Genomic DNA, 55,727 nt, shown 5'->3' on the forward strand with positions numbered 1-55,727 from the left:
TTCCCCGTCGTCCTGGTCCTCGCCTACACGGTCCTGGCGCTCCCCTTCGTCTACCGCTCGCTCGACGCGGGCCTGCGCGCCGTCGACGTGCCGACCCTGGTCGAGGCCGCCCGCAGCTGCGGCGCGAGCTGGCCGCACGTCGTCCTGCGCGTGCTGTTGCCGAACCTGCGGGCCTCCCTCGCCGGCGCCGCCTTCCTCACCCTGGCCCTGGTGCTCGGCGAGTTCACCATCGCCTCCCTCCTCGGGTTCCAGCCCTTCGCGGTGTGGATCGTCTCGATCTCCGGAGCGCAGGCCCGGATGTCGGTGGCCGTCTCCATCCTCAGCCTCCTGATCACCTGGCTGCTGCTGATCGCCCTCTCCCGCGCCGGGACCACCCCCTCCACGGCCGCGGCCGCACCCGCCACCACCTCCCGCAAGGAGCCCTGAGTCCATGTCCACCACGTCCACCACCCTGCCCGCGGCCAGGAAGCCGGCGGAGTCCGACCGGCCCGCGGGCGCGCGCGTCGAGTTCCGCGGCCTGCGCCGGGCGTTCGGGTCCACCGTCGCCCTCGACGGGCTCGACCTCACCGTCGAACCCGGTGAACTCCTCGCCCTGCTCGGTCCGTCCGGCTGCGGGAAGACCACCGCCCTGCGCGTCGTCGCCGGTTTCGAACAGCCCGACTCCGGCGAGGTCCTCGTCGACGGACAGGACATCACCCGGGTCCCGGCCAACCGCCGCGACGCCGGCATGGTCTTCCAGTCGTACAGCCTCTTCCCGAACCTGAGCGCCCGCGACAACGTGGCCTTCGGCCTGCGGGTACGCAAGGTCGGCGCGGCCGAGCGCCGCGAGCGCGCCGCCGAACTCCTCGACCTGGTGGGCCTGCCCGATCACGGCGACCGCTACCCGCACCAGATGTCCGGCGGGCAGCAGCAGCGCGTCGCACTCGCCCGCGCCCTCGCCCTGCGCCCGCGCGTGCTCCTGCTCGACGAGCCGCTCTCCGCGCTCGACGCCAAGGTACGGGCGAACCTGCGCGAGGAGATCCGGCGCCTGCAGCTCTCCCTCGGCATCACCACCGTCTTCGTCACCCACGACCAGGAGGAAGCCCTGTCGATGGCCGACCGGGTCGCCGTCCTGAACGCCGGGAAGCTGGAGCAGTGCGCCGCCCCGGCCGAGCTGTACGACCGCCCGGCCACCCCCTTCGTCGCCGAGTTCGTCGGCACGATGAACCGGCTGCCCGGACGGCTCACCGACTCCGGCCTGGTGGAGGTGGCGGGAGTGCGCCTGCCCGTCGACGGCCCGGTCCCCACGACGCCGCAGGTGCAGGTCCTCGTACGCCCCGAGAACGTCACCGTCACCGCCGACGCCGAGGGCACGGCCACCGTGGTCTCCGCCTCCTTCCTCGGCTCCGTGACCCGGCTCCACCTGGAGCTGCCGGGCGGGGTGAGCGTCAAGGCGGACCTTCCCTCACGGGACGCGGGAGCCCTGGTGCCGGGAGCGCGCGCCGCCGTGGGACTGGCCGAGCGGCCGGTGCTCGTCGTGGCCGGCTCCGCATGAGCACCCTCGCCGCGGTCCTGTTCGACATGGACGGCACCCTCGTCGACACCGAAGTGCTGTGGTGGCGCACCACCGAGGAGATAGCCGTCGGCCTCGGCCACCGGCTCAGCGACGCGGACGCGCCGGAAGTCGTCGGCCGGGCGGTGGAGGACACCGCCGCCCACCTCGTACGGGTCTCGGGAGGAGGAGACCCGGCCGAGGTGGCGGCGGCGCTCACCGAGAGCTTCTTCCGCGGGGTGGAGGCCGGGGCGCCGATGCGGCCCGGCGCCCAGCGGCTGCTGACCGCCCTGGAGGCGGAAGGCGTGCCCTTCGCCCTGGTCAGCGCGTCACCGCGGGTGGTCGTCGACTCGGTGGTCGGGGGCTCCCTGGCCCATGTTCCCTTCGTCTTCACCCTGTCCGCCGACGACACCGCCCGCACGAAGCCGCACCCGGACCCCTACCGGGCGGCCGCCGGGCGCCTCGGCCTCGCACCGCGGGCCTGCGTCGCGGTGGAGGACTCGCCGGACGGCGCCGCCTCCGCCGAGGCGGCCGGCTGCGCGGTCCTGGTGGTCCCGTCCCTGCTGGCGGTCCCGGCGTCACCGCCGCGGACCTTCGCCGAGTCCCTGGAGGACGTCACCGTGGCACGGCTACGGCGCTGTGTGACGGCGGCCGGCTGACCCCCGGACTTCAGGCCGGCAGGCCGAGGATGTCCAGGATGCCCTCCGCGTAGGCGGCACTCCCGGAGCCCGGGTCGGCGGCGATCTCACGGCGGAAGCCGTCGATACCCGTACGGATGAAGGCGGTGCACTGTCCGTGCAGTCCGGCCTCGTGGGTACCGCCGTCGTCCACCGTGCACAGCAGGGCCAACAGGGTCCACAGGAGGGCCTCGCGGGTCGCCCGCCGGGGCGGGTGCGCGGCCCACACCGCCATCAGCACGCCGCACACCGCCGGGGCGGGCGGCTTGAGGTGCTCGGCGAAGAAGACGTGCCCCTCCAGCGCGTGGAACGCGGAGGGATGCCCCTCGGCGGCATCCCGCACGGCGTCCATCAGATGGCCCGCCGAGCGGCCGCAGCCGCACTCGATGGACTCCCAGTCGTGCCGTGCGATCTCCGCCGCCACGGCATCCGGAACCAGCGGGCTGCGCAGCACCGCGGACCGGCGCAGCAGAGCCTGCTGCCGCTTCTCGCTCCCCGTCATGGGGCACAGTATGAGGCCAGGTCGCAGTGGTCGGCGAGGGGGGTCGGAACCGGATTGCGAGGGCCTTCGTCACAGACCCCGTGAGGATGAAACGAAGAATTGTGGCACTCCTGTTCGCCCTGCTCGCGACCCAGCTGGGCGCACTGGTCAACCCCGCCTACGCGTGCGGGTGCGGGGCCATGATTCCCGACGGCCAGTCCCGGATCGGCGTCGACCGGGAGACCTCCGTGGTGCGCTGGGACGGCCGCACGGAGCAGATCGTGATGCGGTTCACCGTCGGCGGGGACGCCCACCGGGCCGCCTGGATCATGCCGGTGCCGGGCCGCGCCACGGTGGAGCTGGGCGACGGCAAGATGTTCGACGAACTGGGCCGGCTCACCCGGCCGGAGCACAGGACCCGGGGCTACTTCTGGCCGCGCGACCACGACTGGCCCTTCTCCTCGGGCGGCATGCGGGACGGTGCCGGCGCCCCGGCGCCCGGCGCCGCGGCACCACCGGTCGGCGTCGTCGGCCGCGAGCAGCTCGGTGACTTCGACGTCGCCCGGCTCACCGCCACCGACCCGGACGCCCTGAAGAACTGGCTGGAGGGCAACGGCTTCAAGCTCCCCGACCGCCTCGCCACCGAAGTCAAGCCGTACGTGGACCAGGGCTGGGAGTACGTCGCGGTACGGCTGGCCCCGCGCGGGCAGGGCCGACCGCTGCGAGGAGACCTGGACCCGCTGCGGATCCGCTTCGACAGCGACCGGCTGGTCTACCCGATGCGGCTCTCCCGGATGGCGAAGACACCGCAGTCCCTCGGCCTGTACGTCCTCGCCGACCACCGCATGGAGCCGGCCTCCCCGATCGGCGGCTCCGCACCCGAGGTGACCTTCGCGGGGACCATCCGCCCCGAGAACGGCCCGCTCGCCGAACTGGCGGGCGCCGAGCCCGTCTTCCTCACCGCCATCGACCAGCGGTTCCCGGAGCCCGGGCGGATCGACGCCGACCACGAGCTGCGCGCCACCGCCGAGGACACCCCGTACCGCAGGGCGATCTACCACGACGAGCTGCTCACGGCGGGCGGCGCCCCGGTCTGGCTCCTGACGCTGGCGGCCGCCGTGGCGGCGCTGACGGCCACGTCCGTCGCGGTGCTCCGCGTCCGCGGCCGTCGCACCGCCCCGGCCGCGACGTCCTGACCCGGACGACGTCACCCCCGGCTCCGGGCCGGCCCGTGCCGTCCGGCCCGCCGCTACCGCTGCCACCGCCGCCAGCCCTGCCGGGGTTGACGCGCGAGCGCCGGGACACCAGCCTTGCACCGGAGTTACCGAGAGGTAAGGGGAAAGGGTGGTGTCCATGGACGAGCACGGCGTACGGCGGCGGGAACAGGACCGGGACGACGCGGAGTTGATGTTCCAGGGGGTCGCGCGCCAGGCCGAGCTGGTGCGCACCGGCAAGACCACCTCACGCGCCCTCGTCGAGGCCGCGCTGCGCCGCATGGCCCGGACCGATCCCGTCCTCGGAGCCTTCCGCGTCGTCCTCGCCGAGCAGGCCCTCGCCGAGGCCGATGCCCGTGACGCGGCGGAGCCGACCGGACCGCTCCACGGCGTCCCCGTCGCCGTCAAGGACGAACTGGACGTCGCGGGTCAGGTCACCACCTTCGGTGGATCCGCCAACCGGACCCCCGTCACCGCCGATTCCGAAGCAGTACGCCGCCTGCGCGCCGCCGGAGCCGTCGTCATCGGCAAGACGACGATGCCCGAGTTCGGCCAGTGGCCCTTCACCGAATCCGCCGCCCACGGTCACACCCGCAACCCCTGGGACACCACCCGCACCCCCGGCGGCTCCAGCGGCGGCAGCGCCGCCGCGGTCGCGGCCGGACTGGTCGGGGCGGCCCTCGGCGGCGACGGCGGCGGATCCATCCGCATCCCGGCCGCCTGCTGCGGTCTGTTCGGCCTCAAACCCCAGCGCGGCAGGGTCTCCACCGCCCCGAACCCCCACCTCTGGTACGCGCTGGGCACCGTGGGGCCGCTGACCCGCAGCGTGGGCGATGCCGCCCTGCTCTACGACGTGCTCGCCGGCACCACCCCCGCCGACCGCTGGAGCGCCGGCCCCGCGACCACCAGCTGGGTGGAGGCCCTGGAGACCCCGCCCGGCCGGCTGCGCATCGGCTATTCGGTCAAGCCGGCCGTGCCCGGGGTGCGTCCGCATCCGGAACACGTCGGGGCCGTCCTGGAGTCCGTACGGGCGCTGCGCGAACTGGGCCACGACGTACGGGAGGTCGACCCCCGCTACCCCGACGCGACGGCCCCGTTCGCCGCGCAGTTCTGCGGTGGAGTGCGGGCGGAGGCCGACGCCGTCGAGCGTCCCGACCTGCTGGAACGGCGCACCCGACGGACCCTGGCGCTCGCCCGGCTGGTCCCCGAGTCCGCCGTGGAGCGCGGGATCCGGGCGGGGGAGCGGCTGGCGGAGCGAGCCGACCGCATGTTCACCACCATGGACCTGCTGCTGACCCCGGTCGTCGCCGAGCGCCCGCGCCCGGTGGGCGCGCTGGACGGCGCCGGGCTGCTGACGGCGCTGGCGCGCTCGCGCCCGATGGTCGCCTACACCGCGCTGTGGAACGTCACGGGGCACCCGGCCGCCTCCGTCCCGGCGGGCCTCGGCGAGGACGGTCTGCCGCTCGCCGTGCAACTGGTGGGCCGCCGGGACGACGAGGTGACCGTCCTGCGGGTCGCGGCGCAACTGGAGGAGGTCCGGCCGTGGGCGCAGCGCCGCCCGCGGCCCCCGGCCGCCTGACGGGGGAACCGTTCTCGCCTGGATGCGTGTCTCCGAGCACACGGCAAGACGTGTGCGGGCGGGCCCGGCTCGATCCTCAGCGGGGATCTTGACTTCATCGCACCGCGGACGACCACGAGCCCTGCTGGACGCGCCTCAGGGCTACGACCCGGCGGGGCGGCGGAGCAGGGCCGTCCAGAGGAAGGGCTCGCCGAACAGCGGGGACTCGGCGGGCTCGTCACGCATCCGGCGCAGTTCGACCTCGGTCAGGTCGCTGAAGATCGCCCGCAGGGCCTCCGGGGTGTAGGCGAGTCCACCCTGGAGGCCCGCCTCGCGGTAGAACTCCTCGTCGGGGATCTCGGATCCCATCGCGCCGGCCGCGAAACAGGTGAGCGCGAGATGGCCGCCGGGCGCGAGGGACCGCTCGAGGAGGGCGAGATAGCTGATGCGGCGGTGCGGCGGCAGGTGGTGGAAGCAGCCCGAGTCGTAGATCAGGTCGTACGGGCCGCTCAGCGCGGTCGCGGCGAGGTCGAAGGCGTTCCCGCGGTGGAACCTGATCTCGGCCCCCGCCTCGCGGGCCCGCTCCTCGCCCCAGGCCAGGGCCGCCGGCGACAGATCGACGGCGTCCACCTCGAAGCCCAGGGAGGCGAGGTGCAGCGCGTTGCGGCCCGGACCGCAGCCCAGGTCGAGGGCGCGGCCCGGGGCGATCAGGCCCCGGTCGAGGTACGAGACCAGGTTCTCGTCCGGCTTCGGCACGAAGAACGGGACGGGCTTGGAGCGGTCCGCGTAGAATCCGTCCCACCAGGACGCCCCGTCTTCCGTCCAACGGTCGGCCTCCGGTGCGAAAAGGCCGTCCAGCAGCTTCAGTACGTCCTCGACCGTGCGTATGTTCCGGTCCATCCGGCCCCCTCTCCTGATGATCCAAATCTACTTCGCGGCCGGTCGGTCGGGGCCGGATCTCAGAGCGGCCGGGGCGGCTGGGTACGCCAGAACGCGCAACCGTGCTCCGCTCCGAACGAGGTGCTCGTCCGCGTCGTCGCCGGATCGAGGACGAGCACCGTGGCGGCACCGGCACCGGCACCGGCACCGGTCGGCGGCCACGGGGTCTGGCCCGGCACCGCAGGGGCGCCGAACCGGGCGAACGCCGCCCAGTAGCGCTTCATCCGGTTCCCGAGCGCGACCTGCACCGGCGTCAGCGGGCGCTCGCCCATCGTGAAGTCGTGCAGATAGGCCAGCTCCGCACTGTGCGCGTTCGACTCGTCCAGGCCCGGCACCTGCGCGCCCGCGAGCGTCGGCGACCGCGGGTCGTCGAACTCGTAGACGTACGTCGGCACCTGGGCCGCGAACAGTTGCGCCGTCCACGCGGTGTGGCACGCGAAGGTCGAGTCCGTCATGACCGCGGACAGCGCCAGGTACGGCGAACCGTACTTCGCGACCGGATACCGTGCGAGCACCTCGGGCCCGGCCGCCCCGTGATCCGCCAGGATCTGCGCCGCGTACTGCTCGGCGGTCAGGTACGGCTGCGTCAGGGCGACGAAGAAGCGGGCCTCGGAGCGGGTGCTCCCGATCAGCACCGGCACCTTGTTCCACGCACCGCTCCCGATGGCCCGCACGGGAGCGACCGGCAGCAGCCCGTCGCCGGAGGCCGGACCCCGCGTGGGCAGCGTACGGGCGGCCTCCACCAGCGCCGCTCCGGAGGCGGCGCGCAGGCACGCGGCCACCTCGGCGGAAGCGGTGCAGCCCGCCCGTGCGGCGAACGACCGCGCCTGTTCCTCGGCGTCCGCGCTGGCCGGCGTACCCAGCAGCGTGCACGGCCCGCTCTGCAGCACGGCCCGGTGGAACAGCCCGGCGGCCGACGGGGCGGCCAACAGCGCACAGACGGAACCGCTGCCCGCCGACTGCCCGGAGATCGTCACGCTGCCCGGATCCCCGCCGAACGCGCCGATGTTCTCCCGGGTCCAGCGCAGCGCCGCGATCTGGTCGAACAGGCCGAAGGAACCGGAGCCCAGGGCGTTCTCCCGGCCGAGTTCGGGCAGCGCGAGATAGCCGAGCTGCCCCAGCCGGTAGTTGATGCTGACGACCACGCTCCCGGTGAGGTCGGCCGTGGTCCGTCCGCCGAACTGGGTGCCCGTTCCCTGGCTGTACGCACCCCCGTGCATCCAGACGATCACCGGGAGCCGGGCCCCGGGGCGGGCGGTCCGGGGCCGGTACACGTCCAGGTACAGGCAGTCCTCGCTGACGGCCGCCGGATCGCTCAGGCCGAACGGCGAGAACTGCAGGCAGGCCGGGGACTGCCGGGTGGCCTCCCGTACCCCGTGCCACCGGGGCGCGGGCGCGGGGGTCCGCAGCCGTGCGTCCCCGACCGGGGGAGCGGCGTAGGGGACGCCGAGGAACTCCTGCGCGCCGTCGCGGGACTGGCCGCGCAGGGTGCCCTGCGCGACGGTGACCACCGGGTGCGGTGATCCGCCGGGCGGGGACGACGCCGCGGGTGGTGCGGAGGCGAGCAGTGCCACCAGGGCGAGTGCGGTACCGAGCAGGGACCTTGCCGAGGGCAGCCGTGTCCCGGGCCTCTTCATCCGTCCTCCTGGAAAGTTGCCGGTGCGTGCCGAAGCCGTGCCGAAGCCGTGCCGGGGTGGATCCGGGTGGATCCGGCCGGAGCGGAGCGGGGTGGTGCGGGGTGGTGCGGGCTCCGCCCCGGCCGGGGCCGTCAGGGGCGGAGCCCGGCGATCAGTGCCGAGGCCACGGCCCGGTCGACGGGCCCGGTGTTCCAGTCGGCGTTCATCGGGCTGACGGCGATCCGGCCGGCGGTCACGGCCTCGACGTCACTGCCCTTGGCAGCGGGCCGCAGGTCGACCTTGACGGTCATCTTCCAGGTGCCGTCGCCCGCGTCGGTGAAGTCCGGTTCGAGCAGGGTCTGCGGATCCTGGAAGGTCGCCGACACACCCGCGGCCGTTCCCTTGCCGTCCGCACCGACCACCGGGTGGTTGACGTTCAGGCCGACGCCCTCGGGCAGCAGCGGCCCGGACCGGGCCCGCGTCCGCAGCCGGTCGATCAGCTTGACCGCGAAGTCGAGCGTCGGCCCCATCGCGTTGACCGTGGTGACCGGGTCGGGCGCGCTCACGCCCCCGGTGCTCAGCGCGATGGCCGGTACGCCGTGCTCCAGAGCGGCGACGGCGCCGCCGACCGTACCGGAGTGGGTGGCGAGACCGGCGACGTTCGGGCCGAAGTTGGTACCGGAGACGACCAGGTCGGGGGCGTCGCCCGCGAACACCTCGGCCAGCCCGAAGGCGACGGAGTCGCCCGGGGTGCCGTCGACGGCCCAGACCTTGGGCTCGGGGTGCTTCACGGCGATCGTCGGGGCGCTCATCATCTTCGTGCCGGTGCCGCTCTGGTTGGTGAGCGGGGCGACGATCGTGACGTCGTGCCCGGCGGCGGTCAGCCGCTCGAAGGCCTTGCGGATGCCCGGGGCGTTGTAGCCGTCGTCGTTCGTGAGCAGGATCCGCAACGGGCCGGCGGGCGCGGTCTGCGGCGCGGCGACCGCCGGGGCCGTGCCGGCCAGCGCCGGCGTGCACAACAGCAGCGCGGCCAACGGCAGAACTCGCTTGCGTCTCACAGGGTGCTCCTTGGGAGGGAGGGAGTCGAGGGTGAGCAGGGGTGGGGACCGGCGGGCGCACGACCCTCGGCGCGCGCCCGCCGGAGCTTGCGGACGGGGCGGGCCCGGGGAAGGGTCAGCGCACGCTGCGGATCGGGAGGATGGCGAGCGCGCCGACCAGCGAGAGGGCCCCGCCGACGAGGAAGAGCGGGGTGTAGCCGCCCAGGCCGGTGACGACGGCCGAGGCGACGAACGGGGCGATGATCTGCGGCCCGGCGTTCGCGATGTTGAGGACGCCCATGTCGCGGGCGGCGTCCTCGGCCCGCGGGAGTACCAGGGTGACGAGCGCGGTGTCGACGGCCATGAAGCAGCCGAAGGCGAGACCGTTGAGCGCGCTGAAGACGAGCATGCCGGTCCAGGTCGGGCTGATCACGGGGACCACCATGACGAGTCCGGCGAGGGCCGCCGATACGCCGACGAACACCTTGCGGCGGTTCCAGCGGTCGGACAACAGACCGCCCACCACGGTGGAGACGGCCAGCGCGACCATCGACACCGGGGTGAGGACGGCCATCGCGGCGGGCGGGGTCAGTCCGTCGGGCAACGTGATGTGGTCGCCCAGGATGTACAGCTGGTAGCCGACGACGGAGAAGTAGCCGAGGACCATCAGGGCCCGGCCGATGAAGGCCCACCGGAAGTCGTGGTTGGCCAGGGCCGAGAGGAAGGCGGCCAGTTGGGCGCCCTTGGGCCGGGCGGGCGCCGCCGCGGCGGGCCCGGTGCGCGGGACGTCCCGGCAGAAGGCGCTGAGCAGCAGGGCGGACCCGGCGACGACGGCGCCGAGGACGAGGTAGCCGGTGCGCAGCTGGTCCGCGGTCCGGGAGGCGATGAGCACGCCGACCGTACCGCCGATCGGCAGGCCGAGCCCGACCAGGGCGGACGCGGTGCCGCGGCGGGCCGCGGGGATCCGGTCGGGCACGATCGCGGTGACCGCCGCCTGGTAGACGTTCATCGTCGCCTGGATCAGGCACCATCCGATGCCGACGAGCAGCGCCGTGGTTGCGCTGCCGAGGGCGGCGAGGAGGACGAGCGAGGCCAGGCCACCGCCCACGATCCACGGGTTGCGACGCCCGCTGCGATCGGAGAGGGCGCCGGCGATGGGGTTGAAGGCGGTGGCGAAGACCGCGCTGACGCCGCCGATCAGGCCGAGTACGGCGACCTTGTCGTCGGGGGCGATCGCCGCGACCTGGGTGGGCAGCAGGACGGAACCGACGCCCATGTAGAGCGCCATCATCGCCGAGTTGGCGACCAGCAGGAGGGACAGGAGCCCACGCCGGGGGGCGGGTTCCCCGGTCGGTGGTACGGACGGTTCGACGATTTCGGGCGTGGCCATGACGACTCCTCGGGGGACGGAGCGGGGAGGTGGCGTGCGGGGGAGGGGGGTGGCGTACGAGAGGGGGCGTGCGAGAGGGGGCGGCCCGTGAACGTGGACGTGAACGGGCGCGGGACGGCGTCGCCGTCGGGGCGTGCGGTGGCGTACGACGTTCGTAACGTGATGTTGTTACACGTGTCACCAAGTGCGGTGGACACTGTGTAGCACCCATTTCCCGGCTCCGCCAGGCCTCGCGGCGGGTCGTTGTGCAGATCGTGACCGTCGGGGAGGGTGGCGTGGCGTCACGTGTAACCGCTCTGTTGCAGCCGCCGGTACGGCAGATGCATCGACAAGCCCTCTTGCTCTTGTGGCGGTCGTGACGCATCGGCAATACTCCGTGCCGCACCGCGACGATCCCGTCGCCGGTGGGCTTCCCGCCCGCCCCCGGCGTTACCGGGGCCCTGCGCCTGCCGCCGCGTTCCCGCGGCTTCCGGCCGCCGCCCCCCAGCGTCGTGTCCCGATGCCGTTCCCCGACGGAGCTCCCCGGCGTCCGCCCCCGCGCTCCACCGTCCCGTGCCTGCTCTCCGCGTGCCCCACCGCTTGGGGAGACGACCGTGAAAGGCCCGCCATGTTCCCCTCGCCCCCCTCCCCGCCGCCGTCCCGGCCGCCCCTGCCGGTCCGCCCGCCCCGGCACCACCTTCCGGCAGCCCCACCACGTCATGCGCTCGGCCTCGGGACCGTATTCCTGGTCCTCGCGCTGCTGGCCGGGCTGCTGCTCCGGCTGGACCGGCAGCCCTTCTTCCAGGGGCTCGACGACCGCTGGGCGGCCTCGGTCAACGACTTCGCCGCCGCGGGATCCCCCGGCGCCGGCGGTGACGGACTCGGTGGCCTCACCACCGTCCTCGACCGGCTCGGCGGCCCGCTCGGCACGGTCCTGCCGCTGCTGGTGATCGGCTGCCTGTGCGTCTACGGGCGCTGGCGCTCGGGGCTGTTCGTCTTCGCGGTCACCGTCGTCGCCAACCTCGTCGTGCTCCTGCCCCTCAAGCAGGTGGCGGACCGGCCGCGTCCGCCGCACCCGTGGGTGTTGGTCAGCGACGGCTCGTACCCCTCCGGGCAGGTGTTCAGCGCGGTGACGCTGGTGGTCTCCGTTGCGGTGGTGCTGTTCCCGCCGCGTGCGCGACGCTGGTGGTGGGCGTTCGGAACCTCGTACGTGCTCGCCATGATGGGCAGCCGGACCTGGCTCCACGCCCAGTGGCTCAGCGACACCGTCGCCGGCGCCCTCGTCGGCGTCGGGACCTGTCTCGTCCTGTGGCGGGCCTTCGCTCCGCTGCTGGAGGCGGAGTCCGAGCGGATGGCCTCGAACAGCCTGTGGCTGTGAGGCGTGCGCCCCGGACTCCGGCCTATCGAGCAGCGTTGACGTTCGCCAAATTTACGCCATATTCTCGATCGGCGGCGCGCACCCCGCGCGCGGCAGCGAGGAAGGAAACGACCCATGCCTCACCCCCCAGGCCGGGACCGGACGGTGGTGGACCTGCCCGCAGGCCGCCTGCGCGGCGCCAACGAGGACGGGGTCACGGTCTTCCGGGCCGTGCCCTACGCCGCCCCGCCGGTCGGTGACCTGCGCTGGAGGCCCGCGCAGCCGCACGCCGGCTGGAGCGGTACGCGGGACGCCACCGCCGATGGGCCGAGCGCGCCCCAGATGTACGTGGAGGGCGGAGACCCGGTGCTCGGCGGGCACGGGTCACCCCCTTTCGACGAGGACTGCCTCACCCTGAACCTCTGGACGCCCGCCCTCGATGACGCCCGGCGCCCGGTCCTGGTCTGGATCCACGGCGGCGGCTTCGTGTCCGGCTCGGGCTCGCTGCCCGGCTACTCGGGCGCGACCTTCGCGCGCGACGGCGACCTCGTCGTCGTGAGCATCAACTACCGCATCGGTCCGCTGGGTTACCTCTATCCCGGCGACGGGGGTGGCGACGAGGCGGGTGAAGGAGGCAACTTCTGGCTCACCGACCAACTCGCCGCCCTGCGCTGGGTGAAGGAGAACATCGCCTCCTTCGGCGGAGATCCGGACTGCATCACGGTCGCCGGGCAATCCGGTGGCGCGGTGTCCACCGCCGCCCTCGCCGGTCACCCGCAGGCCGAGGGCCTCATCCGGCGGGTGATCCTGCAGAGCCCGCCCTTCGGCCTGGACCTCCCCGACCCGGAGGCGTACCTGGAGCGCACCGCCGCCTACCTGGAGCTGGCCGGAGCCAAGGACCTGGCGGAGCTGCGCGAGCTGCCCTGGCCCGAGCTGATCGGAGCGGGCGCCGGGCTCTTCGCGCAGACCGCGCGGTGGGGGTACTGGCCGACGCCCTTCCTGCCCGTGATCGACGGCGTCACCCTCCGGAGCCACCCCGCCGAGGCCCTGCTGGGCGGGGCCGCGGCCGGTGTCGACGTCATGATCGGCTGGACGCGGGAGGAGGCCAACTTCGGGTTCGCCCTCGACGAGGGGTACGCCGCCGCCACCCGGGAGCAGGTGACCGACCGGATCGCGGACACCTTCGGGAGCGAAGCCGCGGCGGGCGTGTACGCGGCGTACGAGCGGGCCCGGCCCGGAGCCCGTCCGGCCGACGTCCTGATGGACCTCATCACGGACGAGCTCTTCCGGGTGCCGGCGGTGCGGCTGGCCGAGGCGCGCGCCGAGACGGGCAGTCCCGTATGGGCCTACCAGTTCGACCTGCCGACCCCCGCGTACGAGGGCCGTCTCGGGGCCGCGCACTGCCTCGAACTCCCCTTCGTCTTCGACAACTTCGACCAGTGGTCGCACGCGCCCTTCCTGGCCGGCCTGGTCCCCGCCGTCCGTGACGGCCTCGCGTACGCCATGCACCGGGCCTGGATCGCCTTCGTCCGCACCGGCGACCCCAACCATCCCGACCTGCCGCAGTGGCGGCCGTACGACACGCGCACCCGCACCACGATGCGTTTCGACTCGGTCGTGACCGCCCTCGCCGACCTCGCGGGAGCCTCCAGGCTCCTGCACACCCCCGCCCCCTTGATTTAACTCGTGTAACCTGAGAAGGAAGGAGTCACCCGAGCGGAACCGGTGCTCACGCCGGTCCTCGAACGGATGCTCGATCCGAGCAGAAGGAGCGTCGAGGGACGTCATGACCAGAGACACCCACGTCCCCGCATCCATCACCAGCGCCGACGTGGCCCGCCTCGCCGGGGTGTCGCGTGCCACGGTCTCCTTCGTCCTGAACGACACCCAGGGGCACCGGGTGAGCTCCGGTACCCGTGCCCGGGTGCTCGACGCGGCCAAGCAGCTCGGCTACGTACCGCACGCGGCCGCCCGGTCCCTGCGCGCCGGCCGCAGCAACCTCGTCCTGATGCCCTCGTCGATCTCCGCGATCGGCCGCCTCGTCAGCGACTGGGTCGACGACCTGCACAGCGAGCTCGACCGCTTCGGCTACACGGCCGTCCTGCACGCGGGTCGCTTCGCCGACCCCCTCGATGCCGCCCGGGCCTGGGCCGAACTGCGCCCCGCGGCCGTCGTCGCCCTGGACGGCGACCGCTTCACCGCCCAGGCGGCCGAGGTACTGGTCCGCGCGGGGGTGCGCGGCCTGCTGGCCTTCGCGTCCCGTCCCGTCGAGGGGGTGTACACCGTCGGCTTCGACCACACCCGGATCGGTGCCACAGCGGCCGAGCACCTCATCGCCCGCGGCCGGACCCGGATCGGCGTGGTCATGCCCCAGGAACGCGGCCTCGGCACCCTCGCCGAACCCCGCCTCGCGGGCGCCGAGTCGGTGGCGGCCCGGCACCTGGCCACCGTCACCCCGGTGGAACTGTCCTACACCCGGGAGTCCGCGAGCGCGCTCGCCCGGCGCTGGCGGAGCCTCGATCTGGACGCAGCCTTCACCTACAACGACGAGTACGCCGCCCTGCTGCTGCACGCGCTGCAGGCCGAGGGGATCACCGTGCCGGACGAGGTCGCCCTGGTCGGCTGTGACGACCTGGTCCTCTCGACGCTCCAGAGGCCCGCGCTCACCACGGTCCGGCTGGACATGCCGTCGGCGGCGCAGATCGCGGACGCGGTGCACGAGCTGATCGAGACCGGCACGGCGGCGCCGGTGCCGGCCGTGAAGCCGGTCCTGGTCCACCGCCTGACCTCCTGACCTGCTGACCTGCTGACCGCCCGACCTCCTGACCGCCCGACCTGCTGGCCTCCGTCCCGTCAGTCCTCGACGGCTTGGTAGAGGGTGGTCCAGAAGTCGTGCATGAGCCGCGACGAGTCCGGGGTGGACATCCCGACCTGGGTGAGCAGGATTCCGGTGAGCCGATGCTCCGGGTCGGCGTAGACGGTGGTGCCGGTACCGCCGTCCCAGCCGAACTGGCCGACGGGTGCGTAGCCGTTGCGGTGGGTGCGTACCGCCATTCCGAAGCCCCAGCCACCGAGCAGTCCCTGCCCCACCGTCATATGGGCGACGTTCGCGTACATGGCGTCCCGGGCGGCCTGCTGCCCGGACGTCAGGCGGTTGGTGGTCATCAGTTCGACGGCGGCCCGGGACAGGATCCGTTCGCCGCCGTGCACGCCGTGGTTCAGCAGCATCCGGAAGTAGGCGTGGTAGTCGTCGACGGTGGAGACCAGCCCGCCTCCGGCACCCTGGAACGCCGGGGGTCGGCTGGACCTTCCGCCCACGGCCTCGTCCCACACGAGGAACTCTCCGGTTTGCGGATCGGGCCCGTACAGGGGCGGTAGCCGGTCGATCCTGTCGGCGGGCACGTGGAAGCCGGTGTCCTTCATTCCCAGCGGGTCGAGGACGCGTTCGCGCAGGAACGCCTCCAACGGCCGGCCCGTGACCCTGGCGACCAGCACGCCGACCACCTCGTTGCTGAGGTCGTACTGCCAGCGCTCGCCGGGCTGGTACGACAGCGGCAGCTCGCCGAGGCGGCGCATCCACTCGTCCGGCCCGGGCGCCGGCCCCGACGCCACGCTGTAGTCGGTCCGCGCGAAGGTTGCGGCCCGGATCGGGGAGTCCATCAACTCGAAATCCACTCCGAGCCCGAAGGTGGAGGTCAGCAGATCCCGTACGGTGATCGGCCGACGTGCCGCCACGGTGTCCTCCAGCGGGCCGTCGGGCCGCTTCAACACCCGTCGGTCGGCGAGTTCGGGCAACCAGGGGTCCACCGGTTCGTCCAGCCGCAGCCGGCACTCGTCGAGCAGGACCATCGCCGCCGCCATCGTGACCGGTTTGGAGGTGGAGGCCATCCGGAAGATCGTGTCCCGGCGCATCGGCGCGCCACCGTCGTGGCGCATCGTCCCGATCGCTTCGACGCTTGTCCGGCCGCCGTGGCCGACCAGGGCGACGAGCCCGGGGATCCGCTTGGACTCGACGTGCCGTGTCAGCGCCTCGCGCACTCTGCGCAGCCCTGCTCCGGACAGTCCGCTGTCGCTCGTTCGCCTCATGGTTCCCCTTGTTCACGGTGTCGGATCCCGGGCAGCCCCCGGGCGGCCCCGGCGGCTCCACGACCCCTTCGAGGTGGCCGTGCGTCGACCCTGCACCCTGACCCAAGGTCAAGGTCAACGCCCGTCGCGGACACGGGCCGGTGCGAGCTACCCTCGCCCGGTGATCGCCCCCCCGTGATCACCCGGACCCCCACGACCAGGAGGTGTGCTGAGCCGATGACAGACGGGCTCACGATCGGTCAGGCGGCGGCGTTCGTCGACGTCACGATCAAGACCGTGCGGCACTACCACCGGCTCGGCCTGGTCGCCGAGCCGCAACGCGACGGCTCCGGCTACCGGCGCTACCGATCGGCCGATCTGCTCCGGCTGGTCCAGGTCCGGACCCTGGCCTCGGCCGGCGTGCCGCTGGCCGAGACAGCCGACCTGCTCGACGCCGATCCCGAGAGGTTCGCCGCGGCCCTGGACGACGTCCGTCGCCGGCTCGACGAACGGATCGAGGACCTGGTCCAACGCCGGGACACGCTGCACCGACTCGCCGACGGCGACCGCGTCCTGCTGCCCGACCGGGCCTGCGCGGTCCTGGACCGGCTCACCGAGCTCGGTTTCGGTCCCGACTACGTGGCCGCGCAACGAGAAGCCCTGGTGCTGGCCCGGGCACTGATCCCGGAGATCCTCGACAGCTTCCTGACCCGACTCCACCGCTCGCTCGACGATCCCGAGTACGTGGAGCTGACCAAACGGGGCGCGGACGCGGAGTCCTGGGATCCCGACGACCCGCGCATCGAGGAACTGGCGTCCCTGCTGACCGACAAGATACTGGCCGACCGGGCGCTCCTGGCGATGCCGACGGGGTCCCGGGGCCGGTCCGACACCGCCTCCCGGTACGGACTGGTCAACCATCACCGCGAGGACCGGGCGCCGGCCATCGCCCGTCTGAACGCACTGGTCGAGGCGAACCTGCGCGCCGCCGGCATCGACGTCCCGTACCAGTGACGGCCGTCCGGGCCATGGGACGGCCGGCCCAGTCGTCCTCCGAGCCCTGGACCACCATGCCGTCGGGAACCTCCTGGCCACGGGGACCGAAACAGGCCCGGCCGGAGCGCGGAGCGGACGACCCGCTCGCTCAGGCGGTACCCGCGCCCGCGGCCGCCCCCCGGCGGTCGTGGGCGCGGGCACGTTCCCGGGCGAGTGCCGGACCGAACAGCCACCACGCCACCAGTCCCACCCCCGCGCCCGCCGCGGCCCCGGCCACCGTGTCGCTGAGCCAGTGCGCGTGCAGCCAGGTACGGCTCCACATCATGGCCAGCGTGAAGGCCGCGCCCCCGATCCACCACGCCCGCCGCCGGGCGGCCGGGACCAGCAGGACCCCGAGGACGACGACCAGGAGCGCCGCCGTGGCCGCGTGGCCGGACGGGAAGGAGCCGTGGTCGACGCGGACCAGCGGGTCGGCCGGGCGCGGCCGGTCCACCAGGTGCTTGAGGCCCTGGACGAGCAGCATGTTGCCGCCGAGGGTGGCCGCGAGCAGGAAGCCGGCCGAGACCCAGCGCCTGCGGACGAGCAGCAGGATCAGCAGGGAGAGCGGCAGCAGCGCCCCGACCGGCCCGCCGAACAGGTCCAGGGCCGCGGCGGCGACCCGGTACGGACCTTCGCGGGGGCCGCCCATCCAGATCAGCCACCGGTCGTCCAGCCCCTGGAAGGGCGGATGCGCGGCGTCGGCGCGGACGACGAGGGCCGGCAGTACGGCGCCCCCCAGGAGCAGGAGGCCCGCGACGAGGACGCCGCGGCCGCGCGGCGCCCCGCTTCCGGCGCGCCGGCCGGGCCCACCGGATCGGTGCGGTCCGGCGGGTCTGCCGTACGGGGTGGTGGTGGTCGGGTTGCCGGACATGGCTGCCTCTCGTGACCGCGGCGGGGGCTCGCGGCCGGATGTGCTGTGAAGGGAACGCGGGGGCGCGGCCGTGGCCGTGCCCCCGCGGCGGAACAGGGTGCGGGACCGGCGCCGTCAGACCGCCGCGCCGAGGTGCCGGGCCAGGAAGCCCACGCCCCCCTCGACGATGGCGGGGATGTCGCAGGAGCCGAGGAAGATGTGGTCGGCGCCCTCCACCGGCTGCAGGGTGACCTCGCCCCCGGCGCTCTCGAGGGCCGCGGCGAGGGCCTCGCTCTGGCTGTAGGGGACCAGGCCGTCGTGCGTGCCGTGCACCAGCAGGAACGGCGGCGGATTCGAGCCGTCCGCGTACGTCACCGGGCTCGCGGCCCGTGCCAGGTCCGGCCGCTCGGCGACGGTGGCACCGAGCAGGGCCTCGTAGGGATCGGGGAACTCCGTCCCGGGCGCCGTCGGCATGGGCGGCAGGGGGTGCTCGGCCAGGGTGACGAGGTCGGCGACGCCGTACCAGTCGACGACGGCACGCACCCCGCTCTCGCCGGAGCCGACGCCTTCCGCGCCCTCCAGCGCCGCGCCCTGCGGGCTGTGGGGGCCGACGAGGCCGGCGAGGGCGGCCAGGTGACCGCCCGCCGACTCGCCCCAGACGCCGATCCGGTCCGGGTCGATGCCGAGGTCACCGGCGAACGCGCGGACGTAGCGGATCGCGGCCTTCACATCGTGCAGCTGGGCCGGGAAGGGTGCTTCGAGGCTGTGCCGGTAGTCGATGGAGACGAGTGCGAGGCCGGCCGCCCGTACCGCCCCGTGCAGCAGGTCGGCGGGGACGGTCGGCGGCGGGTAGCGGCGGTCGCCGTCCAGCCAGCCGCCGCCGTGGATCCAGACGACCGCCGGGAACGGGCCTTCGCCGGCGGGCACCTGGACGTCGAGCAGCCGGGGGCGGTAGCCGGGCGTGGTCGCGTAGGTGATCCCGTCGAAGCGGCGGACGCCGTCCGTGCCGGTCACGGGCGGTACGGGGGACCGGTACGGCGGGGGCGGCCAGGTCATGTCGGCGATGTCGATCTCGGCGGGAGGAGATTGCGTCATTGCGGCCCTTCCAAATTCGGCGGTGTCCCGGTGGAGCGGTGGCTCTGCGGCCGGTGGGACGGACGCAGGCTTCGCGTCGTTTGTCCGGAATGCTTGCGCGAGTCACCGGGGGAGGCGTAGCGTGTTACACGTGTAATCAAGGACTCTAGCGACGCGTTTCTGCTGACCACAAGCCCAGGAACGATCCAGATTTGGGATCAGTTACACGAGCCATCGCAGTGGCGCCGTCGCCTTCCCCCTCCGGGAGCACGTCATGCTCACCATCGCCGACCCCCTTGCGGTCCCCGCGGCCCGAAGCTTCGTCCACTGGGTGTCCGACCCCGTCGCCGCGAGCGTTCCGCAGGTCAGGTCCCGGGTGCGCGCCGTCCTCGACGGCTGGCGGGTCCACGCCGACGTGGTGGACGCCCTGCTGGTGGTCGTCAGCGAACTCGTCGGGAACGTCGTCCGGCACGCGGGCGTCGCCGGTCGGATGCGGGTCGCCGTCGTGGAGGGGGGTGGCTGGCTCCGGCTGGAGGTCGCCGACCGGGGCTCCGCGCTGCCGCGACTGCCCGCGCCCCGTGCGGAGGTCGACGCGGAGTCCGAGAGTGGGCGCGGGCTGTTGATGGTGCAGCTGCTGACGACCGAACTGGGCGGCGAACTCTCCTTCGTGGCACACGAGTTCGGCAAAGCCGTCCGGGTCCGCATCCCGGTCCCCTGAGTCGCGGCACGGCGCCCGGAGGGTGTTCTCGTATAGCGATGTGTTGACGGTCGCCAAATATTCGACATACGGTGCACCCATCTCCCCGCTGCTCCCTGATCGAGGTGCCGCCCCATGGAGCTCTCCCCTTCCGCGTACGCCGATTCCTTCTGTCGTGATCGGCTTCCGCCTTTCCCCCTCTGGCCCGAACTTCACTTCGAGCTAACGGAGTTGAATTACTCGGACCGGCTCAACTGCGCCCAGCGCCTGCTCGACGACGCCGTCGAGCGGCACGGCCCCGACCGCCCCTGTCTGCTCACACCGACCGAGCGCTGGACCTACGGCGAACTGCAGCACCGCGCCAACCAGGTCGCCCAGGTCCTCACCGAGGACTTCGGCCTCCGGACCGGCAACCGCGTCCTGCTGCGCGGCCCCAACAACCCCTGGCTCGTCGCCGCCTGGTTCGGCGTCCTGAAGGCCGGTGGGGTCGCCGTCACCACCATGCCGATGCTGCGCGCCGGCGAACTCGCCGAGCTCACCGACATCAGCCGGCCCTCGCTCGCCCTGTGCGACCACCGCTACGCCGACGAGCTGGACCCGGGCCGCCGCCCCGGTCCCGGCCTGCCCGCCCTACCGGTCCTCACCTACGGGGGTCCCGGGCCGGACGACCTGGCAGCGCGCTGCGCCACCAAGGACGGCCGGTTCACCACCGTGGTCACGGCCGCGGACGACGTGGCGCTGATCGCCTTCACCTCCGGTACGACCGGTCGGCCGAAGGCGACCCTGCACTTCCACCGTGACGTCCTGGCCAACGCCGACACGTTCTCCCGACACGTCCTCAAACCCCGCCCGGACGACGTCTTCACCGGCACGCCGCCGCTCGCCTTCACCTTCGGGCTCGGCGGACTGGTGGTCTTCCCCCTCCACGCCGGGGCCGCGACCCTGCTGATCGAGCAGGCCGCCCCGCTGCAGCTGGCCGACCTCGTCGCGGAGCACGGCGTGACCGTGCTGTTCACCGCGCCCACGGCCTACCGCGCGATCATGGAGGCGGGGGCGGTGGACCGGCTGGCCGGGCTGCGCCGCTGCGTGTCCGCCGGCGAACCGCTCCCGGCCGCGGTGTGGCACGAGTTCCACGCCGCCACCGGCCTGCGCATCATCGACGGCATAGGCGCCACCGAGATGCTGCACGTCTTCATCTCCGCGGCCGACGAGGACATCCGGCCCGGTGCCACCGGCCGCCCCGTTCCGGGCTACCGCGCCGCCGTGGTCGACGAGAACGGCGACCCCGTCCCCGACGGGCAGCCCGGCCTCCTCGCGGTCACCGGTCCCACCGGATGCCGCTACCTGGAGGACCCGCGCCAGGCCTCGTACGTCAGGAACGGCTGGAACATCACCGGCGACACCTACATCCGCGACGCGGAGGGCTACTTCTGGTACGTCGCCCGCAGCGACGACATGATCGTCTCCTCCGGCTACAACATCGCGGGCCCCGAGGTCGAGAAGGCCCTCGTCACGCACCCGTACGTCGAGGAGTGCGCGGTCGTCGGGGCCCCGGACGCCCGGCGCGGCATGCTCGTGAAGGCGTACGTCGTCCTGGGCGCCGGTGTCCCGGCCGACGGGGAGACCGTCCGCCAGCTCCAGACCCACGTCAAACGGACCATCGCCCCCTACAAGTACCCGCGCGCCGTCGAGTTCGTCACCGCGCTCCCGCGCACCGGCACCGGCAAGCTCCGGCGCGGCGAACTGCGCGAACGCGCCCGCACCGAAGCCGCCCCCGCCCCTGCCACCGGCCCCGATGCCACCCCCGCCCCGGCACCCGCCGAGCCGGCCGGCGTCGTCGTCGAGCGCCGCGTCGAGTGGACCGACACCGACGCCGCCGGCCACTACCACCACTCCACCGTCGTGCGCTGGGTCGAGGCGGCCGAGGCCGTCCTGCTCCAGCGCCTGGGCCTCTCGCACCTGTTCGGCAGCACGCCCCGGGTCCACTTCGAGGCCGACTACCGGGCCCGCCTCTGGTTCGGGGACGCCGTGCGCACCGAGCTCAAGGTCACCAAGATCGGCACGGCCTCCCTGCACTACGCCTTCACCGTACGGGGCGCGCAGGGCGGCGAGGCGGCAAGGGGCCGCATGGTCATCGCCCACTCGGCGGCCCACGCCACCGGGTCGACCCCCTGGCCCGCCGAGGTACGGGACCTGCTCGGCACGGCGGGACCGCAGCAACCGGAACTACTCACCACCGCACCATCAGCAGGAGGCACGCCGTGCGCGTCGCAGTCATAGGAGGAGGGCCCGGCGGACTGTACTTCGCGGCCCTCACCAAGCAGCTCTCCCCGCATTGGGAGGTCACCGTCTGGGAACGCAACGCCCCCGACGACACCTTCGGCTTCGGGGTCGTCTTCTCCGACGAGACGCTCGACGGCATCGCCCAGGCCGACCGCGAGGTCTACGAGGCGATGTCGGCCGAGTTCGCCCGCTGGACCGACATCGACGTCCGCCACCGGGGGAGCACCCTGACCTCGGGCGGCCACGGCTTCGCCGCCCTCGGCCGGCAGCACCTCCTGCGGATCCTCCAGCAGCGCTGCGCCGACCTGGCGGTGGACGTCCGCTACCGCACCCAGTCCCCGCCCGCGGCCGAACTCGCCGCCGACTACGACCTGGTGGTGGCGTGCGACGGCGTCCGGTCGGCCACCCGCGCCGCCTACGCCGACACCTTCGCCCCCGACCTCGACGAGCGCTCCGGCCGCTACATGTGGCTCGGCACGGACAAGGTCTTCGAGGCCTTCACCTTCATCGTCGACGAGCAGGAGTTCGGCACCCTCCAGGTGCACGCGTACCCCTACGACGCCACCCGCTCCACCTTCATCGTGGAGATGGCGGAGGACGCGTGGCGGCGCGCCGGCTTCGAGGAGTTCGCCGACCGCGACCATCCGGCCGGCACCAGCGACGAGGACAGCATCCGGCGCTGCGAGGAACTCCTCGCGGCCCACCTCGACGGCCACCGCCTGATCCCCAACAACTCCAAGTGGCTGCGCTTCACCACGGTCCGCAACACGACCTGGCGGCACGAGAACGTCGTCCTGCTCGGCGACGCCGCCCACACCGCGCACTTCTCCATCGGCTCCGGCACCAAGCTCGCCATGGAGGACGCCCTCGTGCTCGCGGCCAGCCTGCACGAGCACCCCGACGTGCCGACCGCCCTCGCCGCCTACGAGCAGGAGCGCAGGCCGGTGGTGGAATCCACCCAGCGCGCGGCCCAGGCCAGCCTGGAATGGTTCGAGCGCATCGACCGCTACACCGGCCAGGACCCGCACCAGTTCGCCTTCAACCTCCTCACCCGCAGCCGCCGCGTCACCTACGACAACCTGCGCGTGCGCGACGAGGGCTTCACCACCGCGGTCAACCGCTCCTCGGCCGTGCCGCCGATGTTCCGCCCCTACCCGCTGGGCGGCCTGTTGCTGCGCAACCGGGTCGTCGTACCGCCCACCGCCCTGCACACCGCGCGCGACGGGGTCCCCGGCGACTTCGACCTCGTCCACCTGAGCACGCAGGCAGTCGGCGGCGCCGGGCTGGTCCTCGCCGGAATGACGGCCGTCAGCGCCGACGGCCGGGCCACCCCCGGCTGCCCCGGCCTGTGGAACGACGAACAGGAGGCGGCCTGGAAGCGCCTCACCGACTTCGTCCACGGCCAGAGCGACACCTGCCTCGGCATCCAACTGACCCACGCCGGACGCCGCGCCGCCACCCACGGCGGCGGGCAGCCGGTCGCCGCCTCGGCGCTCCCCTGGGACGAGCGGAGCCCGGTGCCGCGCGAGGCCGACCGGGCCGACATGGACGCGCTCGTACGGGACTTCACGGCCGCGGCCCGGCGGGCCGACCGGGCGGGCTTCGACGCGCTGGAACTCCAGTACGGGCACGGGCACCTGCTGTCGGGCTTCCTGTCCCCGCTGACCAACCTGCGCACCGACGAGTACGGCGGCGATCTGGCCGGAAGGCTGCGGCTCCCCCTCGAAGTGCTGCGCGCCGTACGGGAGGCGTGGCCGGCCGGCAAGGCGCTCCTCGTGCGGATCTCCGCCGCCGACTGGGCCGAGGGCGGCACCACCGAGGCCGACGCCGTCCGGATCGCGGGCGCGCTCGCCGAGGCGGGCGCCGACGCCATCGACGTCTCCACCGGCGAGGTCGTCGCCCACGAGCGTCCCCGATACGGCCGCAGCTACCAGACCCCGTACGCCGACCTCATCCGCAACGCCACCGGGGTCCCCACCATCGCCGTCGGCGCGATCTCCACGTACGACGACGTGAACTCGATCGTCCTGGCCGGCCGGGCGGACCTGTGCGGCGTCGGTCGCGCCCAGCTCCACGACCCGCTGTGGACCCTGCACGCCGCGGCCGCCCAGGGCTACCAGGGCCCGGCCGCGCCCTGGGCCCGCGCCTGGCGGGCGGGCAGCGGGCGGCCCCCGTCGGCGCGCACCGACCGGATCCCGCCGCGCCTCGAACTCCTGCGGCAGCCGGCCGGGTCCGTCCACCGCCGTTGGCTGCCCCGCACAGCCGTTCCCGCCCACCCTTGAGCCCGGAGGTACCCCTCATGGACAGGGACCACCCGCCCCGCTTCACGGCGGCGGCCGTCCAGGCCGCGCCCGTCTACCTCGATCCCGCCGCCACCGTCGACAAGGCCGTCGCCCTGATCGCCGAGGCCGCGGCGGGCGGCGCCGAACTCGTCGTCTTCCCGGAGGCGTTCGTCCCCGGCTACCCCTACTGGAACTGGACGATGAACCCGGTCCAGGGCTCCCCCTGGTTCGAGCGGCTCCAGCGCGCCTCCGTCGACGTCCCCGGCCCGCACGTCGACACCCTGCGCGCGGCGGCCCGCCGGCACGGCGTCGTCCTCGTCATCGGGGTCAACGAGCGGGCCGCGCACAGCCTCGGCGTCCTCTACAACACCCTGCTCACCATCGGACCCGACGGCGAACTCCTCGGCGTGCACCGCAAGCTGGTGCCGACCTGGGCCGAGAAGCTCACCTGGACCGGCGGCGACGGCAGCTCGCTGGTCGTCCACGACACCCCCGTCGGCCCCCTCGGCGCACTGGCCTGCGGCGAGAACACCAACACCCTGGCCCGCTTCGCCCTCCTCGCGCAGGGCGAACTCGTCCACGCCTCCTGCTACATCGCCCTGCCCGTCGCCCCCGCCGACTACGACATGGCCGACGCGATCGCCGTCCGCACGGCCGCACACAGCTTCGAGGGCAAGGTCTTCTCCGTCGTCGCCTGCTCCACCGTCTCCCCGGAGATCGTGGACGCCGTCGCCGGGGACGACGAGGAGCTGCGGAAGCAGTTCACGCGCCCGCGCAGCGCCCTGTCCGGGATCTTCGGCCCCGACGGCCGCCCGGTCACCGAGCCCCTCGTCGACGAGGAGGGGATCGTCTACGGCGAGATCGACCTCGCCCGGTGCATCCAGCCCAAGCAGATGCACGACATCGTCGGCCACTACAACCGCTTCGACGTCTTCCGCCTCGAAGTGGACAACCGCCCCAGGCCGCCGGTCACCTTCACCGCGCCCACCAAGGCGTTCATCGCTCCCGCCGCTCCCGCCGCTCCCGAGGAGGACGTATGACCATCGAGCAGGACGACACCGCGCTCGGCCGCGCCCGGGTGTCCGACACCCCCAAGCTCACCGCGTACTACGAGGAGCTCGCCACCCTCGACGCGGGCGCACTGTGGACCGTCGCCAACGACATCGAGCCCTGGTACCCGCAGCCCCGTTCCGTGCCCGTGCTGTGGCGCTACGCGGACCTGCGCCCCCTGGTCCACAAGGCCCTCGGCCTCGTCAAGGGCGACGACGCCGGCCGCCGGGTCGTCATGCTCGTCAACCCGGGCCGCAAGGAGGTCAGCGCCGCCGCCGGACTCCTCTACACCGGGCTCCAGATCATGGGCCCCGGCGAGGCCATGACCGCACACCGCCACCAGGCCGCGGCCCTGCGCTTCGTCCACGAGGGCACCGGGGCCTGGACGGTCGTCGACGGCCAGAAGCTGAAGGTCGGCCCGCGCGACTTCGCCATCACCCCCAACGGCACCTGGCACGAGCACGGCAACGACGCCGACGACGCCCCCGTCATCTGGCAGGACGGACTCGACATCCCCCTGGTCAACGCCCTGGACGCCGGGTTCTACGAGGTCCATCCCGAGCTCTACCAAACCCCCGGAAAGGTCATCAACTCCTCGGTCCTCACCTACGCGGCGAACCTGCTGCCCTACGGGGCGGAGCAGTGGACCCGGCCCTACTCGCCGCTGCTCGCCTATCCCTGGGAGCCCACGTACGAAGCCCTGCGGGGCCTCGCGAAGGCGACCGAGGGCTCCCCGTACGACGGGGTCATCGCCGAGTACACCAACCCGGTGACGGGTGGCCCGGTCATGCCGACCATGGGCGCCCACATGCAGCTCCTGCGCCCCGGCCAGGCCACCCTCGCCCACCGCCACACCGGCTCGGTGATCTACACGGCGGCCAAGGGCCACGGCGTCTCGGTGATCGCCGGACAGCGCTTCGAGTGGAAGCAGGGCGACATCTTCTGCGTCCCGTCCTGGGCCTGGCACGAGCACCACAACCTCGACCCGGCCGAGGACGCCTGCCTCTTCTCCTTCAACGACTTCCCGGTCATGCGCTCGCTCGGCTTCCACCGGGAAGAGGCGTACGCCGACAACGGCGGCCACCAGCCCACCACCTGAACCGCTCCGCCGTACCGGACGCCGCCGGCCCTGACACCGGCGCCGGTACGGCGGAGCCCCGGCCGGGCGCGACGCACCGCCCCGCACCGCGCACCCACCCCACGCACCCTCCCCTCATACGCAAGGAGCCCCCATGCGGTTGCTCAGCTACACCCTCGACGATGCTTCCGTGCGTCTCGGCGCGCAGGTCGACGACCTCGTCGTGGACCTCACCACCCTGGCCCGGCGGGCCGGCGCGCAGCTGCCCCCGGACCTGCTGTCATTCATCCGGGCCGGCGCTGGCGCCCAGGAGGCCGCGCGCGGACTGCTCGCCGCCGGACCCGCGGCCTGGCCCGCGGAGGCCGTCCACCGGATCGAGGCCGTGTCCCTGCGGGCGCCCCTGCGCCCCGGCAAGATCATCGGCGTCGGACTCAACTACATCGAGCACGTCGAGGAGTCCAGCCGCAGCCTCGACACCGACGAGGACCTGCCGCCGCGCCCCGTCCTCTTCGGCAAGCCCGCCACCGCCGTCACCGGCCCCGGCCAGCCGATCCTGCACAACGCCGACCTGACCGCCCAGCTGGACTGGGAGTGCGAACTCGCCGTCGTCATCGGCCGCACCGCCTTCCGGGTGAGCGAGGAGGACGCGTACGACCACGTCTTCGGCTTCAGCATCGTCAACGACATCAGCGCCCGCGACCAGCGCCGCTCCGGCCAGTGGTTCTTCTCCAAGGGGCAGGACTCCTACGCCCCCTTCGGCCCGGTGGTCGTCACCCGCGACGCGATCCCCGACCCGATGGCCCTCGACCTCTCGCTGCGCGTCAACGGCGTCACCAAGCAGAAGTCGAACACCCGGCACATGCTCTTCCCCATCGCCCGGCTCATCGCCGACATCAGCTCCGGCATGACCCTGGAGCCCGGCGACGTCATCGCGACGGGCTCACCGTCCGGCGTCGGCGCGGGCATGGTCCCGCCCGAATTCCTGCGCCCCGGTGACACCGTGGAGGCCACGGTCGAAGGCATCGGCACCCTGACCAACCCCGTCGTCGACGCCCGCTGACCGGCCCCGCCGAACAAGGAGCACCCGTGTCCCCCCGCACCTACCGCATCGGCCAGATCGTGCCGAGCTCCAACGTCACCATGGAGACGGAGGTCCCGGCCATCCTCCGGGCCCGCCAGGCCGTCGTACCCGACGAGCGCTTCACCTTCCACAGCAGCCGGATGCGCATGACCCACGTGACCCCGGAACAGCTCAAGGCCATGGACGCCGACTCAGACCGCTGCGCCGTGGAACTCTCCGACGCCCGGGTCGACGTACTGGGCTACGCCTGCCTGGTCGCCATCATGAGCATGGGCCTCGGCTACCACCGCACCTCGGAGCAGCGCCTGCACGCCCGGACCGTCGAGAACGGTGCGCCCGCCCCGGTCGTCACCAGCGCCGGAGCCCTCGTCCACGGGCTGCACACCATCGGCGCCCGGAAGATCGTGCTGCTGGCCCCCTACATGCGCCCGCTCACGCGGACCGTCGTGGACTACCTGACGCACGAGGGCATCGAGGTCCTCGACCACCGGGCCCTCGAAATCCCCGACAACCTGGACGTCGCCGCCCACGACCCGGCCCGGCTGCCGGGTCTCGCCCGGGCCCTGGAGTACGCCGACGCCGACGCGGTCGTGCTCTCCGCGTGCGTGCAGATGCCCTCGCTCGGCGCCATCGAGGAGGCCGAGCAGCTCCTGGGCAAGCCGGTGGTGTCCGCGGCGGTCTGCACGGCCCACCAGCTGCTCCGGTCCCTGGACCTGGACGCGGTGGCACCGGGGGCGGGCCACCTGCTGTCGGGCAGGTACGCACGCTCACCGCTGCCCGGGCAGCCCCGAGCCGCCGGCTACCGCATGGGCGGCGGCACCGTGTAGTTCGGGATCGAGGGGTCCTTCGGGTCGAACGGCGTCGGCTTCCAGCTCGCCGGCGGCGGATCGGCTGCCCGGTCCGGGTCCTGCGGGATCTGCGACGGGTCCGCAGGGGTCCGCCCCGGCGCAGCCCCGCCGGTGGCCGAAGGCCTCGGCTCCGCGGCCGGCGTCGAAGCCGGGGCGGGGGACGGGGTGGAGGCCGGGGCCGGAGCGCCCGGCTTCCCGGTGTCCGGTCCCTCCGCGCCGCCGGAACAGCCGGTCAGCGTCAGGGCGACCGCCAGCGCCACGCTCACGGCGCCCGCCGCCCGCTCTTCGGAACCCATGCCCACCACCCGCCCGTCCCGCACGGCACGCCCGTTCGGGTCGGGCGATCGTAGCTCAGCCGCGCGCCGCCGCCCCCGGCAGGACGATCGTGACCCCGCGCCCGGCCGCCGTACCCATGGCGGCCAGCGCCGCCGGGGCCGCGTCGAGCGGGATCGTCGAGGTGACCAGCAGGTCCGGCCGCAGCACCCCGCCCCGGACCATCTCCATCATCGGCGGGTAGGCGTGCGCCGCCATGCCGTGGCTCCCGAGGACCTCCAGCTCCCAGCCGATCACCCGGTCCATCGGCAGGGCCGCCGCGCCGGCCGCCGCCGGCAGCAGTCCCACCTGAACGTGCCGCCCGCGCCGGCGCAGCCCGGCCACCGAGGCCGCCGCCGTCGCCGGTGATCCCAGCGCGTCCAGGGACAGGTGCGCGCCCCCGCCGGTCGCGTCCCGGACGGCCTGCGCGGTGTCCGTGCCCTCCCGGGCTTCCACGCAGTGCACGGCGCCGAACTCCCGCGCCAACTCCAGCGCTCCCGGTGCCGTGTCCACGGCGACCACCCGGGCCCCGGCCGCCGCCGCGATCATCACGGCGGAGAGCCCCACCCCACCGCAGCCGTGCACGGCCACCCATTCGCCCGCCGCCACCCGGCCCCGCGCCACCACCGCCCGGAACGCCGTCGCGAAGCGGCAGCCGAGACCGGCCGCCGTCGCGTACGAGAGCTCCTCGGGCACCGCCACCAGGTTCACGTCAGCGTGGTCCAGGGCCACGTACTCGGCGAAGGACCCCCAGTGCGTGAACCCGGGCTGCGTCTGCCGCGCGCACACCTGGTGGTCACCGGCCGCGCAGTCGGCGCAGCTGCCGCAGGCGCACACGAACGGCGCCGTGACCCGGTCGCCGACCCGCCAGTTCCTGACGCCGGTCCCCACGGCTTCGACCACACCGGCGAGTTCGTGCCCGGGGACGTGCGGCAGCACGATGTCCGGGTCGTGCCCCATCCACCCGTGCCAGTCGCTGCGGCACAGCCCGGTGGCCTCCACCCGCACCACCACCCCGCCCGTCGGCGGACCCGGCTCCGCCACCTCCCGCACCTCGGCCCGCTCGCCGTACCGCTCGAAGACCACCGCTCGCATGGATCCCGCCCTCCGCTCGACCGACCGGCAGGCTACCGGGCCTCACGGCGCGCCCTCCCCGGCCCGGGCCAGTGCCAGTACGCCCGCGCAGATCAGGGCGATGCCCAGCAGTTGGGGGAGCAGCCACCAGCCCGACCGCAGGTGCTCCTCGTACAGCACCACCCCCAGCGCGATGCTGATGCTCGCGTCGCCGAGGGTCAGCGCGGGCTGCGAGGCGACCAGCGGGCCGCCCTGCATGGCGTGTTCCAGCAGGAGCAGGGCACAGATGCCGCTGGCCCCGAAGGCGTAGGTCTCCCAGGTCGTCAGGAAGGCGACGAAGCCGTCGTCGTCGAGGACGTGCACCGCGGACTTCATCAGCGCGGCGGTGAGCGCGTAACAGACGGCGGTGGCGGCACCGAGGCAGCCGGCCCGGGCCCGGCCGGGCGGCAGGCGCAGCCCGGCCACGGCCAGGGCGGCCACGACGACCGCGCACGCCGTCAGGGCCACCACCCAGCGTTCGGCCGGCACGTGCGTCCGGTTGCCCATGGGCGAGGCGGCCACGAGCGCGACCCCGAGCCCCGCCACCACCCCCGCCACGGCCAGCCACATCGCCCGCGGCAGCCGCTGCCGCGTCATCAGCGAGGCGATCAGCAGCGCGAGCGGCAGCTCCAGTACGAACAGCGGCTGTACGAGCGCCAGCGCGCCGGTGGCCAGCGCGAGGGCCTGCCCGGCCCCCGCCGCGATCACGGCCAGGATGCCGCCGATCCACAGCGGACGCCGCAGCAGATCGAGGACCAGGCCGAGGCGGAAGCCGTCGCTCTGCGGCACGGTGAGCGCGGCGCGCCGCTGGAGCACGGTGGCGAGCGCGTTGCTGAACGCCGCGAACAGTGCGAAGAGGACCGGCAGGACGACGCCCATGCCCCGATCCTCACGGCGGCCGCCGCCCCTCCGCGCCACGACACCGGGCCACGGCCGTCAGGCCCCGCGCATTCCCCCGTCCGGACCTGCCCGGCAACCGTCAGGTACGCCCCGCGGCCCGACGCAGGGCCAGTGCCGCGAGGGCTTCCGGGGCGCCGGCCTGGCCCCGGATGCCGGGGAAGGCGTTGACGTCCACGATCAGCGGTGTTCCGCCACCGGTGTCGATGATGTCCACGCCGTAGACGTCCAGCGCGAAGACCGCGCCCGCCTCGCGCACCAGATCGGCCCAGCCGGACGGCAGTTCCGCCAGCGGCAGGGGACGGGTGGGGCCACGGCCGCCGGGGGAGAGCTCGGACCGGCGCAGGGCCGAGAAGACCTGGTCGCCTATGGCCCACAGCTTGTGGTCCCAGCCGCTGTTGGGCGCGTACTCCTGCACCACGACGGGCTCGTGCGGCCACTCCCGCGCCAACTCCCGCAGGCGTGCCGCGTCGTCGACGCGGGCGACGAGGTCGCCCCGGCGGCTGTACCGGCTCTTGACCACCACGGGGGCTTGCGGCCGGGCCCCGGCCGCCCACGCCCCGAGGGAGTCGTGGGTACGGGTCGCGGCGAAGGGGAGCCCGGCCCGCAGGGCGAGCTCGGCCATCGCCGTGCGGTCCTGGCACAGCGCGGTGGCCGAGGCGGAGTTCACCACGGCCGCTCCACGCCGTTCCAGGGAGCGCGCGAGACCCAGCGCGTGCGGCGTCCGCGACTTCAGCAGGTACACCTCGGCGAGCGGCAGCGGTACGTCCTCCAGGGCGACCGGATCGAGGGCCTCGACCTCGTGTTCCGGGGCCAGCAGGGCCGTGGCGTCCGCCAGCAGCGGATGCCCGGGCTCCGGGGTGATCAGGCCGATCTTCACGCGCCGTCGCCCCCCACGGCCGAGATCTGCGCCGGGATCGACAGGGGCAGCGGGTACGCCAGCGCCACGGGCGCCGGCTGCTGCGCGCTGCCGCCCGCCCGTGCCAGTTCCAGGACCGCCCGGGCCACCCGCGCGGCCGCGTCCGGCACCTGACGGAAGCTCGGGAAGTCGTTCACGTCGACGACCACCGGCCCGTCCGGGCCCAACAGCACGTCCACGCCGTACAGGTCCAGCCCGTAGACCGCCCCCACCTGCGCGGCGATCGCCGCCACCTCGGCCGACAGCGGCACGCGGCGCTCCCGCACGGAGGGGTCCGGGTGCAGCGGCGAGCACCGCTCGGTCGCGAACAGCTCCCCGCCGACCGCGTACACCTTGATGTCCGTCCCCGAGTTGGGCACGTACGGCTGGGCGATGAGCAGGCCCTCGCCCGCGAGCACGGGCAGCAGCGACTCCAACCGCTCCGGCGAGGACACCAGGTGCACGGCGCGCCCGGAGCTGCCGTCGGCGGGCTTGACGACGAGCGGGTACTCCGCCGCCGGGACCTCCCTCAGCAACTCGGGGCGGGCCACGGCGTACGTCGGCGGCAGCGGGAGCCCCCGGCCGCGCCCGAGAGCGGCGGCCAGCGCCTTGTCCCGTACGCCGCGGATCGACCGGGCGTCGTTGACGGTGGTCGTCCCGGCCGCGGCGGCCGCTTCGAGCAGCGTCAGACCCGGGCCGCCCGAAACCGTCTTGAGGACCCACGCATCGTGCGCACCCGCGTCCACCACCTCGGTCATGCGCAGGAGCGAGCCGCCCGGCCGTACGACGTCCACCCGGTGCCCCCACGCGGTCAGCTGCCGGATCACCTCGTTCGGCATGCCGTCGTGGCGGTAGTGCTCCTCCACCAGGAAGCAGAGCCTCATGGACCTTCCCCATATTCCCCGGACGTCCGCCGATACGTCCGGCGAGTCATGACGTCACAGGATGTCATGGACCGCAATATGATGATCGGTCCGGCTGTGGGCTTCCTTGTTACGATCCTGCTTCGGCAACGGGGGAGGGACCAGGAGCATGCGCGATCGGTGGACGGGGCAGCTGCACGGGCTCGTCGGGAACGCGGCCGCACCGGCGGACGTGCTGGTGCGGCTGCTCGGCCACGAAGACGAGCGGGTGCGACGGGCGGTTGCGCGGCGCGCCGTTCTGCCGCAGGAGGTGGTCGAGGCCGTTCTGGTCCACCCGGACCGCCACGTCCGGATCGCGCTCGCCGAGAACGGCAACGCCGATCCCGATCAGCGCGCCCGGCTGGTCGAGGACCCGGCCCCGGGGGTCCACCTCATGCTCGCGGTCGGCCCCCTGACCTACCGGCAGCGGGTGGCCCCGCTGCCCGACTGGGCCTACGAACGGCTGCTGGCCCACCCACGCCTCGCGGTGAGCCACGAACTGATCCTGTCGGGCGCGACACCCGACCACATCCTGGCGACCCTCGCCGACCACGAGGACCCCGTGTTCCGCCGGGCGTCCTGCCGCGCCTGGGACCGGCTCGCGCAGCAGGTCCGCGAACGGCTCCTGCACGACGAGGATCCCGATGTCCGGAGGGCAGCCGCCGCGCGGATCTGCCACGAGGACGAGGAAGCGACCGCCTGGCTGGTCGGGGAACTGGGCGACTCGTGGCAGGTGATCGACATCCTGAAGACCGGCCGGCTCACCCGGGAGCTCGCCGAACGCGTGGTCGCCGGAGGCGGACGGCTCGCGGCGATCGCCGCCAACCCCACCCTCCCGCCCGACCTCGTGGCGCGCCTCGCCGTCGACCCCGACCCGGGGGTCCGGCTGGCGGTCTCCGCCCGCCCCGAGCTGAGCGAGTCCGAGCGCGCCGCCATCGACCACACCGTGGACGCCGAAGACCGGCTGGGCACCCTCGACTGGGTGTGGGCGCGCCGCGAGGACGCCGAGTTCCTGCGCCGGTGCGCCCGGTCCGCGCACACCTGGTTGCGCCGCAGCGCCGCGGTCTGCCCCGGCCTGCCGGCCGACGCCGTCGAACTGCTCGCGGGGGACCAGGACTTCGCCGTACGCCTACTGCTCGCCGAGTTCCACCCAAAGCCGCCCCCCGAGCTGCTCCTCGACCTCTACCTGAACGGCACCCACCGCGCCGTGGGCATGCTCGTCACCCGGCCGGGCTTCCCCGCCGCCGGGCTCGCCGCCCGCTTCGGCGCCTCGCCCGACCCGGAACGCCGGCGGCTGGCCCTGCGCGACCCCGACCTGGAACCGGAACTCCTCGACCGCCTCAGCCGGGACCCCGATACGCGCGCGGCCGCCGCCCGGGACCCCAGGCTCCCCGTGGCCCGGATCCGCGAACTGCTCGCCGATCCGGACACCGCGGCCGCCGCGGCCGCCAACCCCGTGCTTCCGCCCGAGGACATGCGCCGGTTGCTGGACCGGGCGGGCGTGCCGGAAATCCCGGTGAATGATCGGACAATCGACTGCTAGGTTGATCACGTGCCGAAGCTGAATCAGATCATCGCAGTGGAAAAGGGCGTCAAGTCCAAGTCCCTCCAGGAGCTCACCCAAGCTCACCACGACGTCCAGAAGCCCGCCCTGCTGGCCGGAATCTCCCGGACCTACCAGCCCAAGGACGAGGAGGGCGAGCAGTTGCCGCCCGAGTCCACCCGGGTGCAGGTCAAGGCCGAGGACGTGCTGCGGGCGACGGCGGGGACCCTGACGCGGCTGTTCGACGTGACGGCCACCAAGGACTGGGCGAACCGCACCGCGGTCGCCGATGTCGTCGTGGACGGGACGGTCCTGCTGGCGCAGGTGCCCGTGCCGTACCTGCTCTTCCTGGAGAAGCAGCTCACCGACATGCACACCTTCGTGCGGAAGCTGCCGGTGCTGGACGCCTCCGAATCCTGGAACCTGGACCCGTCCACGGACTCCTGGAAGACGGACCCGGTGCGCACCATCCGTACCAAGAAGGTGCCGCGCAACCACGTGAAGGCCGAGGCCACCGAGAAGCACCCGGCGCAGGTCGAGGTGTACTACGAGGACGTGCCGGTCGGGTACTGGACGACCGTGAAGTTCTCCGGTGCGCTGCCCGCCCGGCGGGTCAACGAGCTGATCGACCGCGTGGAGAAGCTCCAGCAGGCCGTCAAGTTCGCCCGCGAGGAGGCCAACAGCGCCGAGGTCACCGACCAGCGGGTCGGCGACGCGGTGTTCGGCTACCTGTTCAGGTAGCCCACAGAACCCCTCCCGTATGTCTGCGGGAGGTGCGCGAGAGCGCAAGCTGAAACTGATGTTGAAGCTGAACGAGGGTGTCAGTTGGGGGTTCGAATCCCTCCCCCGGCATTGCGAGCCGGGGTGGCCCAAGCTGGTAGAGGCGGCCCTTCAATCTCAGATTATCGCTCCAGTCTCAGTATTCGCCGCCGAACACCGGATCGACCGAGCGCGGACGATCATCGATGGATAGGGGTTCAAGTCCCCTCTGTGCCTCTCCTCGTGGCGCGGTAGTTCAAAGGTAGAACACGTCGATCTAAGAATGATCCGCGACTCTTAAACGTGCCGGTGTGCGCAATTGGGTGGCACACAGGAGCCCGGGAGCTGGATATGCTCCCGGGCTCCGTCACGTTCCGGCCCGCGCTCCGGTCGGAACGGTCCGGTCCGACCGGACCGTTCCGGTCAGACCGGAACCGACACGAACGTCCGGCCCGACTCGTTCTCGACCAGGATCGCCTTGACGTCCGCCGGGTCCACGGCCGCCGAACCGTCCAGCGCCGCGCCCTTGGCCTCGCCGTTCTCCTGGCTGCCCGTGACCCAGCCGGCTGCGGTGGTGCGCGTACCGTTCTTGGAGACCACGATCAGCCGGCACCGCTCGCCCGGCGGTACGCCCGTGACCGCCGCGTGCACGCGCACCCACTTGGTGGCGGGCGTCATCTGCACGGTCATCCGCGCCCCCGTGGCCTTGTCGGTCGCGGAGAGCACCTTGGTCCCGGCGGGCGGTGGGGAAGGGTTGGCCGTGGCCGTCGGGGACGGCGGCACAGGCAGCGCCTCGGTGTCCAAATCGCCCGTACCCAGCTGGGTACCGGCCCAGAACACGGCGGCCAGCGAAGCGGCGACCGCCAGTCCCGCGAGGCCCGCGCGCCGCCGCGAATCACCGGCCCGCTCACCGCGCATCTGCCGCAGGGTGCGCTGGAGCAGCAGGTCACCGCCATGCGGCGGTCCGTCGAGGAACGCCTCGTCGGGCACCTCGCCCAGAGCCGCCTCCATCTCGCGCAACGCGGCCACCTCCTCCCGGCACTGCACGCATCCGCTCGTGTGTTCCTCGACCCGGCGGATCTCCTCGGGGTCCAGGACGCCGAGTACGTAGGGGCCGAGCAGTTCCTCCTCGTGCCTCTGCCGGTTCATGCCACCACCTCACGCAGTCCGGCGGGCTGCTGGGGCGGCCTGCCCGATCGCTTTCCTTCTCTGGAACCGATGTCCCTGAATCCGTCGCTCTTGAAGACGTCGCGCAGCGCCTTGAGGGCGTAGTGCGAGCGAGATTTGACCGTACCCGCCGGGATGCCGAGACTGTCGGCCGCCTCCGCGACGCTGAGCTGTCGGTAGTACAACTCCTTGAGGACGTCGCGGTGTTCCGGCGACAGCTGATCGAGGGCCCCCAGGACCGTCATGCTGTCCACCACGGAGTCGGCGTGGTCCGCCTCCACCGGGGGAGCGGACGAGGCTCCCGAGACCTCGGGCGGCCGGGCGGCCTTCGCCCGGTAGCGGTCGGTGATGATGTTGCGGGCCACGGTGAGCAGCCAGCCGCGCACCGAGCCCTTTCCGTTGACCAGCACCTCGGAGTGGCGCCAGGCCCGGATCAGCGTCTCCTGTACGACGTCCTCGGCGGCGGCCCTGTCTCCCGTCAGCCGGGTGGCGTACGCGAGCAGGGCGTGACCGTGCTCCTCGTACACCGACTTGATCAGTGCCTCATCGGTCGAGCCCCGCCGAGTGCGGGGCCACAGTGGTCCGGCCATCTCACCCTCTCCGTCTTCCTCGCATATGTGGTGCGGTCGGAACACGCCACCGGGACGGATTCGGTTCACGTGACCTGCGTCACTCAGGTCCGGCAGGTGCGGCCCTCGTTGAGGCAGCGGACGACCGCGGCCATCTGCCGGTCGGTCATCGCGTTCACGAACATCGCGTGATCGGTCTTCGGGCTGTGCCGCTGCTCGGGGAAGGAGTCGAGGGCCACGTTCAGGCCCGGGGGGATCTCGTAGGCGAGGGAGACGCGCAGTTCGGGCACCGGGAAGGTGTCCTTCGGGCAGACGCCGTTCGCAGCGGTGAAGAGCAAGTGTGAGCGGTGCGTGACGCCGACGGTGTCGAGGCCGTTCCAGCAGCTCGGGAAGACCAGGGTGCGGGTGACGCGCTCGCCCGCGGGGCAGCGCGGGTAACGGGTGGTGGCTCGGTCCGGGGAGCCCGAACATCCCCAGCGGGCCCGGACGTCGGCCTCGGTGTCCGCCGTGTACGCGACGGCGTCACCGGTCATCGCGCGCAGGAAGCGCGGCATCGGCACCACCTTGCTCACCGGGTTGCCGCGGAACTCGACCAGGACCGAGGTCGCCGGCACGATCTCGCCGACGTTCCCGTGCCCCGCCGAATCCTCGTGCGGGCGCGTGCCCGGGCGGTCGGGGCGGCGCAGCACGGGCCAGTAGTACGTGGATCGGTCGCCGCCCGCACAGCTCGTGGCGGCCGCGTCCAGCGAGGCCTCCGTCGACAGCGCGTTGGTGGAGAGGTTCCCCACGTAGGCGTGCGTGTGATGGGCGCCGCCCAGCAGGCCGGGCGAGACCACGAGGTTGTCCTCGTTGTAGTGGCCCTGCTCGTTGCGGCCGCAATCCACCACCATCGACCCGGCGGACCCCTCGGACCCGGGGGCGGGAGCGGCTGCCGGGAGGCGCGGGACATCGCGTATGTCCACGTAGTCGGAGGCGACCGGCCGCCCGTCCGTCGCCCCGGCGTGCGGACCGGCCGCCCGCGACACCCCCAGTACCGCTGCGATCAGTCCGCCGGCCAGGACCAGGCAGACGGCGAGAGTGAGCAGCCGGTGTTCGTTCCACATGCCGGTCACGGTTGCCGGTGGCGCTCCCGCCGTCAACTGGTCATCCGCATGACGGGCGCGGCGCCGTGATTCGTACGTTCCGTGGGCCGCTCGCCGGCCCGGGGAAGTCAGGCCAACGGTTCACCCGGACGGATAGTCTGCCTCCATGAGCGAGGGCGAGGGAGCAGAGGGCATGGACGCAGAGTTAGCCGGTGAGGGCTGGGGTGCCACGCGCTCCTGGGTGGAGAAGGGGTTGCCCGCGACAGAACGCATCGAGCAGGCGGTCCGCCTGCGCGGCGGCTGGACCTCGCAGATGCGGCGCCTGGACCTCGGCGGCCCGGACGGACGGCGCTCGCTCGTCCTGCGGTCCTTCGTCAAGCCGTTCTACGCCCGGCACGCGGAGGGCCTGCTGACCCGTGAAGCGGCGATCCTGCGCCTGCTCGGTGACACGGACGTGCCCGCGGCCACGTTGGTGGCGGTGGATGCGACGGCGCAGCACTGCGACCACCCCTCCCTCCTGATGTCCCTGCTGCCGGGAACCGTGCGCCTGGACGATCGCAACGCCGACGCCCGCGCCGAACTGTTGGCCCGCCAACTGGTGCGCATCCATCAGCTGCCGATCGCCGCCCACCAGCGGCCCCGTACCTATCAGGCCTGGGCCTCTCCCGAGCGGGTGAGCCCGCCCGCGGACACCCGGCGGCCCGAGCTCTGGCAGCGTGCGGTCGACGTCATCCGCCGGGATCCGCCGGACCATCGAGGTCGCTTTCTGCACCGGGACTTCCATCCCGGGAACGTCCTCTTCACCGGCACGGACGAGGACCTTCGGATCAGCGGCGTCGTCGACTGGGTGGAGACCTCCTGGGGGCCCGCCGACCTGGACGTGGCGCACTGCTCGACGGCCCTCGCCCTGCTGCACGGGGTTCCCGCGGGGATGGGCTTCGCGGACCGCTATGTCGCCGCGGGAGGGACCCTGACCGAGGACCGCACCGCCCACCTCTACTGGCGGCTCCTGGACGCGCTGGGCTTCGCTCCGGACGCGGAGAAGGTCGGCGGGCCCTGGCGCGAACTGGGCCGGGTCGACCTGACGGCCCCTGTCCTGACGCAGAGACTGGAGGGCTACCTCCACGCCCTCTTCGAGAGGTATGCCTGAACCGTCGCGTCGCGTCGCGTCCCGGCCGGCCGACCCGCTGGCTTGCCGGCCGGGACGCGACGGGCACTCAGTCGAGGGCGTCGGCCCGGAGGATCTCGGTGACGACGGCCACCGCCTGCCCCGGGTTCTGCTCCAGCCAGGCGCCGAGGTGCTCCCGGACGGCCTCCGCGACACAGGCGCGTACGGGGCTGTTGCCCAGCTCTCCGCGTGTGGCGCCGACGAACTCGGGATGGTCCAGCTTGACCGACACGACCGCCGTCAGGCCCCGGCCGATGCGGTCGGCGCCGAGGCCGGGCTCCGCCGCCGTCAGCAGCCCCCGCGCCCGCGCGTACGCGTCGAGCGCGGCGGCCGCCCCCTCGCGCAGGCCCGCCTCATGGGTGCCGCCGTAGGGGGTGGCCATGCTGTTGGCGAAGCTGCGGACCCGCTCCGCGCGGGAGCCGCACCACCCCAGGGCCACCTCCATCGTCCCCGCCATCCGCGGGTCCTCCCGCTCGAAGCCGATGACGTCCGTGTGCACGTGCGCCCCCGCCCGCGCCCGGAGGGACACGACGAAGTCCCGCACCCCGCCCAGGAACCGGAACCGCGCGGTCTGGGGGCCGCCCGGAGGGCGTTCGTCGGTCAGCGATACGTCCAGGCCCCGGTTGAGGAAGGCCAGCTCCCTGAAGTGCTCCGCCAGCACGGCGAACGAGCACTCCGTCGTCTCGAAGAGGGTGGTGTCGGGCCGGAAGGTGAGGGTGGTCCCGCTTCCCGTTGCCGGACCCGCGGCGGTGGGCGGCGCCACGGCGACGCCGCACGCGTACTCCTGGACCCGGCGGACCCCCTCGCGCCGCACCTCGGCCGTCAGCCGGCTGGACAGGGCGTTGGTGACCGCGGGCTCCAAGCCGACGAGGGCCGTGGTCACGGTGCCGCGGTCACCGGGCCCCGCCCCGGCCGACAGGTCGGTCAACAGGGCTTCGAGACCGCGGCCGTCGGTGTCCTCGGCGGCCCCGAAGGGGATGCCCGGACCGTCGTCGGTGACCCGTACGGCGCCGTCGGCCATCAGGGTCACGCCGACGGATCCGGCACGGCCGGTCAGGGCCTCGTTCACCGCCCGGTCGGCGACCACGAAGACCATCTGGTGCAGGCCGCGTTCGCCGGTCGAGCCGATGTACATCCCGGGCCGCTTGCGCACGGCTTCGGCACCCTCCAGCACCTGGATGTGGCTGGTGTCGTACGTGATCGCTTCGTCACTCATGAAGTCCCCTCCGATGGTGCCCGGCAGATCACCCCAGCCTAGGTGAATCCAAGGAAAACACCAGGTCAGGGCCGGTTTGTCAAACGTCTGGGCGGGTGGGTGAGCGGCTGCCCGGAGCCGGTCGGCCCCCGGGTCGCGCACCACGGCCGCATCGCGGCCGCGGGCCCGCCGGGGCCGCGTACGCCCCCGTTCCCGGCGACCCCGAGGTGGCTGATTCCGGTGCGCGCCGCGGGCCCGGTGTGAGGCGCCGCGTCAGCGCGACCCGCCGCTGTCCCGACAGGTGGTCACCCAGCGGCGTCCGCCGGGAGCGCGGTTGCCGCCGCTACGATCGGCCGATGATCACTTCCGTCACGCTCGAGGCCGCCGCCACACCGACCGCTGCCGCTCTCGTCCTTCGGCCCTGGTGCGTGGAGGACGTCGCCGCACTGGTCGAGGCCTCCCCGGATCCCGGGCTGGCGGGCGAGGGCGACGGACTGAGCTGGGTACGGGCCCAGGAGCGGGGCTGGGCGACGGGGGTCCGGTTCGGATTCGCCGTCCTGGAGGAGGGCCGGGGCGCGGCGCCGGCGCGGTTGGTGGGCAACGTCGTCCTCAAGGAGGTCGCGTCCGGCAAGGCCTCCGCCGAGGTCGGCTACTGGACGGCGGCCAAGGCGCGGGGCCGGGGCGTGGCTCCGCGGGCCTTGGAAGCCCTCACCGCCTGGTCCCTGGAGGCCTTCCGGGCCGACGGCCTGGAGCGCCTCGAACTGCTCCACCAGGTGGACAACCCCGCATCCTGTCGCGTCGCGGCCAAGTGCGGCTACGCCTACGACAGGACGCTGGCGTCCGCGCCCCCCGCCTTCCCCCTCGACGGCCATCTGCACGTGCGTCGCGCAGCTGCCTGAGGCGCCACCGGCCGGACAGCACCCAGGAGTTGTCCGCGGGGCCGCTTGTCCGGCCGTGCGGCCACCGCGCACAGTGGGCCGTATGACATCAGAGCTGACACCCGCCGAGCTCCTGGACGCATTCGCCCGCACCCGCGCCTCGCTCGACGGCGCCGAGGTCACCTGCTGGTGGACCGGAGACGTCCACTCCTGGGCCCCCGGCGAGCCCTACCGGCGTCTCTTCGGCTTCGAAGGGCTCAACGTCGCGCGCCTCGTGGCGGACGAGGAGCTCGGCGGCTACCAACTCCTGTCCAGGGAGGCCGCGTTCTACCTCGACCCCGGGACCCGGGAGATCCTGGAGACCTGGCAGGACAAGCAGGTGGTCCACGTCTGGAACGATCCGGCGAACCAGAAGTGGCGGCCCTTCCCGATCCCCCTGACGGACCTGGGCGACCAGGTCTGCTTCAGCCTGGAGATCCCGCTGGCCTACCCCTCGCCCCTGCCGGTCGCGCAGTACCCGGCCCACTCCGCCGACGACACCTACCGCGCCCTGGAGCTGTTCCAGTTCTTCGCACCCGCGGCCACCCTGACCACCGACGCGGTGAGCGTCCCCGCCACGATGTCCTGGACCCGGATGTCCCCGTGGCTGCCCTGGATGGAACAGGGGCAGCGCCCCGGCGGCCTCACCTTCCACTGCCGCGGCCGCAAGCTGGACGCGTACGCGCAGGTCCCGGAGCGCACCCGCGCGTACATCGCCGAGCACCACCCCGAATTCGCCCACGCGCCGGAGAAGTGGAGCGAGCCGAACGAGACCAGCTGGACGTACTTCCGCAGGCTCTCCCCGCCGCGGTAGCGCCGCCTCCGGTTGGGGTCCCGGTCTGGGCCCCGGTCCTGCGCGGCGATCGCGCGGACGACGAACGTGCCTGGTCAGCGCCACTGCCGAGGGACCCTCGGGGGGAGCCGCAGGGGGCGGACAAGGGTTTTCCCCGTATCGAGTTCATCCCCGTGTTGCCTACTGTCTGCCCACCGGCGATCTTCTCCTGACCCTACGGCACACACGCCAACCCCACATGGCGTGAAGGCCGTAGCGGTCGGGGGGAGAGCCGGGACCGCCGTTGCCCAGCCCCGCTGTTGCGGCTCGGGCGACGTGGCGCGCGGCGGAGCCGGGGCGAGCTCGACCAACTCGCTCCCGGTCCCGCGGCCGCCGGAACCTCCCACACTGCACTGACCGGCCGCTCCGGCACGCCCGGAAACGGCCCTCGAAGGGGAACACGTGCACTCTTCCAGACGTCGGCTCATATCCGTGGTGGCCATGTCCGTCACCCTGCTCGCCGGCTCCGCGACCGCCTCCGTGGCCCTGGCCGCCGAGACCCCCGCAGCGGCCCCCGCCGCCACGGTCGCCCCCACCGCGCCCGTCGAGAACCTCATCGTCGGGTACAAGTCCTCGGCCACCGAGGCCAGCTCGAACACCGCGGCGGCCGACGACGCCACCGCCAAGGGCAAGAAGGCCGGCAACAAGAAGGCGAAGTTCGACCGTCGCCTGGGCACCGGAGCCGCCCTCGTCAACCTGGGTGGTGCGACCGCCCCGGCCGACGCAGCGGACGTGATGGCCCAGTTCCGCGCCGACCCGGACGTCGCCTACGTCGAGCCGGACACCCGCGCCTACGCCCAGGCCGTCACCCCGAACGACACCGAGTACGCCAAGCAGTGGGACCTCTTCGAGTCCACCGCCGGCATGAACGTCCCCGGTGCCTGGGACAAGACCACGGGCTCCGGCGTCACCGTCGCCGTGATCGACACCGGCTACGTCGCCCACTCGGACGTCGCGCCGAACATCGTCGCCGGCTACGACTTCATCTCGACCTCCTCCGAGGCCCGCGACGGCAACGGCCGCGACAACAACCCGGCCGACGAGGGCGACTGGAACGCCACCGACGGCGAGTGCGGCGTCGGCTCCAAGGCCAGCACCTCCTCGTGGCACGGCACCCACGTCGCGGGCACCATCGCCGCGGCCACCAACAACTCCAAGGGTGTCGCCGGCATCGCCTACGGCGCGAAGATCCAGCCCGTCCGCGTGCTCGGCAAGTGCGGCGGCGCCACCTCGGACATCGTCGACGCCATCACCTGGGCGTCCGGCGGCTCCGTCGCCGGCGTCCCGGCCAACGCCACCCCCGCCAAGGTCATCAACATGAGCCTCGGCGGCCCGGGTGCCTGCGGCACGAGCTACCAGAACGCCATCAACGCCGCCGTCGCCCGCGGTACGACCGTCGTGGTCGCCGCCGGCAACAGCAACGCCAACGCGTCCGGCTACTCGCCCGCCAGCTGCAACAACGTGATCAACGTGGCGTCGACCAACCGCGCCGGCGACCGCTCGTACTACTCGAACTACGGCACGATCATCGACATCGCCGCCCCGGGCGGTGAGACCCGCCGCGCCACCGACACGCCCGGCACCGTCACCACCCCCGAGAACGCGATCCTCTCCACCCTGAACGCCGGCACCACCACCCCCGGTGCCGAGATCTACAAGCCCTACCAGGGCACCAGCATGGCCGCCCCGCACATCGCGGGCCTGGCCGCCCTGCTGAAGTCGGCGAACACCTCGCTGACCCCGGCCCAGATCGAGTCGGCGATCAAGACCAACGCCCGCCCGCTGGCCGGTACCTGCACCGGTGGCTGCGGCGCCGGCCTCGCCGACGCGGCCGCGACCGTCGCCGCCGTGACCTCGACCCCGCCCACTTCGGGCCGCGAGAACACCACGGACTACGCCATCGCGGACAACGCCACGGTGGAGAGCCCGATCACCGTCACCGGCGTGACCGGCAACGCCCCGGCGGCCCTCAAGGTGGGCGTGAACATCGTCCACAGCTACATCGGTGACCTCAAGGTCGACCTGATCGCCCCGGACGGCAGCGTCTACAACCTGCACAACCGCTCCGGCGGCAGCACGGCCAACATCAACCAGGTCTACACCGTGAACGCCTCCTCCGAGGTCGCGAACGGCACCTGGAAGCTGCGGGTCAACGACAACGCCGGCGGCGACACCGGCAAGATCGACTCCTGGAACCTGACCTTCTGATCAGGAGCCAACTCGGCCTGACGGCCAGATAGTACGGACCAAAGCGAGCCCGCGGACCTGCTGATACACCTCGTATCGGCAGGTCCGACGGGTTTTCCCGGCACGCGACTGATTTCTGCGTCACAATCCGTGTCCGCCCGCCACTCGACCTCGTATTGTCGCCTCTCACAGGAAGGGCGCCGGAGCTGGGGACCGAGAGGCTGGTGGCTGTGCGTGGTGGCGGCGACGGGGCACGCTGACACAAGTGTCGGACACGGAGAACTGATCAGGGCGGTCGACCGCGCGCTGACCGCGCACGGCCGGGCGCTCCTGACCGGACCCGCCGGCGCGGGCAAGACCGAGGTCGTGCGCGCCGTCGCGGCCGCGGCCGAATCGCGCCGCGAGACCGTGCTGTGCCTCGCCCCCGAGGCCGCCGACCAATGGATACCCGAGGCGTCCGCCGCCGCCCTCCTCGCCTCCGTGCCCGGCGGCGCCCTGGAACAGCTCTCCGGCCCCCAGCGCACCGCCATCGCCCTCCTGCGCCGCGAGGCCGACGCCCCCCGGGCCGGCCGCGACCACATCGCCCTGCGCCTCGCCGTGGTCGAAGTGCTGCGTACCCTCGCCGATCGCGACCCCGTCCTGCTCGTCCTCGACAACGCCCAGTGGCTGGACGCCGAGAGCACCGACCTGCTCCGCTTCGCCCTGCGCCTCACCCCGCCCCGCGTCCGGGTCCTGGTCGCCGAATGCGTCCAGGGCGGGGTCCCGGTGGGCGAACCCCTCTGCGGCCCCGGCGTCCCCGCCATCCGGGTACCCCCGCTGGGCGCCGACGAGGTCGCCGAACTCCTCGTCCGCCACGGCCTCCCGGCCCGCCTCGCCGGCCGGATCCACCAGGCCAGCGGCGGCAACCCGCGCCTCGCCCTCGCCCTCGGCCACTCCCTCGCCGAAGCCGCCGAGGCCCGCGACAGCAGCGCCCACCACGCCGACCCCCTGGCCGTCTCCGGACAGGCCCGCGAGGTGGCCCGCCGGCTCCTCGCCGGGGCCCCCGCCCAGGCCCGGCGCACCCTGCTGCTCGCCGCCCTCGCCACCCGCCCCACCATCTCCCTGCTGCGCCGCGCCGGCCGCCCCGACGCCGAGGCCGAGCTGGCCGAGGCGGAACGGGCCGCGCTGGTCAGAGTGGGCGAGGACGGCTCCGTGGAGTTCACCGCCGGCGCCCTGCCCACCGCGCTCGCCGCCGACGCCGGCTGGCCCGAACGCGCCGCCGGACACGCGGCCCTGGCCGCCGCCGTCGACGATCCCGTCCAGGCCGTGCGCCACCGCGCGCTGGCCGTGGACACCCCCGACCAGTGGCTCGCCGAGGAGATCACCGAGGCCGCCGCGGCATGCCGTCGCCGGGGCCAGCGCGCCCTCGCCGCCGAACTGGGCCTGCTCGCCGCCGAACGCACGCCGTCCTCGTTGGCCGGCGCGGAACTGGCCCGCCTGGTCACGGCCGCCGAGGACGCCGGCTGGTCCGGCCGCGCCGACCTCGCCCGCCGCGCCACCGGAGCCGTCCTGGCCCGCGACGCCTCGCCCGCCGACCGGGTACGGGCCCGGCTCGCCGTGATCGACGCCGCCGGCCAGGCCCTGGGCGCCCTCGACGAGACCATCGCGTACGCCATGGACGAGGCCGCCGGGGACCCCTCGCTCCAGGCCGCCGTCCAGCTGCGGATCGCCTGGAAGCACAACCTCAGCGACGGCGATCCGGTCCGCTCCCGCGACGCCGCGGCCCGCGCCGGAGCGCTCGCCGCACTCGGCGGCGACCAGGTCGCCGAGGCGATGGCCCTGACCGTACGCGCCCGCATGGGCCGCATCCTCGGCGACCCGGGAGCCGAGGCGATCCTCGCCGAGGCCCTCGCCCTGCCCGCCCCCGAGGTGCCGCTCGGCATGCGCAACGCGCCCCAGTACCTCGCCGTCCGGCACGCCCTCTTCGACGACGGCCTCGACGACGCCCGCCGCCAACTGATGGTCCTGCTGCCCGCGGTCCAGCGCACCGGCTCCGCCGAGGACGTCTTCGAGGTCCTGCGCAGCCTGACCGAGGTCGAACTGCGCAGCGGCCGGTGCGAGGCCGCGTCCGCCCACGCCCGCCGGGCCCTCGAGCTCACGATCGACGCGGGCCTCTCGCCCGGCCCCGCCTGGTACGTCGCCGCGATGGCCGAGGCCATGGGCGGCAGCTTCGCCCGGGCCGCCGGCTACGCCCGGCGCGGCATCCAGGCCTCGCAGGAGGAACAGGACCAGGTCTTCCTCTCCCGCAGCCTGCACGCGCTCGGCCTCGTCGAACTCGCCACGGGAGAGGCGGCGAAGGCCGTCGCCACCCTGCGCCGCGTCGCCGAACTGGAGGCCGCCCAGCAGGTGGTGGACCCCTCGATCCTGCGCTGGCACGGGGAGCTCGCCGAAGCCCTGATCGCCGCAGACGCACCCGAGGAGGCCGCCCGACTGCTGGCCTCCGTCCGCACGGTCGCCGTCGGCCTCGGCCGGACCGGGGTGGTCGCGGCCCTCGACCGGGCCCGCGGCCTGTGCCTGTCCGCCCAGGGCGACGCCGACGGGGCCGTCCACCTGCTGGAGACCACCGCCCAGCGCTTCGACGCCCTGCGGCTGCCGCTGGAACGCGGCCGCACGCTGCTCGCCCTCGCCCGGGTGGAGCGCCGCCGACGCCGGCGCGCACCGGCCCGCGCGGCGCTCCGGGCCGCGGCCGAGGTCTTCGACCGGGCCGGGGCCTCCCCCTGGACGGAACTCGCCAGGGAACCGGCCCCGGGCGACGGCGCCGGAGCGCGGGTACCGGCGGCCGCGACCCTGACCGAGGCCGAGACCCGGCTCGCGCTGCTGGTCAGCCAGGGCGCCAGCAACCAGGAGGCCGCGGCGAAGCTGTTCCTCAGCGTCAAGACGGTGGAGGCCCGGCTGACCCGCATCTACCAGAAGCTCGACGTGCGCTCACGGGCCCAGCTGGCCACCGCGCTGCGCACGCGGTGACCGCCACAGCACCGCTGCTCAGCAGCCGAGGTTGTTCCCGGGGGTCACCCCGAGCAGCTGCGTGAAGCTCTGGTACTTCGAGATGCGGCTCTGGACCTGGGCGGGGTTGCCGCCGTTGCACTCCAGGGCGCCGTTGATCGAGCGGATGGTCTCCCCGAAGCCCGCGCCGTTCACCATGGCGGCGTGGGCGGTCATGGTGCCCGGGCCGTTCTGGGTGTTCCAGTACCAGAGCGCCGTCTTCATGGCGACGGCCGGATCCTGCTCCACGAGGTACGGATTGGCGAGCAGGTTGATGCCGAGCGCGTCACCGGCGGCCTTGTAGTTGAAGTTCCAGCTGAGCTGGATGGGCCCGCGGCCGTAGTAGGCGGCCTGTCCGGCGGGACAGCCGTACGGCTGGCTCGCGTCGCAGTAGTGCGGGTAGTTGGCGGTGTTCTGCTCCACGATGTACACGAGTCCGCCCGTCTCGTGGGAGACGTTCGCGAGGAAGGCCGCGGCCTCGCGCCGCTTGGTGGTGTCGTCGCCGGTCTTGGCGAACCCGGGGTAGGCGGAGAGCGCCGAGACCAGGCCGTTGTAGGTGTAGAAGGGATTCCGGTTCGGGAACATCTGGTTGAACTGGGCCTCGGAGACCACGAATCCGGTGGGGTTGCCCGGATCCGGGTCCTGGCCCCCGCCCCCGCAGGCGCCCTGGTCCGACCAGACGCCCCACTGACCGGTGGTGCCGGGCGTCTCGCCCTGGGTCCACCACTTCGCCTGCCAGTTGTGGCCGCCGTACGAGGCGCTCATGCCGCCCGTGTAGACGGCGGAGGAGGCCCAGGCGCCGGCGCAGGGGGTCGCGGCGACGGCGGGGGAGGAGGGGAGGGCGAGGGCGAGGCCGGCCGTGAGGGCCGAGGCGGCGGCGAGTGCGAGGGCGCGGAGGCGAAGCGCACGTATCACGTAACTGCTCCTTCAGTGGGGGGACTTGCCGTGGGGGCAACGGTGCCCACTGAAGCGAAAATGGTCTGAACCTGTCAAGGTCTAGACCAAATGAAACGCGCCGGCATCACGCGTGACGCGTGACACCGGCGCGCGATCGAACCGATCAGCTGCCCGCGGAGAGGTTGCCGGAGAGGATCGGGATGTTGCTGGCGATGTGCGAGAGGGCCTCGTCACCCTTGGCCTGGGTGGAGTTCTCGGTGCACTGCTGGTTCTGCGGGCTGGCGAGGACGTTGACGTCCTGGACGCCGACGTTGGCGAGGACCGCGAGCAGGGACTGGGCGTTGACCTTGGCCGGCAGGCCGACGCAGAGCTTGTTGAGCGAGCCCTGGATGGCGCCGAGCTGCGGGCTCATCTTGCCGTGGGTCTCCTGGTTGCCGTAGATCTGGGCGGAACCGTTGCCGTTGACGGTGTTCACGCCGTTGTCGTTGCCGATCGCCATCGCCGGGGAGGCGACTGCGGCACCCGCGCCGAGCACGGCGGCGGTGGCGGCTGCGGTGGCCATGAACTTCTTGAGCATGTGGGGATCCTTCTGGTTCGCACTGTCGCGTGTGATGGCTGCCCTCGGCGGGACGTGCTGATCAACTGTCGACGGCGCTCGGGGTTATCCCCACTCACCCGAGTGGCCCAATGCCGGATCGAGCCACCCCCGGCCGTAGTGGCGGGGGCGAGCTCCTCGGGTTCGAGGGTCAGCCGGTCTTGCGGCGGACCTTCTTGTTCTTGCCGCCGGGGCCGCTGCTGGCACCCTGGACCTTCGCCCGGCTCTGGTGGGCCTGCTGGGACTGGGCGTTCGCGGCGTTGCGCTCCAGGGCCTCCCGGAACTTGCGCTTGGCCGCGTCGGCCGGGGACTCGTCCTGCGGGGTGTCGGTTTCGTCAGCCATGTTGTCCTCCTGGGGTGATCAAGCGGTTTCAGTCTGTCAGGTGGCGTCCGTGCTGACCAGCGAGTTCCCTGACACCCCAAGGACCGCTTGGGGAGGTCATAAGTTTTGGTTATGTGGCCATAAACGGACACCGGGTGCCGAGTTAGGTTTACCTTCGTTTAGGGTTCCCTTTGATCCACCTTGCCGTCGCTCGAAGGGAACCTCTGCCATGCCTCGCCCTCTGCGGGTAGCAATCGTCGGTGCCGGCCCCGCCGGTATCTACGCCGCCGACGCGCTGCTGAAGTCCGAGGCAGCCGTCGAGCCCGGTGTGTCCATCGACCTCTTCGAACGGATGCCGGCGCCCTTCGGCCTGATCCGGTACGGCGTCGCCCCCGACCACCCCCGGATCAAGGGCATCATCACCGCCCTCCACCAGGTGCTCGACAAGCCGCAGGTGCGCCTCTTCGGGAACGTCGACTACCCGAACGACATCAGCCTCGACGAGCTGCAGTCCTTCTACGACGCCGTGATCTTCTCCACCGGTGCCACGGCCGACCGCGCGCTGACCATCCCGGGCGTCGACCTCGACGGTTCCTACGGCGCCGCCGACTTCGTTTCCTGGTACGACGGCCACCCGGACGTCCCGCGCACCTGGCCGCTGGAGGCCGAGAAGGTCGCCGTGCTCGGTGTCGGCAACGTCGCCCTCGACGTCGCGCGCATCCTGGCGAAGACGGCCGACGAGCTGCTGCCGACCGAAATCCCGGCGAACGTCTACGACGGCCTCAAGGCGAACAAGGCCCTGGAGGTCCACGTCTTCGGCCGCCGGGGTCCGGCGCAGGCCAAGTTCAGCCCCATGGAGCTCCGGGAGCTGGACCACTCGCCCAACATCGAGGTCATCGTCAACCCCGAGGACATCGACTACGACGACGGCTCCATAGCCACCCGCCGCGGCAACAAGCAGGCCGACATGGTCGCCAAGACCCTGGAGAACTGGGCGATCCGCGACATCGGCGAGCGCCCGCACAAGCTGTTCCTGCACTTCTTCGAGTCGCCCACCGAGATCCTCGGCGAGGACGGCAAGGTCGTCGGACTGCGCACCGAGCGCACCGAGCTGGACGGCACCGGCAACGTCAAGGGCACGGGCGACTTCACCGACTGGGACGTCCAGTCCGTCTACCGGGCCGTCGGCTACCTCTCCGACGAGCTGCCCAAGCTCCCCTGGGACGTGGAGTCCGGCACGGTCCCGGACGAGGGCGGCCGCGTGATCGAAGCCGGTGCCCACCTGCAGTCGACGTACGTCACCGGGTGGATCCGGCGCGGTCCGGTCGGCCTGATCGGCCACACCAAGGGTGACGCGAACGAGACGGTGGCGAACCTGCTCGCCGACCACGCGGAGGGCCGCCTGAGCGAACCGGCCGCCCCGGCTCCGGAGGCCGTCGAAGCCTTCCTCGTCGAGCGCAGCGTCCGCTACACCACCTGGGAGGGCTGGTACCGGCTGGACGCGGCCGAGAAGGCCCTCGGCGAGCCCCAGGGCCGCGAGCGCGTGAAGATCGTCGAGCGCGAGGGCATGCTCGACGCGAGCGGAGCGTAGTGCGAGGGGCCGGGACCCGGACGGGGTCCCGGCCCTCCGTACGTCCTGCGGCGCGATCGGCGGCACTCGCGGTATCGCGATGTCCCCGGCCCGTCGGGGGCGGCGAACGCCGCCGTCCGCGTGCTCGAGCGGGGTCGGCTGGCACCGGGCATCGCTTCCGTCGCGCTGAGCGTGTGGTCGGTCCGCGTCCACGGGGTCGAACGCCCGTGGAGACCGTGGGAGGCCGAGTTCACCTGCCCGTGCTGTGGCGAAGGCTGGGCCCGGGACGAGCTGCAAGGGGCTCTGTCCGTGCTGCCGCCCAAGGCCGCCGCCGAACTGCGGGTGCAGGTCGAATGCCTGGACGAGGTGCTGCTCGGGCGAACGCACCACGATCCCGCGGCGGATCCGGAGCTGGCGTGGTGGCATCGCCGGTGCTGACCGTGCCCGCGCCGCCGGCGGGATCGACCGGGACGTCCCGGTCGGCTTCGCTTCGATCCGTGCCCACCAGGAGCGGCCGGTGCCCGCGAGGTCCCGTCACAGGCCCCGTTCCCGCTCCAGCACGCCCCGTACGAAAGCCGCCTGCCCGGCGTGCTGGAGGTCGTCCCCCAACACGCTGACCAGGCGTACCCCGAGGGTGACCGGCGGGTCCCAGCGTTCGTCGACCACCCGGTCCAGCTCGGTGGCGGCGAGCCCGTGCACGAAGCGGGCGGTCCGCTCGTGCACCGCGTCGAAGTACCCCAGCAGCAGCTCGCCCGAGTCGACCCGCACGGTGTAGACGTCCTGCGGCGAGTGCCCGTACCCGGTCGACCCGGCGGGCAGCGGCAGTGCGAACCGGTCCGACCAGCCGCCGGAGTCCCAGATCTGCTCGGTGCCGGCCGCGTCCGCGATGTGGTCGTCCTGGATCCGGGTCAGGTGCCAGATGAGCCAGGTGACCGAGTTCGCCGCCGGATCCACGCGTGCGTTGAGCAGCTCCGGCGGGACCCCTTCCACGACCTCGTGCACGATCTCCCGGATGCGTCCGAAACCGTCGGCGATGACGTCCGTAGCCTTCATGCACCCACCATGCAAGGCCCGGGGGCCCGACCCCCGCGAGCGACACGCGGAGGCCGGACCCCCGGGCCGGCGGGTCGGGTGACGGGACGGACGGTCGGTCAGCGGGTGGCGTCGGCCTTCTCGGCCTGCTCCGTCTTCTCCGTCGTCGGCGCGGGCCGGTCGGCGGCCGCCGCCACGGTGCCCTGCCCGCTGCGCAGGCCGATCCAGCTGATCAGCGCGACCAGCGCGAAGGCCACCGCCCCGATCCCGAAGGTGAGGGTGAACCCGGACTCGGCGGGCAGCGGGGGGACCCCCGCCGGCAGGTGCTCGATGGTCTTGGAGGCCAGGATCGTGGTGACGACGGCGCTGCCGATCGCACTGCCCGTGGAGCGGGAGATCGAGTTGATGCCGTTGGCGATGCCGCTCTGGTGGTGCGGGACGCTGGACATGATCACGGCGGGCATGGCGGCGTAGCCGAAGCTGACGGCCGCACCGACGACGAGCCCGGCGCCGATCACCGAGAGACTGTGCTGGTGGTCCAGGACCAGCCAGGCGAAGCCGGCCGCGCCGAGGGCCGCGGCCAGGGCCAGCGCCGTACGCGGACCCCGGTGGCGCACGATCTGGCCGCCCACGGGCGAGGCGAGCAGCGAGACGATGGCGCCGGGCAGCAGGAACTGCACGGAGGCGCGCAGGATGGACGCGTCGAAGCCGTAGCCGGTGAGGGCCTCGGGCATCTGGACGAGGTACGAGACGCCCAGGAAGTTCGCGAACATGCCGAAGCCGACGAGGACGCCGGCCAGGTTGGCCATGAGCACGGGGCGGTGGACGAACATCTTCATGTCGACGAGCGGCTCGCGCACCTTGCGCTCGACGAGCACCCAGACGGCGGCCATGACGGCGGCGCCGGCGAAGCTGCCCAGCGTGCGGGCGGAGCCCCAGCCCCACTCGTGGCCCTGGGAGATCGGCAGCAGGAGCAGCAGCAGCGCGATGCCGAGGGTCAGTGCGCCGAGGAAGTCGGTGCGCCCGCCGGTCTTGTGGCGGGTCGCGGGGACCAGGAACACCACCGCGAGCAGGGCGAGGAGCGCGAAGCCGGTCGCCATCCAGAAGGCGTTGCGGTAGTCCGCGCCGGAGCCGGAGGTGAGCAGTCCGGTCGCGACGAGCGCGAGCCCGCTGCCGAACGCGAGCGTGCCGCTGACCAGGGCCATCGCGCCCGGCAGCTTCTGCGGTCGGACCTCTTCGCGCAGGACCGAAAGGGCCAGCGGGAAGATCGCGGTGGCGGCTCCCTGGAGCACCCGGCCCAGGATCAGCAGCGGCAGCGAGGTCGCCAGTGCGGCGATCACGGAGCCGGCGACCATGACGCCGAGCACGGCGACCAGGGTGGGCTTCTTGCCGTGCTGGTCACCGAAGCGGCCCAGCAGCGGGGTGAAGACGGCGGCCGACAGCAGGGTGGCGGTGGTCACCCAGCTCACGTTGGCCGTGGTGGTGCCGAGGTCCTGGCGGATGAGGCCGAGGATCGGGACCGGCAGGGTCTGCATCATCGACACGACCATGGCGGCCAGGCTCAGGGCGAAGACGATGACCGTCTCGTTCCGGTGCCCGGAGGCCGGGGCGGCGGGGGAGGGGGTGCTCATGGCTGGGGTGAACCTTCTTCGTGTTTCGGAGCTGAAGAGCTTCGGAACGCAGATGTTTGACCTTCTCAAGTAACTCGACCGACGGTAGACGTCGATAGTTAAGGTGGTCAAGTAAACAATTGATAATGTGAAGCATCCTGAGTACGCTCCAGGTATGAGCGACACCGCCACGCAGACCCCCACCAAGCTCCAGCTGCTGGAGCTGCTCGCCGCGATCGGCACCGCCCAATGGCGCGAGTTCGCGGCCGCCGCGGCCCAGCACGGCCTGACCTCCACCCAGGCCCGGGTCCTCGCCCAGCTCGACGGCCCCGTGCCCATGCGCGGCCTCGCCACCCTGCTGGTGTGCGACGCCTCCAACGTGACCGGCATCGTCGACCGGCTGGAGGCCCGCGAGCTGGTGCGCCGGGAGCCGGACCCCGCCGACCGCCGCGTCAAGAACGTCGTCGCGACGGATGCGGGTCGCGAGGTCATCCGCCGCGTGCGCGAGGAGATGCAGGCCATGCACGGGGCTCTGGACACCCTCGACGAGGCCGAGAGCGCGACGCTCTACGCCCTGCTGGGCCGCCTGCGCCCCTCGATGGAGAAGGGCGCCTGAAGTAGCCTCGGCCTCCATGAGTACTTTGCAGACGATCAACGACGTGTCCGTGCTGATGTGCGAGGCGGAGGGCGAGGTCATCGCCGGTGAACGCGAGGCACTCGACTGCATCGGCGACGCCGGCTACCAGGGTGCCCAGTGGGTCGTCATCCCCGCCGGGCGGTTCGACGACGCGTTCTTCCGGCTGAGCACCCGCGTCGCCGGCGCGATCATCCAGAAGTTCGTCCAGTACCGGGTCGGCATCGTCGTCCTGGGCGACATCTCGCGCCACACGGAGGCCAGTCCGGCGCTGCGCGACTTCGTCCGCGAGTGCAACCGCGGGACGCAGGCGTGGTTCCTCGCCGACGCCGCCGAGCTGGGCGAGCGGCTGGCCGGGCCGGCGGCGTGAGCGGAGCCGGCGCGCTGTGCGTCCTGCGGGCGGCCGACCGGACCGCCACGGTCTGGAAGAACGGCGGGGGAGTCACCCGGGAGATCGCGGCCTGGCCCGACGGCGCGGACATGGACGGTTTCGGCTGGCGCGCGAGCCTGGCCGAGGTCGCCGCCGACGGCCCGTTCTCGGCCTTCCCCGGCATCGGGCGCACCCTGACCCTCGCCGAGGGCGCGGGCATGGACCTCACGGTGGCGGGCGTACGCCGACTCGTGGACGAGCGGTTCGCGCCGCAGGACTTCCCCGGGGACGAGCCGACCGACTGCCGGCTGCTCCGCGGCCCGGTCGTGAACTTCAACGTGATGTACCGCAGGGGCGTGGTGGAGGCGCAGACCGCCGTCGTACGGGGCGCGCTCGCCCCCGCGGTCCCGCCGGGCGGGACGCTGCTGGTGGTCGCGCTGGAGGGGTCGGCGGTAGTCGAACGGGCCGGTGACCGCGCGGAGCTGCTGCCGTACGATGCGGCCCTGTTGACGGGGCCGCTCGACTGCCGGGTCCGTACGGACGGGCGCGCGGCCGTCGTACGGTTCACCACGGCCGCGGCCGAGGGCCGGGCCCCGGCCTAGCGGGTGCGGGTGCCCAGCTTGATCCACTTAGCGATGCTGGGGACGCCCTTGGCGTCCAGCAGGAAGAGCATGTAGTAGCCGGGCGGGGCGTCGGCCGCGCTCGGCGGTGTGCGCAGGCCGATCGTGGAGCCGTGGACGCCGGTGATCCGCAGGTCCAGGTGGCGCTGGCTGGTGTTCACCGAGTGGGTGACGGTCGTCGGCGCCAGCAGCACGGCCCGCGTGACGTCCTTCGCCGTCGAGCTCGTGACCTGGAAGGCCGTGTCGTGGCCGAGGTCGCCCGTCGGGGCCCGGTCGAGCGCCGGCCGGGCGCCCCGGTGCAGGTAGGCGGGCTCGTAGAGCTCGATGCTGCCGTCCATCCCGTCCTTGATGTCGGGGTCGTTGGCGATCTGCTGGAGCTCGTCCCCGGTGACCATCATCCGGCCGTCCGGCAGGACCAGGGCGTTGGAGTGGTAGCCGCGGGGCAGTCGTTGGGCCGGACCCAGCTTCCAGTGGCCGCGCGCGTCGCGCAGTTCGATCTGCCGGTACTTCAGGTCGGCCTTCGGGTTGAAGGGCCCGTTGCCGTAGTCGCGGGTGTCCAGGGCGCCGTTCACCGTGAGCAGGGTCCCGTCGGGCAGGATCAGGGTCCCGTCCTGGGTGCGGCCGAAGGCCCTCGGTTCCTCGATGCTCCAGCGGCCGCCGGACAGCCGGTACGTGAGCGGGTCGCGCGGGTCGCCGCCGAGCACCAGGACGGAGTCCGGGCCCCGGAAGCCGGCCGGCAGCGGCACGGCCGAACCGTAGCCCCGGAAGTCGGCGGGCCGTCGGGGCAGGTCGGTGCGGGTGTCCTCGACCGGGTCGAAGAGCCACTGTTGGTCGGCGTCGCGGCCGAGCCCGTAGATCTTCCCGTCCCGCAGCGAGAAGAGGTGCGGATAGTCGTTGCGGAAGGGGGCCCGTGACCGGAGCCGCTCCGCGGGGACGTTCGCCGGGATGTCGTACGAACGCCAGGGCACGGGCCGCCCGAGCGCGGGGAAGCGCTCCACCACCGGAGTGGGCGTGCCCGTACCGCGTTCGGACTGGCCGGACATGATGATCTGCCGGCCGTCCGGCCCGGTCACCACCGAGGGGTACCAGCGGCCCACGGACATGTCGCGGTTGCGGAACCACTTCTCGGTCCACGGGTCGAACACGAAGGACAGCTTGGCGCCGCTGCCGCCCTTCCCGCCGACGTTTCCGCCGAACACCCCCACCATCCCGTTGGGGAGGTAGGAGTGACCGGCGCAGAAGAACGGCGCCGGGCGCGGGGCGTAGGCACCGTCGGGCATCAGTACCACCGGTGGCGGCACGTTCGTGAAGGCCTTGGCCCCGGTCCCCCTCGCGGGGTCCCAGAGGTAGGCGCGGCCCGCGTTGGTCCGGCCGACCGTGTTGGTGGGCCCGG

50 protein-coding genes and 2 pseudogenes (2 of these 52 only partly in view) are annotated in these 55,727 nt (G+C 73.1%); 29 read left to right on the top strand and 23 right to left on the bottom strand.

Annotated elements, in window-relative coordinates; genetic code table 11:
• The 3 genes in view from OG386_RS38785 to OG386_RS38795 are tightly spaced (at most 4 nt apart) and all read left to right on the top strand, a layout consistent with a single transcriptional unit that may run on beyond the window.
• Positions 1 to 426, top strand: partial view of an ABC transporter permease gene (locus OG386_RS38785; protein WP_327387237.1) — the end only. Its footprint begins 516 nt before the window's first position; the window shows 426 of its 942 coding nt (coding positions 517-942); the start codon falls outside the window, past its left edge; it ends in the stop codon at positions 424 to 426.
• Positions 427 to 430: 4 nt separating this feature from the next.
• Positions 431 to 1,534, top strand: coding sequence for an ABC transporter ATP-binding protein (locus OG386_RS38790; protein ID WP_328792015.1), 1,104 nt, complete (start codon positions 431 to 433; stop codon positions 1,532 to 1,534).
• Positions 1,531 to 2,190 (top strand): HAD family hydrolase, encoded by a 660-nt coding sequence (locus OG386_RS38795; protein ID WP_328792016.1) that lies wholly within the window; start codon positions 1,531 to 1,533, stop codon positions 2,188 to 2,190. Before OG386_RS38790 ends, OG386_RS38795 begins: the two co-directional genes overlap by 4 nt.
• A gap of 10 nt (positions 2,191 to 2,200) precedes the next feature.
• Here OG386_RS38795 and OG386_RS38800 read toward each other — a convergent pair whose 3' ends face one another.
• Positions 2,201 to 2,710, bottom strand: a complete 510-nt coding sequence (locus tag OG386_RS38800; protein WP_328792017.1) for a hypothetical protein — start codon at positions 2,708 to 2,710, stop codon at positions 2,201 to 2,203.
• 86 nt (positions 2,711 to 2,796) lie between these two features.
• Between OG386_RS38800 and OG386_RS38805 the strand changes: the two genes are divergently transcribed.
• Positions 2,797 to 3,885 carry a DUF2330 domain-containing protein gene (locus OG386_RS38805; protein ID WP_328792018.1) on the top strand — a complete coding sequence of 363 codons (1,089 nt, stop codon included), beginning with the start codon at positions 2,797 to 2,799 and terminating at the stop codon, positions 3,883 to 3,885.
• A 157-nt stretch (positions 3,886 to 4,042) separates the two neighbouring features.
• Positions 4,043 to 5,482, top strand: coding sequence for an amidase (locus tag OG386_RS38810; RefSeq protein ID WP_328792019.1), 1,440 nt, complete (start codon positions 4,043 to 4,045; stop codon positions 5,480 to 5,482).
• Positions 5,483 to 5,623: 141 nt separating this feature from the next.
• Here the strand turns inward: OG386_RS38810 and OG386_RS38815 are convergent, their stop codons facing one another.
• From OG386_RS38815 to OG386_RS38830, 4 genes are all read right to left on the bottom strand, one after another.
• The gene (locus tag OG386_RS38815) at positions 5,624 to 6,361 is read right to left on the bottom strand and encodes a class I SAM-dependent methyltransferase (protein WP_328792020.1); all 738 of its coding nucleotides are present in this window, start codon (positions 6,359 to 6,361) and stop codon (positions 5,624 to 5,626) included.
• A gap of 59 nt (positions 6,362 to 6,420) precedes the next feature.
• On the bottom strand, positions 6,421 to 8,037 hold the full coding sequence (locus OG386_RS38820; protein ID WP_328792021.1) for a carboxylesterase/lipase family protein: 1,617 nt from the start codon (positions 8,035 to 8,037) through the stop codon (positions 6,421 to 6,423).
• Between the two features lie 131 nt (positions 8,038 to 8,168).
• Positions 8,169 to 9,074, bottom strand: a complete 906-nt coding sequence (gene surE / locus OG386_RS38825) for a 5'/3'-nucleotidase SurE (RefSeq protein ID WP_328792022.1) — start codon at positions 9,072 to 9,074, stop codon at positions 8,169 to 8,171.
• Positions 9,075 to 9,189: 115 nt separating this feature from the next.
• A complete protein-coding gene (locus OG386_RS38830; RefSeq protein WP_328792023.1) occupies positions 9,190 to 10,443 on the bottom strand; it encodes an MFS transporter in 1,254 nt (417 codons plus the stop codon).
• 607 nt (positions 10,444 to 11,050) lie between these two features.
• Here OG386_RS38830 and OG386_RS38835 point away from each other — a divergent pair.
• The 3 genes from OG386_RS38835 (at position 11,051) to OG386_RS38845 (ending at position 14,573) form a co-directional block, all read left to right on the top strand.
• Complete coding sequence (locus tag OG386_RS38835) at positions 11,051 to 11,800, top strand: phosphatase PAP2 family protein (RefSeq protein ID WP_328792024.1); 750 nt, start codon at positions 11,051 to 11,053, stop codon at positions 11,798 to 11,800.
• 114 nt (positions 11,801 to 11,914) lie between these two features.
• Complete coding sequence (locus OG386_RS38840) at positions 11,915 to 13,462, top strand: carboxylesterase/lipase family protein (protein ID WP_328792025.1); 1,548 nt, start codon at positions 11,915 to 11,917, stop codon at positions 13,460 to 13,462.
• Positions 13,463 to 13,565: 103 nt separating this feature from the next.
• The gene (locus tag OG386_RS38845; RefSeq protein ID WP_328792026.1) at positions 13,566 to 14,573 is read left to right on the top strand and encodes a LacI family DNA-binding transcriptional regulator; all 1,008 of its coding nucleotides are present in this window, start codon (positions 13,566 to 13,568) and stop codon (positions 14,571 to 14,573) included.
• A 59-nt stretch (positions 14,574 to 14,632) separates the two neighbouring features.
• On the opposite strand, the gene OG386_RS38850 is transcribed toward OG386_RS38845, so the two are convergent.
• The gene (locus OG386_RS38850; protein ID WP_328792027.1) at positions 14,633 to 15,865 is read right to left on the bottom strand and encodes a serine hydrolase domain-containing protein; all 1,233 of its coding nucleotides are present in this window, start codon (positions 15,863 to 15,865) and stop codon (positions 14,633 to 14,635) included.
• 216 nt (positions 15,866 to 16,081) lie between these two features.
• Between OG386_RS38850 and OG386_RS38855 the strand changes: the two genes are divergently transcribed.
• Positions 16,082 to 16,858: a MerR family transcriptional regulator gene (locus tag OG386_RS38855; RefSeq protein WP_328792028.1), complete on the top strand. Its 777-nt coding sequence runs from the start codon at positions 16,082 to 16,084 to the stop codon at positions 16,856 to 16,858.
• A 130-nt stretch (positions 16,859 to 16,988) separates the two neighbouring features.
• Here OG386_RS38855 and OG386_RS38860 read toward each other — a convergent pair whose 3' ends face one another.
• Entirely contained in the window at positions 16,989 to 17,750 is a 762-nt protein-coding gene (locus OG386_RS38860) for a phosphatase PAP2 family protein (protein ID WP_328792029.1), read from the bottom strand.
• Between the two features lie 114 nt (positions 17,751 to 17,864).
• Positions 17,865 to 18,824, bottom strand: a complete 960-nt coding sequence (locus OG386_RS38865; RefSeq protein ID WP_328792030.1) for an alpha/beta hydrolase — start codon at positions 18,822 to 18,824, stop codon at positions 17,865 to 17,867.
• 253 nt (positions 18,825 to 19,077) lie between these two features.
• Here OG386_RS38865 and OG386_RS38870 point away from each other — a divergent pair, with 253 nt between their 5' ends.
• The 8 genes and pseudogenes from OG386_RS38870 (at position 19,078) to OG386_RS38905 (ending at position 28,101) form a co-directional block, all read left to right on the top strand.
• The gene (locus OG386_RS38870; protein WP_328792031.1) at positions 19,078 to 19,521 is read left to right on the top strand and encodes an ATP-binding protein; all 444 of its coding nucleotides are present in this window, start codon (positions 19,078 to 19,080) and stop codon (positions 19,519 to 19,521) included.
• A gap of 114 nt (positions 19,522 to 19,635) precedes the next feature.
• Positions 19,636 to 21,282, top strand: a pseudogene (locus tag OG386_RS38875) (AMP-binding protein); the annotation flags it as partial.
• Between the two features lie 129 nt (positions 21,283 to 21,411).
• Positions 21,412 to 21,780: pseudogene (locus OG386_RS38880) on the top strand (acyl-CoA thioesterase); the annotation flags it as partial.
• Positions 21,762 to 24,065, top strand: a complete 2,304-nt coding sequence (locus tag OG386_RS38885; protein ID WP_328792032.1) for an oxidoreductase — start codon at positions 21,762 to 21,764, stop codon at positions 24,063 to 24,065. The pseudogene OG386_RS38880 and the gene OG386_RS38885, both read left to right, overlap by 19 nt.
• 17 nt (positions 24,066 to 24,082) lie before the next feature.
• The gene (locus OG386_RS38890) at positions 24,083 to 25,105 is read left to right on the top strand and encodes a carbon-nitrogen hydrolase family protein (RefSeq protein WP_328792033.1); all 1,023 of its coding nucleotides are present in this window, start codon (positions 24,083 to 24,085) and stop codon (positions 25,103 to 25,105) included.
• A complete protein-coding gene (locus OG386_RS38895) occupies positions 25,102 to 26,214 on the top strand; it encodes a cupin domain-containing protein (protein WP_328792034.1) in 1,113 nt (370 codons plus the stop codon). Before OG386_RS38890 ends, OG386_RS38895 begins: the two co-directional genes overlap by 4 nt.
• 133 nt (positions 26,215 to 26,347) lie before the next feature.
• Positions 26,348 to 27,253, top strand: a complete 906-nt coding sequence (locus tag OG386_RS38900; protein WP_328792035.1) for a fumarylacetoacetate hydrolase family protein — start codon at positions 26,348 to 26,350, stop codon at positions 27,251 to 27,253.
• Positions 27,254 to 27,333: 80 nt separating this feature from the next.
• Complete coding sequence (locus OG386_RS38905; protein WP_328793514.1) at positions 27,334 to 28,101, top strand: maleate cis-trans isomerase family protein; 768 nt, start codon at positions 27,334 to 27,336, stop codon at positions 28,099 to 28,101.
• Here OG386_RS38905 and OG386_RS38910 read toward each other — a convergent pair.
• The 5 genes from OG386_RS38910 to OG386_RS38930 all read right to left on the bottom strand — a co-directional run bounded on the left by OG386_RS38910 (position 28,074) and on the right by OG386_RS38930 (position 32,226).
• Entirely contained in the window at positions 28,074 to 28,418 is a 345-nt protein-coding gene (locus tag OG386_RS38910; protein ID WP_328792036.1) for a hypothetical protein, read from the bottom strand. The genes OG386_RS38905 and OG386_RS38910 overlap by 28 nt on opposite strands.
• A 55-nt stretch (positions 28,419 to 28,473) precedes the next feature.
• The gene (locus tag OG386_RS38915; RefSeq protein WP_328792037.1) at positions 28,474 to 29,529 is read right to left on the bottom strand and encodes an alcohol dehydrogenase catalytic domain-containing protein; all 1,056 of its coding nucleotides are present in this window, start codon (positions 29,527 to 29,529) and stop codon (positions 28,474 to 28,476) included.
• 42 nt (positions 29,530 to 29,571) lie between these two features.
• A complete protein-coding gene (locus OG386_RS38920) occupies positions 29,572 to 30,426 on the bottom strand; it encodes a DMT family transporter (RefSeq protein WP_328792038.1) in 855 nt (284 codons plus the stop codon).
• 100 nt (positions 30,427 to 30,526) lie between these two features.
• Positions 30,527 to 31,324 (bottom strand): ATP-grasp domain-containing protein, encoded by a 798-nt coding sequence (locus tag OG386_RS38925; protein WP_328792039.1) that lies wholly within the window; start codon positions 31,322 to 31,324, stop codon positions 30,527 to 30,529.
• Positions 31,321 to 32,226 (bottom strand): ATP-grasp domain-containing protein, encoded by a 906-nt coding sequence (locus OG386_RS38930; RefSeq protein ID WP_328792040.1) that lies wholly within the window; start codon positions 32,224 to 32,226, stop codon positions 31,321 to 31,323. The genes OG386_RS38925 and OG386_RS38930 overlap by 4 nt, the downstream gene beginning before the upstream one ends.
• A gap of 148 nt (positions 32,227 to 32,374) precedes the next feature.
• Here OG386_RS38930 and OG386_RS38935 point away from each other — a divergent pair, with 148 nt between their 5' ends.
• Together OG386_RS38935 and OG386_RS38940 are read left to right on the top strand one after the other, a co-directional pair.
• Positions 32,375 to 33,787, top strand: a complete 1,413-nt coding sequence (locus OG386_RS38935; protein WP_328792041.1) for a hypothetical protein — start codon at positions 32,375 to 32,377, stop codon at positions 33,785 to 33,787.
• A gap of 9 nt (positions 33,788 to 33,796) precedes the next feature.
• The gene (locus OG386_RS38940; protein ID WP_328792042.1) at positions 33,797 to 34,528 is read left to right on the top strand and encodes a DUF7873 family protein; all 732 of its coding nucleotides are present in this window, start codon (positions 33,797 to 33,799) and stop codon (positions 34,526 to 34,528) included.
• A 441-nt stretch (positions 34,529 to 34,969) separates the two neighbouring features.
• Here the strand turns inward: OG386_RS38940 and OG386_RS38945 are convergent, their stop codons facing one another.
• The 3 genes from OG386_RS38945 to OG386_RS38955 all read right to left on the bottom strand — a co-directional run bounded on the left by OG386_RS38945 (position 34,970) and on the right by OG386_RS38955 (position 37,385).
• Positions 34,970 to 35,695, bottom strand: coding sequence for an anti-sigma factor (locus tag OG386_RS38945; RefSeq protein ID WP_328792043.1), 726 nt, complete (start codon positions 35,693 to 35,695; stop codon positions 34,970 to 34,972).
• Positions 35,692 to 36,303, bottom strand: coding sequence for a sigma-70 family RNA polymerase sigma factor (locus tag OG386_RS38950; RefSeq protein WP_030725819.1), 612 nt, complete (start codon positions 36,301 to 36,303; stop codon positions 35,692 to 35,694). Before OG386_RS38950 ends, OG386_RS38945 begins: the two co-directional genes overlap by 4 nt.
• An 83-nt stretch (positions 36,304 to 36,386) precedes the next feature.
• A complete protein-coding gene (locus tag OG386_RS38955; RefSeq protein WP_328792044.1) occupies positions 36,387 to 37,385 on the bottom strand; it encodes a DUF1996 domain-containing protein in 999 nt (332 codons plus the stop codon).
• 145 nt (positions 37,386 to 37,530) lie between these two features.
• Here OG386_RS38955 and OG386_RS38960 point away from each other — a divergent pair, with 145 nt between their 5' ends.
• Positions 37,531 to 38,514, top strand: coding sequence for a phosphotransferase family protein (locus OG386_RS38960; protein WP_328792045.1), 984 nt, complete (start codon positions 37,531 to 37,533; stop codon positions 38,512 to 38,514).
• A gap of 67 nt (positions 38,515 to 38,581) precedes the next feature.
• Here the strand turns inward: OG386_RS38960 and OG386_RS38965 are convergent, their stop codons facing one another.
• Positions 38,582 to 39,748 (bottom strand): DNA gyrase subunit B, encoded by a 1,167-nt coding sequence (locus tag OG386_RS38965; RefSeq protein ID WP_328792046.1) that lies wholly within the window; start codon positions 39,746 to 39,748, stop codon positions 38,582 to 38,584.
• A gap of 335 nt (positions 39,749 to 40,083) precedes the next feature.
• Between OG386_RS38965 and OG386_RS38970 the strand changes: the two genes are divergently transcribed.
• The 4 genes from OG386_RS38970 to OG386_RS38985 all read left to right on the top strand — a co-directional run bounded on the left by OG386_RS38970 (position 40,084) and on the right by OG386_RS38985 (position 46,666).
• A complete protein-coding gene (locus tag OG386_RS38970; protein ID WP_328792048.1) occupies positions 40,084 to 40,626 on the top strand; it encodes a GNAT family N-acetyltransferase in 543 nt (180 codons plus the stop codon).
• Positions 40,627 to 40,708: 82 nt separating this feature from the next.
• Positions 40,709 to 41,458: a DUF1838 family protein gene (locus OG386_RS38975; protein ID WP_328792049.1), complete on the top strand. Its 750-nt coding sequence runs from the start codon at positions 40,709 to 40,711 to the stop codon at positions 41,456 to 41,458.
• 459 nt (positions 41,459 to 41,917) lie between these two features.
• Entirely contained in the window at positions 41,918 to 43,684 is a 1,767-nt protein-coding gene (locus OG386_RS38980) for a S8 family peptidase (RefSeq protein WP_328793515.1), read from the top strand.
• 213 nt (positions 43,685 to 43,897) lie between these two features.
• Entirely contained in the window at positions 43,898 to 46,666 is a 2,769-nt protein-coding gene (locus OG386_RS38985; RefSeq protein ID WP_328792050.1) for a helix-turn-helix transcriptional regulator, read from the top strand.
• An 18-nt stretch (positions 46,667 to 46,684) separates the two neighbouring features.
• Here OG386_RS38985 and OG386_RS38990 read toward each other — a convergent pair whose 3' ends face one another.
• From OG386_RS38990 to OG386_RS39000, 3 genes are all read right to left on the bottom strand, one after another.
• Positions 46,685 to 47,599 carry a glycoside hydrolase family 19 protein gene (locus OG386_RS38990; RefSeq protein WP_328792051.1) on the bottom strand — a complete coding sequence of 305 codons (915 nt, stop codon included), beginning with the start codon at positions 47,597 to 47,599 and terminating at the stop codon, positions 46,685 to 46,687.
• A gap of 145 nt (positions 47,600 to 47,744) precedes the next feature.
• Positions 47,745 to 48,158: a rodlin gene (locus OG386_RS38995; protein WP_189742455.1), complete on the bottom strand. Its 414-nt coding sequence runs from the start codon at positions 48,156 to 48,158 to the stop codon at positions 47,745 to 47,747.
• A gap of 169 nt (positions 48,159 to 48,327) precedes the next feature.
• Entirely contained in the window at positions 48,328 to 48,519 is a 192-nt protein-coding gene (locus OG386_RS39000) for a DUF5302 domain-containing protein (RefSeq protein ID WP_030725782.1), read from the bottom strand.
• A 208-nt stretch (positions 48,520 to 48,727) separates the two neighbouring features.
• On the opposite strand from OG386_RS39000, the gene OG386_RS39005 reads away from it, so the two are divergent.
• Positions 48,728 to 50,089, top strand: coding sequence for an FAD-dependent oxidoreductase (locus OG386_RS39005; protein WP_328792052.1), 1,362 nt, complete (start codon positions 48,728 to 48,730; stop codon positions 50,087 to 50,089).
• A 120-nt stretch (positions 50,090 to 50,209) separates the two neighbouring features.
• Positions 50,210 to 50,506: a hypothetical protein gene (locus tag OG386_RS39010; RefSeq protein WP_328792053.1), complete on the top strand. Its 297-nt coding sequence runs from the start codon at positions 50,210 to 50,212 to the stop codon at positions 50,504 to 50,506.
• Positions 50,507 to 50,602: 96 nt separating this feature from the next.
• On the opposite strand, the gene OG386_RS39015 is transcribed toward OG386_RS39010, so the two are convergent.
• Complete coding sequence (locus OG386_RS39015; protein WP_328792054.1) at positions 50,603 to 51,121, bottom strand: mycothiol transferase; 519 nt, start codon at positions 51,119 to 51,121, stop codon at positions 50,603 to 50,605.
• Between the two features lie 98 nt (positions 51,122 to 51,219).
• A complete protein-coding gene (locus OG386_RS39020) occupies positions 51,220 to 52,731 on the bottom strand; it encodes an MFS transporter (RefSeq protein ID WP_328792055.1) in 1,512 nt (503 codons plus the stop codon).
• Positions 52,732 to 52,885: 154 nt separating this feature from the next.
• Here OG386_RS39020 and OG386_RS39025 point away from each other — a divergent pair, with 154 nt between their 5' ends.
• From OG386_RS39025 to OG386_RS39035, 3 genes are read left to right on the top strand one after another with little or no spacing between them, the layout of a single operon-like run.
• Positions 52,886 to 53,326, top strand: a complete 441-nt coding sequence (locus tag OG386_RS39025; RefSeq protein ID WP_327387282.1) for a MarR family winged helix-turn-helix transcriptional regulator — start codon at positions 52,886 to 52,888, stop codon at positions 53,324 to 53,326.
• A 16-nt stretch (positions 53,327 to 53,342) separates the two neighbouring features.
• Positions 53,343 to 53,714, top strand: coding sequence for a DUF4180 domain-containing protein (locus OG386_RS39030; RefSeq protein WP_328792056.1), 372 nt, complete (start codon positions 53,343 to 53,345; stop codon positions 53,712 to 53,714).
• Positions 53,711 to 54,316 (top strand): HutD/Ves family protein, encoded by a 606-nt coding sequence (locus OG386_RS39035; protein WP_328792057.1) that lies wholly within the window; start codon positions 53,711 to 53,713, stop codon positions 54,314 to 54,316. The genes OG386_RS39030 and OG386_RS39035 overlap by 4 nt, the downstream gene beginning before the upstream one ends.
• Here OG386_RS39035 and OG386_RS39040 read toward each other — a convergent pair.
• A protein-coding gene (locus tag OG386_RS39040; RefSeq protein WP_328792059.1) for a galactose oxidase-like domain-containing protein crosses the window boundary here: on the bottom strand, positions 54,313 to 55,727 show its 3' portion. The gene runs 418 nt beyond the window's last position; the window shows 1,415 of its 1,833 coding nt (coding positions 419-1,833); the start codon falls outside the window, past its right edge — the gene reads right to left on this strand; its stop codon occupies positions 54,313 to 54,315. The two genes, OG386_RS39035 and OG386_RS39040, sit on opposite strands and share 4 nt — an antisense overlap.

The organism is Streptomyces sp. NBC_00273 (assembly GCF_036178145.1).
Lineage (GTDB): Bacteria > Actinomycetota > Actinomycetes > Streptomycetales > Streptomycetaceae > Streptomyces.

Bases quoted from the DNA above. Each gene is read 5' to 3' on its own strand.
- OG386_RS38830 (WP_328792023.1), bottom strand. From the start codon at position 10,443: ATGGCCACGCCCGAAATCGTCGAACCGTCCGTACCACCGACCGGGGAA.
- OG386_RS38935 (WP_328792041.1), top strand. From the start codon at position 32,375: ATGCGCGATCGGTGGACGGGGCAGCTGCACGGGCTCGTCGGGAACGCG.
- OG386_RS38980 (WP_328793515.1), top strand. From the start codon at position 41,918: ATGTCCGTCACCCTGCTCGCCGGCTCCGCGACCGCCTCCGTGGCCCTG.
- OG386_RS38920 (WP_328792038.1), bottom strand. From the start codon at position 30,426: ATGGGCGTCGTCCTGCCGGTCCTCTTCGCACTGTTCGCGGCGTTCAGC.
- OG386_RS39030 (WP_328792056.1), top strand. From the start codon at position 53,343: ATGAGTACTTTGCAGACGATCAACGACGTGTCCGTGCTGATGTGCGAG.
- OG386_RS38855 (WP_328792028.1), top strand. From the start codon at position 16,082: ATGACAGACGGGCTCACGATCGGTCAGGCGGCGGCGTTCGTCGACGTC.
- OG386_RS38905 (WP_328793514.1), top strand. From the start codon at position 27,334: ATGGAGACGGAGGTCCCGGCCATCCTCCGGGCCCGCCAGGCCGTCGTA.
- OG386_RS39025 (WP_327387282.1), top strand. From the start codon at position 52,886: ATGAGCGACACCGCCACGCAGACCCCCACCAAGCTCCAGCTGCTGGAG.
- OG386_RS38975 (WP_328792049.1), top strand. From the start codon at position 40,709: ATGACATCAGAGCTGACACCCGCCGAGCTCCTGGACGCATTCGCCCGC.
- OG386_RS38810 (WP_328792019.1), top strand. From the start codon at position 4,043: ATGGACGAGCACGGCGTACGGCGGCGGGAACAGGACCGGGACGACGCG.
- OG386_RS38960 (WP_328792045.1), top strand. From the start codon at position 37,531: ATGAGCGAGGGCGAGGGAGCAGAGGGCATGGACGCAGAGTTAGCCGGT.
- OG386_RS39020 (WP_328792055.1), bottom strand. From the start codon at position 52,731: ATGAGCACCCCCTCCCCCGCCGCCCCGGCCTCCGGGCACCGGAACGAG.
- OG386_RS38995 (WP_189742455.1), bottom strand. From the start codon at position 48,158: ATGCTCAAGAAGTTCATGGCCACCGCAGCCGCCACCGCCGCCGTGCTC.
- OG386_RS38800 (WP_328792017.1), bottom strand. From the start codon at position 2,710: ATGACGGGGAGCGAGAAGCGGCAGCAGGCTCTGCTGCGCCGGTCCGCG.
- OG386_RS38965 (WP_328792046.1), bottom strand. From the start codon at position 39,748: ATGAGTGACGAAGCGATCACGTACGACACCAGCCACATCCAGGTGCTG.
- OG386_RS39015 (WP_328792054.1), bottom strand. From the start codon at position 51,121: ATGAAGGCTACGGACGTCATCGCCGACGGTTTCGGACGCATCCGGGAG.
- OG386_RS38970 (WP_328792048.1), top strand. From the start codon at position 40,084: ATGATCACTTCCGTCACGCTCGAGGCCGCCGCCACACCGACCGCTGCC.
- OG386_RS38815 (WP_328792020.1), bottom strand. From the start codon at position 6,361: ATGGACCGGAACATACGCACGGTCGAGGACGTACTGAAGCTGCTGGAC.
- OG386_RS38895 (WP_328792034.1), top strand. From the start codon at position 25,102: ATGACCATCGAGCAGGACGACACCGCGCTCGGCCGCGCCCGGGTGTCC.
- OG386_RS38840 (WP_328792025.1), top strand. From the start codon at position 11,915: ATGCCTCACCCCCCAGGCCGGGACCGGACGGTGGTGGACCTGCCCGCA.
- OG386_RS38790 (WP_328792015.1), top strand. From the start codon at position 431: ATGTCCACCACGTCCACCACCCTGCCCGCGGCCAGGAAGCCGGCGGAG.
- OG386_RS38910 (WP_328792036.1), bottom strand. From the start codon at position 28,418: ATGGGTTCCGAAGAGCGGGCGGCGGGCGCCGTGAGCGTGGCGCTGGCG.
- OG386_RS38890 (WP_328792033.1), top strand. From the start codon at position 24,083: ATGGACAGGGACCACCCGCCCCGCTTCACGGCGGCGGCCGTCCAGGCC.
- OG386_RS38795 (WP_328792016.1), top strand. From the start codon at position 1,531: ATGAGCACCCTCGCCGCGGTCCTGTTCGACATGGACGGCACCCTCGTC.
- OG386_RS38945 (WP_328792043.1), bottom strand. From the start codon at position 35,695: ATGAACCGGCAGAGGCACGAGGAGGAACTGCTCGGCCCCTACGTACTC.
- OG386_RS38915 (WP_328792037.1), bottom strand. From the start codon at position 29,529: ATGCGAGCGGTGGTCTTCGAGCGGTACGGCGAGCGGGCCGAGGTGCGG.
- OG386_RS38930 (WP_328792040.1), bottom strand. From the start codon at position 32,226: ATGAGGCTCTGCTTCCTGGTGGAGGAGCACTACCGCCACGACGGCATG.
- OG386_RS39000 (WP_030725782.1), bottom strand. From the start codon at position 48,519: ATGGCTGACGAAACCGACACCCCGCAGGACGAGTCCCCGGCCGACGCG.
- OG386_RS38955 (WP_328792044.1), bottom strand. From the start codon at position 37,385: ATGTGGAACGAACACCGGCTGCTCACTCTCGCCGTCTGCCTGGTCCTG.
- OG386_RS38835 (WP_328792024.1), top strand. From the start codon at position 11,051: ATGTTCCCCTCGCCCCCCTCCCCGCCGCCGTCCCGGCCGCCCCTGCCG.
- OG386_RS38820 (WP_328792021.1), bottom strand. From the start codon at position 8,037: ATGAAGAGGCCCGGGACACGGCTGCCCTCGGCAAGGTCCCTGCTCGGT.
- OG386_RS38870 (WP_328792031.1), top strand. From the start codon at position 19,078: ATGCTCACCATCGCCGACCCCCTTGCGGTCCCCGCGGCCCGAAGCTTC.
- OG386_RS38865 (WP_328792030.1), bottom strand. From the start codon at position 18,824: ATGACGCAATCTCCTCCCGCCGAGATCGACATCGCCGACATGACCTGG.
- OG386_RS38805 (WP_328792018.1), top strand. From the start codon at position 2,797: ATGAAACGAAGAATTGTGGCACTCCTGTTCGCCCTGCTCGCGACCCAG.
- OG386_RS38950 (WP_030725819.1), bottom strand. From the start codon at position 36,303: ATGGCCGGACCACTGTGGCCCCGCACTCGGCGGGGCTCGACCGATGAG.
- OG386_RS38850 (WP_328792027.1), bottom strand. From the start codon at position 15,865: ATGAGGCGAACGAGCGACAGCGGACTGTCCGGAGCAGGGCTGCGCAGA.
- OG386_RS38845 (WP_328792026.1), top strand. From the start codon at position 13,566: ATGACCAGAGACACCCACGTCCCCGCATCCATCACCAGCGCCGACGTG.
- OG386_RS38900 (WP_328792035.1), top strand. From the start codon at position 26,348: ATGCGGTTGCTCAGCTACACCCTCGACGATGCTTCCGTGCGTCTCGGC.
- OG386_RS39005 (WP_328792052.1), top strand. From the start codon at position 48,728: ATGCCTCGCCCTCTGCGGGTAGCAATCGTCGGTGCCGGCCCCGCCGGT.
- OG386_RS38860 (WP_328792029.1), bottom strand. From the start codon at position 17,750: ATGTCCGGCAACCCGACCACCACCACCCCGTACGGCAGACCCGCCGGA.